Consider the following 44528-nt stretch of genomic DNA (forward strand, 5'->3'; position numbering starts at 1 on the left):
AGAATAACTGTTTTCAGCTGTAGTTTCAGCGCTACACACAACTTTATTTTTGTTATTTAATAAGTAATATCCTCTTCCTGTCTTATCAATAAATTTTTTTTGAAATCTTTTAACATCTTCTATGATTTTTCCATCATTTATAATTTCATGAAGTTCCAAGATTTTCACTGCATCTTTCACTTCAATTTTTATTGCTTTTTTTAATAATTCACCTTTATACAAATCATCATTTTTATCTAATTTTGCAAAATACATATTTCGCTTTTCCTTTGCATTTATATATTTACCAAACTTCTCTACAGCTTTTCTTTCTCCACCTAACAATTTAAAATTATATTTTTTTATAATTTTAGAAAACCCTAAGACATCAAATTCTTCTTTAGAATAAATAGTAAAATCTTCATAAAATCTCATCAATACAGCTATTAATTTATAATTCTCATCAAATTCTCCCCAATACTCTAGAAAATCTTTATTAAACCCATAATTCTCTAGATCACTTATCATAAATAAATTCAACTCTTTTTTCACTTTAAGAAAATTTAATAACTCTATATTATGTGAATCATCTAACTTTAAAATCATATTTTCCCCTCCATTTTTTCAATATATGGCTTATTTCAATTTTTTTCTTTATATACCTTCTATAAATTTATTTGAGTAAGCTCTCATTTAAATTTATTACTTTTCAACACTATAATTTTGGAATTTTAGGCTTAAATTTACGCCTATACTCATTCTCCTATAGTGCATCAGTATAATATAATATTTTTTTCAAATAATACTTTTAGATAATTAAACTACATGTAAATACTTTTTTTAAAAGAGTATAATTATTATAATCGTTATATATTAAATTTAAGATAGGAGGATATTCTATGAACAAATTAAATAATTTTATTAATATTTTAGCAGGAAGTTTTGATAACTCTGAACAATTTAAAGAATTGGAAAGTAGAGGAATTACAAATTTTCCATTTGCCAAACATGTAAATACTATATGCAATGATAAAATAACAAATCTCCCTAAAGATTTTCAGGGTATTTTTCTTGTAGAAGAAAGTTATTATACTTCCGATGGAAAACCCCATTCATCTCCTCATTTATTTCTATTTACAGAAGAAAATGAAGGAATTAAATTAACTTCTTATGAACTTCCAAAAGGATATGATAAAAATACTTTTACATATAAACAATTAGAATCAATAGATTATAATAGTTTAAAAATATCAGAAAAATTCACACCAGCAATATATACTTTGAAAGACAATGTATGGGAAGGTGGAAGTGTAAGCATGTTCTCTCCAGTTCTTAAATTTACACTATTTGAACGCTTTTCAGAAGGAACATTAGAAGTATCTGAATCAATGGAGGTTAACGGGAAAAGAACCTTCGGATATGACCAACCAATTATATATATAAAAATTCATAAGTAAAGATATAAATGACGACATATGTCTAACAAAAGGCATATGTCTTTTTTATTTTAGAAGGAAAAAACGTAAATGCTATTGAATCTAAAAATAAAGCATACATTTTTTTTATTTTATTGTGGATTGTAAAAATTTAAAATTATATATTAAGTAGGTGATACAAATGTTTTTTTATATTTTAATTATAATATTATGTACTCTTATTTTCTGTTTATTAAACGGCCTTATTTCTATATTTAATAATAGATTTGAGAATAAATTTGTTTATTTTGTATTTAGTGAAGAAGTTTTAACCACCTTGTTTGAAAAGGAAAAAATTTCTACTAAGTTATACAAGAAAATTAAATTTTGGGCTTTAATAAAATCATTAATAACAATATCTATTTCTTTTATATTCATATTGATATTTAAAGAAAATTCGTTGATTACTCTTAGATACATTTTAATTATCACATTGTTTTTAACTAAATTTACTATTAATAAACTTGTTTTAAATATATAGGGAAACAAGCTCCAATTTAAATTTATTCAATAACTTTAAAATATTTTCATACAAGATGCAGTGTTGAATTCTAAGTGATTCGGAGCATGTCTCACTATTTTAGGTATCCAAGTTTTGGAATGGATAGTTTAAAAAGTAAACTTGAACCCTATAATAAAGCAAAATTAAAATGAACCCTTCAAAATAGATACTTCTTTCAATTATGGTATATATTTTAGGGTTCATTTTATTTTAATTGTATTTTTCTACATATTTCAAACTTATTTTAAGTCGGATTAGTTATATTTTATATTTTATTTACATATAAGAAATAAAAAAACTTTATTAATCATAGTTCCTTTACAAACATTTATTGTAAAATATGTTATTATTAGTATAGCTATATTATTTATAGTATAGCTAATTCTACACTCATATGAGGGGGTATATAGATGATATTTAAAAAACCAAAATTAAATTTAAAATCTAATTTAGTTAGTGGTAAGGAGGTTTTTTAAAAACATCGCCTCAACACAAATCAATCTACTAATACATTTCTTTTTAATATCTATTTCTCTTATATTTAAGTTTTTATACCTTTTAATAAAATTATTAATCCATTGCGATACTTCCAATAAATGCTGAATATATTACTCAACATTTATCCAAGGTATCGTAATGGTATCAAATAATTTTAATAATGAAAGGGGCGTTATATAATGCTAAAAAGATTTAAAATTAGAGAATCAGTAAGCAAAAAAAAGAAATGTAGACGCCTTACAAAAGAAAAAATATTTATTTATATGATTTATAAAAAATCATACAGAAATACAAAAGAAAGATTAGAATATACTAGGTTAAAGTATATTCTTAGTGTTTTTCTGGTCAGTGTTGTATCGATGTTTTTCTGGTATAGATTTACTAACAACACACATATAATTAATAAAATCATAGAACTTGCAATAGTTACCATAACAGTTCTAGGACATAGTCAAGAAAACATCAAATCAACAAAAAACACAACAGCCCTAAAGAAATTAATCAAACATATAATAAATATGATTAATCAATATCTTTAGGACTTAATCTTTATTGGTAGAAGTAGTCTGACCACTACTTCTACTTAAATTATTAGCTATTTTATTTATTCTATTCACTTAATACATATTAATTTCACCATTACTATCATAACAATTTTTATAAAAAATGTAAATAACATACTAAATTTCTTTAATTTTTTTATTTTACACCATATAATCAACATTTATTATAATAAATTCTATTTTAAATATATTATAATGTATTTTAAAATATGCCTATTTAAAATATTTATTATTTTATTTTTTTAAAAAACCTGTGCTTTCACACAGGTATATATTCTTGTACTTTGAGAGTAAAGTGTTTAATTTTATTTATCTTTTTACATATATACTATTGAAAATACTTTGGTGTTGTTTTATTTATCACTTCTTCTATAATATGAAGAGAGTCTTCAGTTATATCTCTTCTTTTAAGCCTAAAATATAATGCTGATAAAAATCCCTTGTGATTACACATTAAATTATGATCATCAGGATAAACATTTGTCTTCTCCATATTTTCAAAACTTTTTATCCAATTTATAATTTTTTCCTTAGATATATCTTCTCTTTCCATTATATTAATAACCGTTGTTACTAATCTTTCTTCTTCGTTATTTGTATAAACATAGTAATTTATACAAATCTTTTTTCTTATACCTTCTAATATCTCTATTAAATTTTTCTCATTTATTTCTTTGCATTTTACAATTTCAGCAAGTGCATCTGCAGTATGTGCTGCTGTGTGCGCCCATCCTTTATCTATTACGTATCCCCTTACATCTTTTTCTTCATTTAAATATTTGATTACCTTTTTATATATTCTTATTATTTCTTCATTATTAAAAATTTTACATTCATTATTGTGACTATATACAATGCAATCCACAATCAATACACTAAATGACCTTTTAAAAACAGAATCATCCCCAACTTTACCAATATTATAAAATAAATGTTTTTCACTTAATACTAATTCTAATATATCCTTTACTTCTTTATCTGTTAACTTTTTTTCTACAATCATATTACAAAGAAGCTCTAATATAAGATTATCTCTTAATTCCGCATCTATTGACCCTATATTTTCTAAACATTTAAGCGCTAAATCATAGTTGTTTACTTTTTCAGGAATAATCCAATCATTATCTCTCATATTTTTTAACTGTTCTTTTAATTCAATAACACCTTCCATAACGCTCCCCCTACCATATATGTTATTTTTTACTATTTTTTAATTATAGCATATATCCACTTTATTTTATCCAAATAAGTATTAATTACCTACTATTCTTCCTAAAATAAGTTATTTAATTGTTCTTGAGATAAATCACTAGTAACTGCTAAACTATATAAGAAGGAAGGTTTTTATATGGCATATTTTGAATACAAAGGGAAAAAAATTTACTACGAAGAAAAAGGTGAAGGTATACCATTAGTTTTATTACATGGTAATACAGCTTCTTCAAAAATGTTTTCTTACATTATAGATTTATACACTGACAAATATAGGGTTATTTCAATTGATTTTCTGGGGCATGGAAATTCTGAAAGATTGAAAGAGTTTCCATTAGAGCTTTGGTTTGATGAAGCCATGCAAACAATCTCACTATTAGAATTTTTGTCATGTGATAAAGCTAATCTATTAGGAACAAGTGGAGGTGCATGGGTTGCAATAAATGTTGCTTTAGAAAGACCGGATTTAGTCAAAAAAGTAATTGCAGACAGTTTTGATGGGAAATCACTTACTTCAAATTTTGCAGATAGATTATTAGAACAACGTACACTATCCAAGAAAAATGAAATGGCAAGAGAATTCTATTGCTTATGCCAAGGCCAAGATTGGGAAGGTGTTGTTGATAATGACACAAACTCTTTATTAAAATTTGCACATGAGAATATTAGTCCATTTCATAAATCACTATCTGAATTACAGGTGCCATTATTGCTTACAGGTAGTAACAATGACGATATGATTAGGAATAATTTTGAGATTGAATATAATGATATCTTACAAGAAATTTCTCAAGCAGAAAAATATATATTTCAGGAAGGATTTCATCCATCTGTTATATCTAATGGAGAAGAATTTGCAAAAATAGCTAAAGCATTTTTGGATAAAATATAAAGTATCTTGTTTTGCCATTCGGCAAATTTTATAATTCAAAGTGACAGTCATTAAATATTTGAAAAGGTCAAATTTTAATAACTGTCACATATATTTATAATCCTATGTCGTCTCTACATTGGCTTATATACCAATCTGATGTTTCATTAAGATCTATTTCTTCTATAAAATAATAAAATTTATCATTAACACATTCTTTTAATATTTCTCCAAGTGGTGAAATAATCATTGTAGGACAATGTTGATTTACATGGGCATTATTAGCACTTATTAAAAATCTTTGATTTTCTGCAGCTCTGCTAACAAGGTGACTTCTCCACACTGAAATGCCTTTTCCTTGTACAGCATTCGTTAAGTATATAAATATGTCTGCTTTATGTTTTGCAAGCAATCTCCACTGTTCAGGAAAGCGAATTTCTCTGCAAAGTTGTATTCCTAAATTTATAGTTTTTTCTCCAATTTTAATTGGATAAACTTCCAACTTATCTCCTTCTTTAAAATACCCTCTTTCATGAAATGCCAAATTTAACTTTTTATATATAAAATCTGGATTATTATAAGAGTAACCTATTGCAGCATTGCACCATGTTTCATTTTCAAAAACACAGGAACCAAATACTAAATGTACCCTTTTTTTAATAACTTCATCTTTTAATAGCTTCATTGCATTTTTAAGTTCTTTTACATTTATATTTTTAAGAAAGCTAACATCATCACTATATCCTGATAACGCTCCTTCTGGTAATACAACTAAATCATCCTCTTTTGATTTTTCTAATACTGACATTATGTATCCTAAGTTTTCATTTATATTAAAAGTTATAGGAAATTGTGCAACAAGTACTGAAATCTTCATAACTATCCCCCCAAATATTAAATATAATATATATCTATTTCTATAACATATTATTTAACTCCTTTTAATTCATATATTAAACTGATAATATTTCTCAATATAATTTTTCATTAATAATACAATATGATACTATTATTGTATTATTTGTTAAATTGTATTTATATATAATTACTTGGAGGTTTCTATGAAAAATATTTTAGATATACTTTTTACTATTATTTTAGCTATATTTACTCTACTTATTATGCTCTTTGCAATGAGACTTACAATTATCAATCCTGTATTTATAAACTTAAATGATTTAATAATTTATTTAATACTAATCATAATATACTTTTCATTACAATTATTGTATATAAATAAAACTAAATTCAATAAATTTAATTTAGTTTATATAATTTTATTGTTATGCTTTTGAGCAATGTATATAAAAGACTCTATCAAAACCGACCCAAGTGTCATTAGACATTATGATGCAATCTGTTGGATTGCTATATTGTTAGGGTTATTAAGTTGTACTTTATTAAACTATAAAAAAATTCAAAACACTAAAAACTCATAATTTAAAAACAATTTTGATCATATATATTTTAAAATATATACTTATTTAATTTAAAGTGACAGCTATTAAAAATTAATTTTTTAATGACTGTCACCTATATTTAACAAATCGGAATGTAAAACTTAATTGTTGCTCCATTAAGTTCATTATTATATGCTTTTATCTCTCCACCAAGCTTAATAACTATCTTTTTACAAATATATAATCCTAGCCCAAAATTCTCACTATTTTTTTCATGACAACCCATATAAAACATTTCAAACACTTTATTTATATTAACATTTTTGAATCCAGGGCCAGTATCATAACAAGTAAAGTATAATTTTTTCTCTTTTTCCTCTATCTTAATTCCAATCCTACCTTCTGATTTTACAAATTTTAAACTATTTGAAAATAAATTATCTAATATATGATTTAATAGCAATTTATCAAAACTATATATATCTTTTGATAAGTGATATTCTTTTTTAATATTTATATTATTTAATTTTGCTATAGATTCAAATTCTTCTACCTTATCATCTATATACTTAATTAAATTTTCTTCACTTAAATTTACATTTATATTGTTATTTTGCATACTGTAAATGACACTTAATTCCTTAATCAATATATAAATTCTATTACAATTTCTTAAGATAGAATTTATGTATTTTTCTATATTCTGATATTCATTACTAACTTCTTTTATCATATCAGTCTGACCTAGTATTATTGTCAAAGGCGTTTTTATATCATGTGTAATTGTCCTTATAATAAATCTTTTTTCTTCCTCAACCTCTATATTTTTCTCAATATATTCCCTAAGTGTATTTTTCATGGTGTTTACAGATCTCATTAACATTCCCATTTCCGTATCGTGATTATTAATAATTTCAAATTCTAAATCTTTATCTTCTATTCTTTTTATGACTATTTTTAAATCCTTTATATCACTATTTATAGATATGTATGCTAACCTAGTAAATACTATCAAATAAAATATTAATATACAAAATGGAGAAATTAATATTGCTATATTAATAGGTAAAAAAAATTTATTATCAGAATTATTTTTAAATATATTAAAAGGATATTTAATAACATAAGCACCTTTTAAATTTAAATTACTATCTATTATACCTATGAATTTATACGCATCACTATGATCATATATATTACGGTTTAAATTATTTATTATATTTTTTCTTTTATCTTCATCTAATAAATATTCTCCCGAAACATGTTTTCCATTTATTCCAACGTATTCACCTTTAAAATTGCTATCTATTTCTTCAAAATTTATTTCTTTTTCATCTAAAATATCCACTTTTTTATCTTGAATATACTGCTCTACTTGAGGAAGTAAATTAGAATAATGACTTGTTTTTTTTGCGAAAGAATTATTTAGTAAGATAACTAATATTCCTTCTGCAATTATTGTAGTTATAATTGTAAAAAAAATAATATATATAACCATCCTGCTAAGCAATTTTTTAAGCTTTAAATTTTTAAACATTTTCCACATCCCACTTATACCCAACACTCCATACAGTTTTTATATAACTTGTTTTACTGTCTACTTCCTTTAATTTACCTCTAATATTTTTTATATGTTCTACCACTGTACTTAAATTACTTTCCGAATCATATTCCCACACTTTTTCAAATATTTGCTCTTTTGAAAAAACACATCCCTTATTAATCATTAATAATTCTATAATATCAAACTCTTTTCTAGATAACATTAAGACCTCACCTAAACACCTTACTTCTTTCGCCCTCATATCAAGAATAATGTTACCACTTTCTAAAATATTTTTTTCTTTATTTACTATTCTTCGCTCTCTTCTTAAATGAGATAATATTCTCGCATATAACTCTCCTATTCTAAAAGGCTTTTCAATATAATCATCTCCGCCAACTCCTAGACCTTTAATTATATCTTCTTCAAAATTACGAGCACTAATGAATATAATTGGGCAATCCACCGTATCTCTTATATTTTCACATATTGTAAATCCATTTATATTAGGCATCATAACATCTAACAAAATAATATCTACATTACCTATATATTTAATAGCCTCATCATAACAATGGGCTTTTTTTACCTCTAAACCTTTTATAGATAAATATTCACTAATCATATCTAACATCTCAAAATCATCATCTACTATTAAAACTCTATTCATTTCAACCCTCTTAATTATTATAATAAAAATATATTTTAAATTTTTAGGCCATCTATAAACATAGTAAATTACTTAATATACATTAAGTACACTTTAACATAAACTCATAAAATTATTTCTATATTTCAATTACTTTAATGACCAATTATCATAAAAATACTACTAATAATAAACATAATTCTATAATAAAAAATAAAATACCTTCTTAGTTAATAGTTTATAAATATATAACTTGTACATATTAATATTTATAATCTTTTTTCTTATAAATTAAATTTGATAATATTAATATTGCTATAGATGTTAGTATTAATAGCAAGGAACATATAGCTACATTATTTTTTGATATGATTTCAATGATAAAATCACTAGCTTTAAGTGTTATTTTAGCTATAGGCCTGTATAAATAACTACCTATAAATAAACATCCAATATTACTAACAATAGCAAATATACTACTATCAATAACAACATTTATGATTGTTGCTAAACTAATAAGGGTTATACATATTAAAAAAAACACACAAAAAAACTTTATATTATAAAAAATACTTTGCCCTAACGTTAACTTTTCATCTATTAAAATAAAAGAGCTATATCCAACTTTATTATAAAAAACTAAAGAAGCTATTATGGTGCATATAAATATATATATAATATTTATTCCTATTAAAATGACATTAAAAATATATTTAGATATTATTACACTACTTTTATTTATTCCCCTAGACTGTATTATTCTTAATTGACCGTCACTTTTTTCTTTAGAAATGTTATTTGAAATTAAAACTGGTATTAAAATAATAGTTATCATAACCCCTATCTCTGATAATACTGCAGTAGGTAAATTTAGTCTATCTGTTATCATCCTTATTGAATCACTACTACTATGATTATATATAACTGAAATTATATCCTTTAGTAAAAATGCAATAACAAAAACTAATATTGCTTCTATACTTATTAAAATATAAGTTCCTTTCTTTTTACTTAATTTATAGAATTCACTTTTTATACAATTAAACATATCATTCCTCCTAGTAAGTATAATCATTATTTTTACAAAATAACATTAGTAAAAATAATGATAAACCTATATAAATTAAACAAATCCAAATTATAATATTAAATCCTGGTTGAGATAAAAAAAGTGCTATTCCTTTAAATTGTATAAATACTATAGATGTAAGTTGTATATAAAATACAACTTTACTTGCACTTATCATTGCTATTATTTCAGGATATATTAAACTTATTATCACTACTGCCAATCCTACTGCAAAAGCAATATTAGAATTTTTACAAAATACCCCTAACAATGTTAAAAACATCAACATTGCTAAACTTGATAAATATGCAATCACATAATATTTAATTGCATATTTATATGCATCTAATCCAACTAATTTTTCTTCTGTAAAAAATTTATATATACAATCTCCATATGGTAAAAATAACTTTCCAAATAATAAAGAAAAAATAAAAATTAATATATAAAATAATAAAAGAGCTAAAGAAATTACTATAATTTTACTCTGTATGAATTGAAATTTACTAATGCATCTAGTAAAAACAAATCTTGCTTCACCATTTTTTAATTCTTGAATTATAAAATTTGTTACATAATAAAGAATTAGTATATTTACAGCCAATATTAATTGTTCCTGAATTATTTGATATGGGAAATTCAAACTATTCACAAAGCCTGTATTATTTCTTTCTAATGATAAATTACTTTTTTTAAACATATGAACTGATAAAAATACTAAAATAGGTATACTAGCGAATAACAACCAATTATCTTTTCGTTTTAAAAATTTATATATTTCTGCATTAAATAATTTTATCAAGTTTTTCACCCCTTAATATATTTAAAAATGCATCTTCTAATTTCTCTCCTTTTTTTAACAATGATTGTTTTGTTCCCTCAAATAAAATCTCTCCATTATTAATAATTATGAAGTTATCACAAATTTGTTGTAATTCATCTAACAAATGACTAGAAATAAATATTGTCTTTTTATATTCCTTATTTATTTTAACTATTATATCTCGTAATTCTTTCATCCCTATTGGATCTAACCCATTTGTAGGCTCATCAAGTATTAATATTTCTGGATCTTTTAGTAATGCCTGCGCTATACCTAACCTTTGTTTCATTCCTAATGAATACTCTTTAATTTTATCTTTTTCACGCCCTTTTAAATTTACTAATTCAATTACTTCTTTTATTCGTTCTTCCCTTTTTCTTTTCTCTAAGTTATCTATCATACCTAATACTCTTAAATTCTCTTCTCCTGTTAAATAAGGATAAAAAATTGGATATTCAACCATCGCTCCCATATCTTTTAATCCTTCTAATGATTTTGAAATGTCCTTTCCATTCACATATGCCGTACCACTACTTGGTCTAATTAATCCTGTTAATATTTTTATAGTTGTTGTTTTCCCTGCACCATTTGGTCCAATAAACCCAGTTATTTCACCACTTGAAACTTCAAAATTAACATTACTTAATAATTTTTTTCTTTTAATTGTCTTGCTCACGTTTTCCATTACAATTGTTTTTTTCAATCTTTTCACCCCTCATTTTAACAATTTACTTTATTATAAAAAATAAATATAAAGTTTTTATAAGGTTTGAACGGGGAACTTTAATTTAAAATATTTTTTGAATTATTAACAATAGTTATTATTACTGATTTTATTATTTGAAAATTAACCTCTTATGTAATATAGTTGCTAACAAAATTTAGTATAAACTTAAAATGACAGTTATTAAAAACTAAATTCTTAATAACTGTCACCTTGATTTAATACTTTTTATAAATTACCTCTTGATAAATAATTCAGCTATTTTTTTAATGAACTGATTATCTATTTTCGAATAAACTTTTCCAGATTCCATTCCACTGCTGTAGGTTTACTTATTACAATTATACTTTGATAATAATCAGTGGTTACGCCCTTATTATCTTTAAACTTCTCTTCATTTGTAGGCTGACTATCTTCAAATGCAAATGCAGTAGCAGAAACTTTCTTTTTAAACGGACTAGATTCTCCATTAAGTTTTATTAATACATCCTTACCATTATATTTAGAATCATTTAATATATTTTTCAAATTATCATTAATACTATAAAATGATGTAGGATGACCTTCACCATAATCATACCTGTTTCCTTCCATATAAATAGTGTTAATGGAATATAATTTTCCCTTTAGCTTTTCATCATTTTGCATATAAGATGCTAAAAATTTAACTCCATTAAATTCTTTTTGATATCCATGAAGCCCACCATAATGCATATAACATTTATCTAAGTTAAAATGATTATCTAATTCTCTAAAATTTTCATAACTATACTTATCTCTAATTTCATAAGATTCTTTATTGTTGTGTGCATCGTCAAAACTCAAGCCATTTAATTCTTGCATGTTTTTTATATTATTAATTATAAATTCAATATTGTATAAATCTTCCCCTAAAGTTTCTTCATATTCTTTTTTATTTGTTTCTAATTCTTTCTCTAATTGATTTATAGCATCAAGTCTTCTTTGCTTACTATTCTCTACTATATGATAATCGCTATCTAAAATATCAACATCTTTTATTGTCTCTAAAAATTTATTTAGTTCATTAACTCGCTCTTCTGATAAATTTTTATTTTCTTTTACAATATTGAAGTAATATTCTATAGACAATGAATCCTCTATAACATCAATACCTATTATTTTTATCTTATTATTACTTGGACGAGTTTTATTTTTTTCAGCCAATGTTCTTAAATAATTTAAATCTGATTTTGTATTAAATTTACTTAGCCATATATTGGAATACTCTTCTAAATTATTTTCATCTCCATTTTGTATATATTTATTTAATATTTCACCACCTGCATACCCATCTTCTATTAAAACATATTTCAAATCCCAATTATCCATTAGATAGTTAGTTATTTTAGTTCTAATAAGATCATTTTCAGCTATGCCATGAGATTCAGTAGTTATTACCACACGCTTATCCTTTATATCATCTATAATATAGTCAAATTCTGAATTATGATTACAATCTTCCAATTTAAGTTCTTGTATATTGTTCAATATATATTCTTTTTCTGAAGACTTTCCTGAACATGCTGAAATCGTCATAACCCCACTTATTAATAGTATTATAAAAATTTTTAAATAAACCTTTCTTTTTAAAATCATAATATCCCCCTAATTATGTTCCCCGATCTGTTAACTTATATGAGCATAAATCTTCTTGGCAAAAATATAATTAAATATAATCACTATTACTTATTGTTGTTAATTAGTTACTTAACATATTTTTAAATATACCATAATTTAATACATTCACTTAAGTTATGATAATCATTATATCTTATTTATTATTCAAATTATATTTAAAATTTAAATATATATTAATTCATCCGCTATATCATCTCCAAAATCACCATGAGCAACAAGAATTATTATTTTTTCTCTCTTTTTAGATAATATTAAATTTTTTAATATCAACACACTCTCAGAGTCAAGAGCTGAAATTGGTTCATCTAAAATAATAATATCACTATTTTTAGAAAAACACTTAACAAGAGATATCTTTTGTTTTTCTCCCCCTGAAAGATTAATATTATCCTTATTAATTATATAATTTAAATTATTTTTGTTCAAATTCAAACCTTCTACATATTCATATATACTCTCTTCTGTTAATTTATTATTATCAAGTTTAATGTTATTAAATATTGTATCTGATATAAGACTAGGTTCCTGTTCACATATTCCAAAATTATATTTTCTAATGTCATACAAATTAAGTTCTTTTATATTAATGTCATTAAAAGTTATGCTTCCATTTTTAGGAGTTAAAACTCCTGCTATCATGTTAATAAGTGTACTTTTCCCTTTACCATTGTCACCTTTAATTTTATAAATTTTCCCTTTATTAAATTTAAATGAAAAATTTTTTATAACATTTTTTGAACCAAACTTATATTCAATATTTTTACATTTTATAGTATTAATTTGTGGTATATATTTTAATCCATTTACTTCTTTTTCTTTATTAAGTATTTCACAAATTCGATTGTAAGAAACAAGAGTCATTTGATAGTTAGATCCTAAATTAAAAAAATAATTTATATTACTAACAAGTACAGGATATAGGTTATTTATAATTAAAAATTCGCCTACAGTAATTCTATTCCATAAAATTTCATAGAATCCTATAAACAATAAAATTAATGTAGAAGAAGCAGAGATAGCATTGCCTATAGCTGTAAAATTAGAATTGCATATTGATGATTTTAAATTTTTTTTATAATATATATTAAATCCATTCTTCATTTGTTCTTTAAATAGGATGAAACATGAATTTAGCTTAAGTACCTTCAAATTTTTAAGTTGATTTACTAATATAGATGTATAATTATTACGAGCCTTTTTCGCTTCAGTATCATATTTATATATTCTTTTCTTATAATATGAATAAGATATAATATAGAATGGAATTATTGTATATAAAATTACACTAATTTTAATGCTTATATTTGAAATCATAACTGTTATAATTACTATTGTGATAAAATTTATTATAATAGTAATTATATTATTTAATATGAATATAATTACAGCATTACTATCAGTTTCTAATTGCTGATTAGTGTAGACCATATCCATATTATTAATTGTTTCACTTGGTAATCTTTTTATATGCTCAAAAACTTTATAAGTTATATCAAAATTCACTTTATTAGTTACAATAACCATAATAATATTTTTAACATAAGATAATGCTAAAGATATTATATTTAAAAATATTAAAATATATATAAAATTTAATATATTAAAATTTTCAACTTTGTATAAAAGCTTATCTAAATAAGTACTCAATATCAAAGGGTTAATAATGCTTATAATACTAAGAACGATGCTTATAATAATTAAAACTATAATGCTCACCAAATATTTTTTTAAATATTTAAAAATAAATTTACACATATTTTTCTAAACTTCTTCTAAAATTTTATTATTTTGACTATACATATTACTATAATATATATCAATTACTTTTTTAATATGATCTTCTGGATATTCACAAATATCTGCATTTTCATCTAGAAATCTTTTTTCTGGACAACCAGATCTGCATATGGGAAAAGTTTTACATTTCACACACTTATCAGGTATATCAAGCAAAAGCCAACTTGTATATTCATTATTTAATTTTATTCCCTCAAAGATATTACCTATTTGATGTTCAGGTAAATTTATTCTATGCCAACATTTATAAAAATTACCTTCTGGATCTATAACAAGATTATGAACACTAAGTGCTGAACACCCTTCAAAATTTATTGGATAGTTTAAATTATTATATATATTAGATTGAACAAGATTATTTTGTAAATCAACTAATTTATCATTGAATTCTTCACAATTATAAACTATGTTAGATGTTTTTTCATCGGAATATTCAGAATCTTGCACCGGGGCAAAATATAAATCTACAATTTCATTCCAATTTTGTTTTATAAAATAATCAGATAATAAAGTACATTCATTTGAATTTTCCTTTGAAACATTTACTCTTACTGATATTCTAATTATCTCTTTTACAGATTCAATATTTTTAGTTATTAACTTAAAACTATTTTCTCCTGATTTTAACATTCTTGTCTTATTATTAGTTTCTTCTATACCATCTAATGTTATTTGAACATTTTTAATTAAACATTTTTCACTTAATTCTTTAGCTGTAATTTTATCTAATAAAACTCCATTAGTTATTATTGTAGAAGTATAATTTATATTATTCTCCTTACAATACGATATTAATTTTTCCGATAAATTAATTATTATATCTTTTACTAATAAAGGTTCTCCACCATACCATGAAACATCTAAATTTTTAATTTCATTATGTTTTTTTAGATACTTACTAATGTAATCTATAAGCTTTTCTTGTACTTCGGATGACATATCTTTGTGTCCCTTTTTTTCATAACAATAAGGACATTTCATATTACATCTTAATGTAGGTGCAATTGTAATATGTAACGATCCACTAGTATTATATCTAGATAATCTATTTATCAACTCTATTTTTTTAAACTCATCAACAGTTTCATCTATAATAAAACCATTATCATACATTTCATTAATTTCATTAATACCAACTTTATCAAAGTTTTCTAATTTATCTATATTAGAATATAAATCATATGTATTTTTATCCATTAATGCTAATGCACCTGAACAGGAATTATACATAAGTATTTTATTATTTAATTTTCTATCGATTTCTATATTATAAAAAGATTTTTTATAATTCATTTAACTTTCCTCCAAACATTTCTTCTTTAATTATAAATTTAAGTTAAAGTAGATAAATAAATAAAATACCTTTCTACTTTAACTTCAAATTCAACTATTTTCTAGGCGTATATCTACCACAATCTCCACATCCACGGAATCCCCACTTACGTACACATTCAATGTCACCCTGAAGTTGTCCTAGAATACCATCAGAATTACAATTACAATTGCAATTACAATCACAAGTACACATTGATCCAAATGTACCTGCCCCCTGTGAAAATCCTTTTACAAGTATCTCCATAAACTTACCTCCCTACTTAATTATTTTACATTAATATTATATTTTTTTAAAATATTGTATTAATATATATTAATATTCTATATAATGTAATATTTTCCTTTTTAAAATGATTAATTTATTTAATTTATTTAATTTTAATAGTTTATTAATTTAAATCATAACTAAATCTCTAATTACCTACACTAATTATAAGAAGAAACTACTACATAAAATCAAAATCCTTTAAAAATTTTATAGACTAATTTTGCAATTATAAAAAACATGAAAATAAACCACAAAGATTTTGAAAGAAACTAAATAAATTTTAATAGTTTTTATAGAACTCAAATAGAAGAAGTTAATATAAGACAAAAGCATAATTCTGTTAATATGATTGAATTTGACTCTTATTAAATCTCAGTCATAACCACCCGTAAAACGGATGGCTTGCTCAAGCCCTATAATGGTGTATCACTTCCAACACCTAAATTGTGTTAGTTTTCATTTTTTTCAAGCCATTGTGAACTGATTACTTAATTATCCCTTTAAAAGGGTTCTCTAATTCTTTTGTTGTAATCTTATCCATCATTTAATCATATTTTTATTGTTCTCTTATATATTTTGCTATTGTTTTTCATTTAAACTTACAGTACCCACACAATATCCATATGCCCCAAAGTGCCTATTTCCAAATTTATATTTTAAACTTGAATATATATCAAATATCATTGCACTGTTCCCTTTAAGATATCCCATAAAACTTGATACACTTATCTTTGGTGGAATTGATACTAAGATATGTATATAATCTTGCATCATGTGTCCTTCTAATATTTCTACGCTTTTCCATTTACATAAATCTTTTATTATTTCCTTTATATCTTCTTTTAACTTATAATATATTATCTTTCTTTTATATTTTTGGGTGAATACTATATGATACTTGCACATCCACTTTGTATGTGCTAAACTTTGTGCCATGAAGCATCATGTTTTTGTTATCTTAGAGGCTTAAACAATCACTATTATAACAAAAACATGATGCTCTTTTCTTAAGAACTTAATCTCACCCACATAGCGAACGGTTTTTAGTTTGGGGCATTATCACGTCCTCAACATGTTAAAACAATAATTAGCTGTATTTACCTTTACCTACGGAAATTATTCTTCATCAAGTAAATTACCCAGTAGTATATGGTATGACTCATGAATCAAGAGAAAATGATACAGCTAAATATATGATTGGCGTAGAAGTTTCTACACTTGACAACTTGCCTACCGGTTGTATTGCTCGTAGATTCGATACCTGCGAATACGCAGTATTTGATACAACCCTAGACATGGAAACTAGCGGAGAGTTTTGGAAATATTTTTTCAAGACATGGCTAAGTGAGCAAGGTCTTGAACAACCTCAAACAGTTTATACCAAGAACAAATATGTTTACTCAAAACTTCCTAGTTTTGAGGTATACGATGCTAATTTTAAAGATGGTACATCCAAAATTCAAATTTATGCACCTATTGTAAGAAAATAAAAGATTTCCATAAGAACCTTCTAGCTTAGAAGGCTCTTTTATTTGCTTTTAAACTTAAAGTTTATAAGAAAGTTTTTACCCTATTTTTAATAAATTTTTTTAAAATTCAATTTTTTATACAATAAAAAAGGTGACTATAGTTGCCACCTGTATAATTAATATATTTATTTATAAGTAAAGGATATGTTAGAAATAAATGTGTCAGGTATCTTGAAAGATTCCTTTAATTTCTTATCCTCTAGATTATAACAATACAAGGCGTTTGGATAAACTGTTATATTGCCATAAATAGATTTTTCACTTGTCCCAGTGGGTACAGCAGCAAAATAAAGTTTTTTCCCATCAGAACTCAGCGCTGCAATATAAGGTTGAGAGATTTCATAAACTTCGTTTGGTTTCCCAAGCTGTTCTTGAGTTAGCAAAGTATCTATTTTATTACTCTTCAAATCTAGCTTATAAAATCCCTTTTCATTATCCTTAACACCTATTCCACCTAGTATGATAGAATCTTTCGACTTTGATAAGGAAATCGAATCTAATCTTGAGGCCTTTATCTCAGTTATTACCTTTCTATTACTTCCATCCATATTCATTTCTATAATATAGTAATTAATTTTTGCCAAATCATTATTTTCCTTGAATTTCTTCGTCACATATTCATCATAAGGAAACGCTAATGCGATAATTTTATTATCACCAATATCAAAATCTTGTACGCCTAGATTTGGAGAACCTAATTCAATAGTTTTTCCTTCCTTTTTATTAACATCTATTCGTGATATTTGTGGAATTGGAGAGTTTTTATCTCCACTCTTTGCAAATATAATATTTCCCTCTTCATCACCGAAATGCAAATTAAATTGTCCTAAAGAATCATTAGTAATTTGATAGGTTTCCTTAGTGGGAATATTAAGCCTAAATACATCCCAAGGTCCAGTTCCAATAGCGTCAGAATAAATTAAGATATCTCCCGCAGTATTAACCTTTCCTGATATCATTGGCTCTCTATTACCTACCAATTTTTCTTTTACTTGAGTCTCAGTATCTACCATCCATATATCACTTTTATTATCAGTATTAGTGTTGGTAACAGACAGAATTAGCCATTCACCCTTGCCTTGAGCAACTTTACCTATTACTGCTTTACTATTCATTTTATTAAAAATAAATAAAATAACAATAAAAAAAATAGTTAAAATTAATAGTATATATTTCATAATACTTTTCTTACGGCTTAACATATCCGAAAATATTTTTGATATCACAATACAACACCTCTAAGTTCTTTTGTTGTTTTATTTATATTAACTTGTATACGAAATTTTATATAATCTCCTTTTTCAAGGATTACTATATTTTTATTCTTATCAAAAGTAATATGGGTTCCTGGATTCATATAGTTTGTTATGCGATTATATTGTGTGCTGCTTTATGCAAAGACATTCATTGGATTCACAACAAGTACAAGTGAAAGAATAGGTATAGTTTTTTTAATTTCATTTTGCACTCAAAATGACAGTTATTAAATTTTAATAATATATTAATTTCTTAATAACTGTCACCTATACTATTAATCATTATTTATACTTAGTTAAAAATCAGAATCCTCAAATTCCTTAACACGTTAAAATTATCATATTTTAACCATAGTTCTAATCATATTTGTTTTCTTATAGTTTATTTCATGAGATGTAAGTTTTATAAGTGTATTAACAAAATACAAATTAATTTTTGTTCAAAAATCAATAACTTCATATAAATGATTTACTATTTGTCTTAATTGTATATATTCTAAATTTTAAATTAGTTGCATATATGCACTATTATTTACCATGTATTTCTACTACTATTCTTAAATAATAATTTATTTACAATCTCATATTAGCATGTGTACTACTTATATTTAATCATGGCTTCATAAGAAATATTACCACCATTGTTCTTAATTATTTCCTTCATTAAAGCCTGTACCTGATCAAATGAAAAATTTCTTAATCTCCTGTTTAAGGTAAGAATATAATTGGTATAGTAATAGTATTCATATTCTGGTACTTCTAAATTATCAAATAAATAAGCCTTTTCATAAAACGTTCTATCATTAGGCAATACATGCTGCATATATCCCAACGCTCTTAATACCTTAATCAAATTGTGTTTTTGATAAGCATACTTAAAATCAATAGAAATCATAGAATTATGTTCTAATATTTCATCACTATATCCTTCTGCCTTGTCTTGTACTATCATCAAGTTTAATTTATGGATAGGCTTTAAGTTTTTCTTTCTTATATGAGTATTCTCTTCTTCACAAATCTCAAAATCTTCTTTTAATCCAAGTAACTGAAGAATTTTCAATGTAGCATTAGGTCCAGATCCATGATAGCCACATAATGTGTATAACCAGAATTCATTATCGTTATTATCTTTTAATATAAATGTATATAGTTTTTTCTCATCATCTTCCATTACTACATATGGTGTATCTTCCTGATTTCTAAACACCTCAAATTCCGTAACATTACCGATTAAAGGTAGTATTGTTTCAACATAACTGACAGTTTTATCTGGCGCTCCGTCATAAAACCTATATATCATTAATTTCTCCTCCCTTTGCATAAAATCAATAATATATATGCAACAAAGGACAGGACTATGACAAACCAAAATGCTATGACTAAGAGTGAAATTTTATTATCCATATCTCTTTTTTATAAAAGTTTATTCGCTCTGGATAATATATACTTTCTTACATAAAGTCTTTTATAATAAGCAAACAACACTATCTATTCATATCACTTTAATTTCTATATAATTATTCTCCATAGATACTTTTTTCTTTATTTATTAAATATCTTTTGGAACTTTTCAACCACATCCTTAAGCCATTCAAAATAATTATCCCATTTGGAACCACTACTTAAATCAGCAGTATGTATAAGCTTTTATTCTATTACCTTTTTTATTAGGTAATTATATCTACTCTAACTCAAATCCTAGTTCATTTTCAATCTGATACTTTTGTTATTCAAATGTACAATAAATTTATTTAAAATCAAAACTATAAATCTTGTCACCTAAGAACAAAGTTGTTCAATTTTTTCTTTCAATTTCTTATCATTAAAAAAGAGAGAAAATCAAGCTTTGATTCCTAATGTGATAAGAAAAAACTTAAATAAGTACTTCATTGAGAATGATATTAGAAAATCTTATATATTTTTGTTTGATTTTTATGACCAAAGTCCAAGGACGGACTTTGCCACTGCCTAGCCATGGACGGCGATTCAGCAATTCAGTCTTAAGAATCGGACTAAAATATATTAGAGTTTCTTTGGCATTCTCCTGAATAACGTTTTAAATTATTTCTTGGCATCAATCTCGCTATAAAATCTTAAAATAGTCAAAAGTAATTTTAGTATTTAAATATATTATAAGCTTTCAATTGCGTACATAAAGTTAACCCTATTTTTCATTAAAATATATATAAAGTTTTAAATTCTATGTATACCTCCATAACAAAAGGGACAGGCACCGGTAGTTCATTTACTTCGATTAAATATGTTGCTCTCCCAAATTATTGATTAATAAATTTATAAATCAAAGCCAGTCCCCTAAACTAGTATTCTAATTATCTTTACAATAAATTAACTTAATTTTATATACTATAGTTGTTTTTGATATAATTTTACATATAAAAAGACCGTATCAAATTTGATACGGCCTGTATTTTATCTTCTTTTATTATTCAACTGTTACTGATTTTGCTAAGTTTCTTGGCTTATCTACGTCACAGCCTTTTGCTATTGACATGTAGTAAGAGAATAATTGTAGTGGTATTACTGTTACTACTGGTGCTAGTAAGTCCATTACTCTTGGAACGTAGATTGCACTGTTAGCAGTTTTCTCTACTTCTTTGTGTCCTTCCTTAGCTATAGCGTAAACTTTTGCTCCTCTTGAAACAACTTCTTGAACGTTACTTACTGTTTTATCAAATAACTCTTCTTGTGTTCCTAAAGCTACTACAACTGTTCCTTCTTCTATTAATGCTATTGGACCATGTTTTAATTCTCCAGCAGCATATGCTTCTGAGTGAATATAAGATATTTCTTTTAATTTTAAAGAACCTTCTAGTGCTACAGCGTAGTCTAGTCCTCTTCCTAAGAAGAACATATCTTTTTCATTTACAGTTTCAGCAGTCATTTTTTCAATAGCCTCTTTACACTCAAATGCTTTTTCTACTTTTTCTGGTAGAGCTAACATCTCTTCTTTTATCTCTTCTAATTTTTCATTAGATACAGTTTCTTTATTTTGTGCAAAGAATAATGCGATTATATACATTGCTATTAATTGAGTTACATAAGCTTTAGTTGATGCAACTGCTATTTCTGGTCCTGCCCAAGTGTATAATACATCATCCGCTTCTCTTGATGCTGTACTTCCAACTACATTTGTTACAGCTATTACTCTTGCACCTTTTTCTTTTGCAAGTCTTAATGCTGACATTGTATCTGCAGTTTCTCCAGATTGGCTTATTATTATCATTAATGAATTTTCATCAATGATTGGATCTCTATATTTAAATTCTGAAGCTATATCAACTTCAACTGGTATTCTAGCTAATTTTTCTATAACGTATTTTCCAACTACTCCAGCATGGTAAGCTGTTCCACAAGCTACGATATAAACTTTGTTTAACTTCTTGATTTCTTCTTTAGTTATAGTTATATCGTCTAATTTTATTGGTTGACCTTTAACTATTCTAGATGTCATTGTATCTTTTATAGCCTTTGGTTGCTCGTGAATTTCTTTTAACATGAAGTGCTCATATCCACCTTTTTCAGCTGCATCAGCATCCCAAGTTACTTTATAAACTTCTTTTTCTATTACATTTTCATTAGAATCTACTATTTTAACGCCTTCTTTTGTTAAAATAACAAATTCTCTATCTTCTAATAGATATACATCTCTTGTTTGAGCAAGTACTGCTGGTATATCTGATGCTATAAAGCTTTCTTCTTTTCCAATACCTACTATAAGTGGGCTGTCTTTTCTTACTGCTACTAATTTGTCTGGTTCGTTTTTAGCTATAACTCCTATAGCATAACTTCCTTCCATTTTTTCAGTAGTTTTTATAACAGCTTTTAATAAATCTCCTTCATAGAAATAATCTACTAAGTTTGGTATTACCTCTGTATCAGTTTGAGATTTAAACTCATAACCTTCTGAAGTTAACCATTCTCTTAATTCTAGATAGTTTTCTATTATTCCATTATGAACAACACTTATAGTTTGTTCTTTATTAGAATGTGGATGTGAGTTAACATCTGATGGCTGTCCATGAGTAGCCCATCTAGTATGACCTATTCCTACCATTCCATGTATAGGAGACTCTTCTAATTTATTTTCAAGATTTTTTAATCTTCCTTTACATTTAGTAACTTCAATTTCTCCATTTTCGATTATTGCAACACCTGCTGAGTCATATCCTCTATACTCAAGCTTGCTTAATCCTTCAATTAGTAATGGTGCTGCTTCTCTGTTTCCAAAATAACCTACTATTCCGCACATATAAATCTTCCTCCGATATTTAAATATTTTTATTATAGGGCTTATTATAGGGTTTACAAAAAATACAAACCTACATTCCCTACATTTGAAAGGTTTTAACACCTGATTGATATTGTGACAAAAATCGCTTTTTGCTTTTATCAATCTTTAACGGTAGTGCGATACCGTGGGGCACCCGCCGAAGATTCGATACTCCCCATCCTCGTCAACTTGAAAATTTAAAAATTTCTCATAAATGAATGTTGCTATTTTAACTCTAATGTAAACACAGCCTAGCATATCCACCTATTAACAAAATTAATTTTTCCAAGTCCTGGCGCTTTTGAATTTATAGTTTAATATTAATTAAACCTCAATTTATTATATTCAACGGTATATCAATGGTCAATGGATTTTTTTTCCATGAAAATTTTCAAAAATGTTTTTTTAAATATTAGAATAATAATAATTTTAAAATATTTTTATTTATGATATACAATTTATTTTTATTCTTCTCTTTGTTCTATATTATTAAACATTTATTATGTATTATTATTCTTTTAACAGAATTAAGCTTACATTATATGATTTTATAAATATATCACTGAAATTTTAAACTAAGTTTTAAAATAAAAGAAATTCCCTTTAAATATTTATAAAAAAACTACTTTTAAAACAAATTCACATCCATTTTAAAGGTAGTTTTATACTGTCTTTATATAATTTAGTTTGCTTTTTCTTCTATTAACTTAGCTAAAGCATGTGCCATTTCATCTAATTCTTGTTGGTTTTTACCTTCAAGCATTACTCTTACTAATGGTTCTGTTCCAGAAGGTCTTATTAATACTCTTCCTTCACCTTCTAGTTTTTTCTCCATTTTAGCTATTTCATTTTTTATTTCTTCATCTTCATTGTGGATATTTTTCTTATCATTTGGAATTCTAGCATTTACTAAAACTTGTGGAAGTTCTGTCATCACTGATGCAAGATTACTTAAAGTTTTTCCACTTTCTTTAACTGTAGCTGCTAATTGTATTCCTGAAACTAGACCATCTCCAGTTGTATTATAATCTAAGAATATAACATGACCAGATTGTTCTCCACCTATACTATATCCACCTTTTTTCATTTCTTCTAAAACATATCTATCTCCAACTTTAGTTTTGATAGTTTTTATATTTTCTTCTTTTAAGGCTATATCTAAGCCTAAGTTACTCATAACAGTTACAACAACTGTATCTTTATTTAATTTTCCTTGTGCCTTTAAGTGTTTAGCTGCTATAACCATCATGAAGTCACCATTTATCAATTTACCATTTTCATCTATAGCTAAGCATCTATCAGCATCCCCATCAAATGCTAATCCTAAATCACATTTATTTTCAACTACATGTTTCATTAATTGCTCTGGATGTGTTGAACCACAATCTTTATTAATATTACATCCATCAGGAGTATTATTAATAGCAAAAACCTCTGCTCCTAATTTTTTAAGAGCTAATTCTGATGTTTTATAAGATGCACCATTAGCACAATCTATAGCAATTTTCATTCCTTTTAAATCGCCATTAACTGTAGATACTGCAAATTTAACATAATCATCTACTGCGCTATCTACAACTATTTTCTTTCCTACATTTTCACCAGTTACAACAGGTACTCCTGAAAATTTATCTTCTATTAATTTTTGTATTTCATCTTCTAATTCATCACTTAGTTTGAATCCTTCTTTGTTAAAGAATTTTATGCCATTGTATTCAACAGGATTATGAGATGCAGATATAACAACACCTGCGTCTGCACCATATTTTTTAGTTAAATATGCAATAGCAGGAGTAGGAATTACACCAACACATATAGCTTCTGCTCCTACTGAAAGTATTCCAGAAACTAATGCACTCTCTAACATATCTTTTGATATTCTAGTATCCATTCCAACTAATATTTTAGGTTTGTGCATTGTATCAGTTAAAACACACGCTCCAGCTTTTCCTAAATTATATGCAAGTTCAACTGTTAATTCACTATTAGCTATTCCTCTAACTCCATCAGTACCAAACATTCTACTCATTTGACAACCTCTTTCCTCTTATATAGTATAACAATACTAATTTAACCTAATATGCTAATATTTTAATGACAAATAAATTACATTCTCATAAATTCTATACATTATTCTTATTATTAGACACTTTTTATCAATTATTTATGTAAGAAATAAAAACAATGCATTAGATATGTTAATATACTTCACCCTTACCTTAAAATATATTATATAAAAAATGCCACATAAAAATATTAAATTTATTTTATCCCTAATGTTATAAAAAGCCACCTAAAGAGCATTCATTCTTTAAAGATGACTAAATAAACCTTATGCATATATTGTAAATTTCCTATTTAAAATATACATAAATACACAAACTACATTATAATATAAATTTTTTCTATACACAATAAGACATATTTAAATAAAACTGATGTGTACTACATCAGTTTTATTTAAAATTAATTATATTTTTATGTTGTTCACTACTTTTCCATTTTGAATAACTTTAAATTCTTCCTCATATTCAACCTTTTTAATATTGCACCCTTCACCTATAACCACAACTTTTCCTCTAACTAAATCAGCTTTAGTATTTTCCAAATATATTTTCTTACCTTCAATTTTCTTACATTCAATAGAAACTTCATTTTTCACTAACTTTTTAAGTAATCGTGAAAGTAGTTTAGAAGTATTTTCTGGCTTTTTTATATTTATTTTTTCACACTTAATATTGTTCATCTTCGATTTACTTCCTAGTGTTATACTCACATCTTGCGCATTTAACACTCCTTGGTGTACTATTCCTCCACTTAAAACAAATATATCTGTATTTATATCTTTTTTCACATGACTAGCACCTGCAATATAAACACACTCAGAATTTATGTTGCCTTCTATACTACCTACTCCGGGAAGATTGAAAATTTTACAGTTTAAATCCTTTTCTATAGAAACCTTTCCCCCTATAATTAAATCTTCTACATCTACATTCCCCTTAGTAGCTATAATACCTTGCAATTTTGCAGTTTTGCCTTTTATATTACCATCTATAGAAGCCTTTCCACTTATAACTATGTTTTTTCCTTCTATATTGCCCTTAACATTGCAGCTACCTTTAGATAAAAAATTTTTGCATGAGATATCCCCTTCAAAACACGCATTTCCAGTTATTGTAACTTTATTAAAATTTCCGCCTTTAATATTAGTTGTGTTTTGTATTTTTAAATTTTCCAATTTTTTAAAATCTAGCGCCATAACATACCTACCCCTTAATCATTTGATTTTCTATAAAACTCCTTGTCTTATTATTGATAAATCATTATAAAATCATACAGAAACCACCTACTAAATCATCTTTAGCAATTAATTTTTTCTACTTTATTAACAACACTTTCTTCCTCGCATTTATACTCATTCTTATATTCTATTAAATCTATTTCACAATTTTTACCTATTATTACATTTTCGCCTCTAACCACTTTGGCCTTTGTATTTTCTAGATAAATATAATCAGCTTCTATAGTTTCAACTTCTAATTCCATATCTAAACTCTTTGAAAAAATGCTAATAAAATCTCTTATTATAGATTTACCAAAACTTTTATTAACTTCTATTTTACTACAACCTATTTCCTTAACTCTACAAAAACCACCAAGTTTAATAAAAACCTCATCTGCATTTAACATTTGTCCTATTTCAAAGGATCCTGAAGCTTTAAAAATTTCACTTTCTACATTCTTTGAAACTTTAATTCCTCCATTTACTATTATTTCTTTACTAGTAACATTTTCATGAAAATTACATCCACCTGAAGCTCTTAAATTTTCAATTGATGCATCTTTTAAAACAGTACATCCCCCACTTATTTCAAAAATATTTGCCTTTATTTCACCTTCAATATTACAACTTCCACTAACAGACCCTTCATTACAGCTTACATTACCAATAAATTTAGAACTGCCACTAGTCTTTAAAGTATCACACTTAGCATTGCCTTTTATTTTTCCACTACCGCTCATTTTTAATTGTCCATTACTTTCAACAGAGCCATTAACCACAGTAGAACCACTGATTTTAAATTCATCACAATATATATCTCCATTTATCTTTCCTGAACCATTTGAAATAACTTTATTATACCTTCCTCCACTAGCAGTACAACTTCCAGATATAATTAAATCGCTTATTATATTTTTATTATCCACAATTTATTCCCACCTTTTCAACAAAGTTATCAACAGTTTTTGTTAATAACTTTTCTTCTATTTATCACTACCCTTATTATACACTAATTAGCGTAACATTGTTACGCTAATCTTCTTTTTTTATTGTTAAATAAATAACTATATCTATAAATAAGGATTTTTGCTTATTTCATTATAAAAAACTTAACTTTGGTTAAAAATTATAATAAATTCTACTATTTTTAGTTATAGCCATTTTCCTCTTTTAATAAAATATATAGATGGCTATACACAAAAGACATCTGAAATAGTTTATTTTCTCTAATAAATTATTTATAAATATATATATAAGGAGTTTTTATATGACTTTATTTGTTAAATATATCTTACCAATATTATTCTCTTTAACATGTTTTTTATTTATTGGTATAGCTATAAAAGTAATACTTAAGAAGTTTTTCTTTATTTGCCCTAATTGTGGTCACATCACTGCATACAATTTTAAATCCTTTACTCTATCAACAAAACGTTTTAAATATAAAATAATTTCTTGTCCTAAATGTAATTTTAAAGACTACGTGAAGGAAACCAACAATAAGGCTTCCTCTTTTTAACTACTTAAAACAAAAGACTATCTAAACATAGAATTAAAATTCTATGTTTAGATAGTCCCTTTTATTTATATACTTATTAACTTCAACTATTTCGCTTAATTATTTAACATAATTTGCGCCTAGTTCTAAGGCCTTTTTATTAACCTCAAAGAACTTCTCTTTTCCGTGAGATTTTAATGCAGCTAACAGTTCATCCATTGTAACTATTTTAGTTTTTGCAACTAATGCACCTAAAAGTATCATGTTTGCTATTTTACTACTTCCTAATTTAGTTGCTTCTGTTTGTGCTGGTATTCTTAATATTTCAATATCGCTTCTTTCTGGCTCTCTATCTACTAAATCACTATCTATTATTAATAGTCCACCTTTTACTAAATCATTCTCAAATTTGTCTAAAGAAGGTCTATTCATTACTACTACTGTAGACGGATTAGTAACTACTGGTGATCCTACTTCATCATCAGTAACTATTACTGAACAGTTTGCAGTTCCCCCTCTCATTTCTGGTCCATATGATGGCAACCATGAAACATTTTTATCTGCATCCATACCTGCATAAGCTAAAAACTTACCCATTGAAAGTATTCCTTGTCCACCAAAACCTGCAAAAATTATATCTTGTGATGCCATATTATTTCACCTCCTCTGTATTATCTTTTTTTACTCCTAAAGTATAGTGTGGCATCATATTGTTTCTTAACCACTCCATAGATTCATTAGGAGATAAACCCCAGTTAGTTGGGCAAATTGATAATACTTCTACTAGTGAAAATCCTTTTCCTGCTATAGCATTTTCAAATGCTTTTTTTATAGCTTTTTTAGCTTTATTAACATTTGGAACACTATCAACAGAAACTCTTTCTACATAACAAGCTCCATCTAAAGTTGCTATCATCTCTGATACTCTTATAGGATGTCCTTGAATGTTTACATCTCTTCCATAAGGAGATGTTTCTGTAACTTGTCCTGGTAATGTAGTTGGTGCCATTTGGCCACCAGTCATACCATATATACAGTTATTTACAAATATAGTTACTATATTTTCGCCTCTTGTTGCAGCATGAACTATCTCAGCTGTACCTATAGCTGCTAAATCTCCATCACCTTGATATGTGAATACTACAGCATCTGGATTAGATCTTTTTATTCCTGTTGCTACAGCAGGTGCTCTACCGTGAGCTGCCTCAAACATATCACATGCAAAATAATCATAAGCTAAAACAGAACATCCAACAGGAGCAACTCCTATTGTTTTATCTATAACATTTAATTCATCTAAAACTTCTCCTACTAATCTATGAATAACTCCATGAGTACATCCTGGACAATAGTGAGTAGGAACATCTAATAATGCTTTTGTTGGTTCAAATACTATAGCCATTATTTAGCACCTCCTACTAGTTCTTTAACTTTTGAAAGTATTTCTTCTGGTGTTGGAACCATTCCACCACTTCTGCCAAAGAAATTTACTGGTTTCTTGCCTTCAACTGCTAATCTAACATCTTCAACCATTTGTCCACAACTTAACTCAACTGATAAATATCCATGTTTTGTTGAATTTACAGTTTTATCAAAGGCTTCTGTTGGGAATGGCCATAATGTTATAGGTCTAATTAAACCTAATTTTATACCTTCTTTTTCAGCCATTTTAACAACATTTTTACAAATTCTTGATGTTGTTCCATAAGCAACTAACACTAAATCATTTTCTCTATCACAGTTAAATAATTCATATTTAACTTCATTTTCTTTTATAGTTTTATATTTTTCTTGTAAATGCTTATTATGTTCTTCTAATACTTCTGCTTTTAAGTACAGAGAATTTATTACATTGTGTTTTTTTCTTCCATGCAATCCATTAGCAGCCCAAGTTTTTTCAGGTAATTGTTTTTCTTCTCTTTCTTTAAATTGAACTGGCTCCATCATTTGACCAATCATTCCATCTCCCATTATCATTACAGGAGTTCTATACATTTCTGCAACATCAAATGCTTCTTGTACCATATCAACCATTTCTTGTATAGAAGCTGGTGCAAATACTGGCATGTTAAAATCTCCATGTCCGCCACCTTTGGTAGCTTGGAAATAATCTGATTGTGCTGGTTGTATACTACCAAGTCCAGGGCCTCCTCTTACTATGTTTATAATTACACATGGTAATTCAGCTCCTGCTATATATGAAATTCCTTCTGCTTTTAAGCTTATTCCTGGAGAACTTGAAGATGTCATACATCTAACTCCAGTTCCTGCTGCTCCATAAACCATGTTAACAGCTGCAATTTCACTCTCAGCTTGAAGGAATACTCTTCCTATTTTTGGCATCTTTCTTGAAAGATATGCTGATATTTCAGTTTGTGGTGTTATTGGGTATCCAAAGAAGCACTTACAACCTGCTTTTATAGCAGCTTCGCCAATAGCTTCATTACCCTTCATTAAAATTTTATCTGCCATGAAATAACCCTCCTTATTTTTCAACTGTAATTACAAGATCTGGACACATTTTTGCACATGATGCACACCCTATGCATTCAGCTTGTTTTTCTTCTATTACTGTTGCTGGATGATATCCTTTTACATTTAACCCTTGAGAAAAACTTATTATATTTTTAGGACATACCACGATGCAATTTCCACAACCTTTGCATCTTTCTTCTCTGAAGCTAACCTTTGCCATAACTTTCCCTCCTTATAATGTTGCAACTTCAATATAAAATATATATACAAAGATAATTTTATATATCTAAGCTACCCATATTTTTAAATCTTCAAATAACACTTAATTCCAAATCATGCTTGTACTTTTATTGTAACTCTATTTTGAATACGTTGTCAATTCAGTTTATTAATAATATTCTAACAATTCGTTAAATTCTATTTTATAATTTTTTTGTATTTAGAACTTTCATTATATTTTTATTGTAAACCACGTAAAAATACTATAGAACTTTTAGTTGACTAGGTCTATATTAACTTTATGCAAATCAGCTTTATATAATTACTTATATAAAAAATTAATCATATTTCCTATAATATTTAACTTATTATAGGAAATATGATTTTACTTTTCTGTTATTTTCTCCAAGGTGGTAGCATGTATATTTTTATAGGAAATACTTCAGCGCTAACGCTATCTTTCACTTCATCAACCATATCAGTTGTGCAAACTGTAAATTGATGAGGTATGTTAATTTCCTTTGATAAATTCGCAACATACTTATCACCTTTTAAAATATGCTCTTTAGTTGTTTCATAAGATAAGTTTGTATTAGACACTAAATGTGTAACTTGTAACCTTGATGCCTTTTGTATAGCATCTATATATTCTTTAACACCTTTATCATCACATGTAAGTGGTCTGTTATTATTTATGACAAAGTACATATCATACGGTTCTTCTTTAAAAAACTTATTATATTGGCCAAGTCCTACAGCTCCTGCATCATCTCCACCAACATCAAAAACAACCTCATAACTTTTATCATTAAAAACAGCCATAACTTCAGCTGGAACAACCATTAGCTCAGCATTCACATACTCAGGATTAGATGATATTACTCTTATGTTATAATTTTCTTCTAAATCCTTTTTTAAGTCTCTTACACAGAAATAAGGATTTACAATATCTAAATCAACTATAGCAACTTTTTCACCTTTTTTCGCCAAATCAATTGCATAATTTATTGCTATTTCAGTTTTTCCACTACCAAAATGACCTGTAAAAACCCTAATTCTACTCATATTATCACCTTTTCTCTTTAGATACTAACTATCTAAAAATTATTTAGCTTATTTATATTCCTTAGCTGTTTCTTCGCCATTTAATACTCTTAATCCACCTTCTGCTAATGCTAATAATTCATCTTCTCCTGGGTAAACAACTACTTGAGAAATAAATTCTACTCTCTCTTTAATATAACTTACCATAGCTTTTGAATAAGCTATACCACCTGTAAGTATAATAGCATCAACTTTTCCTTTTAATACTGCAGCACATACGCCTATTTCTTTAGCTGTTTGATATCCCATAGCATCAAATATTAATTTAGATTTTTCATCTCCAGCAGCAGCATCATCATCTACTTTTTTAGCATCATTAGTATTTAAATATGCTACTATTCCACCTTTACCTGTTATTTTCTTATTTATTTCATCTTTAGTGTATTTACCACTAAAACACATGTTTACTAAATCTCCTATTGGCACTCCACCACTTCTTTCTGGTGAAAATGGTCCATCTCCATGTAATGCATTATTTACATCGATAACTCTTCCATGGTTGTGTGCTCCAACAGAAACTCCACCACCCATATGTGCAATTATTAAATTTAGATCTTCATAATTTTTGCCAGTTTCTTTAGCAAATCTTCTTGCTACTGCCTTTTGATTTAGTGCATGAAATATACTTTTTCTTTCTATTTCTGGAATTCCTGATATTCTTGCAACATCAGATAATTCATCAACAACAACTGGATCAATTATGAATGATCTTATGTTTAAGTCATTTGCAATTTCACGCGCAATAATTCCACCTAAGTTAGATGCGTGTTGTCCTTGAACTCCAACTTTTAAATCTTCTATCATGGAATCATTTATTTCATAAGTTCCACCTTCTATTGGTTTTAAAAGTCCACCTCTACCAACTACTGCGTTTAATTCTTTAATATCAAATTTTTTATCTTTTAATACATTTAGAATAACTTCTTTTCTAAAATTAAACTGATCATATATATTTTTATATTTTCCTATTTCCTCTGAAGTGTGTCTTAATGTCTCTACTAATACAGGTTTTGTATCTTCATAAACCCCTATTTTTGTTGAAGTTGAACCTGGATTAATTATAAGTAACTTAAATGCCATAACTTTTTTCCCTCCTAAAATTGTAACGTGATTAAACCCTATTTATTGTGAGCAACTAACGCTGCTAGTGCTATTGAATTCATTTTTGTCTCTGGTGAATCTGCTCTTGAAGTAACTATAACCGGTGCAGCTGCCCCTGCTAATAATCCTCCATTTTTAGATTCAGTTGTGTATGTTAAACATTTATACATTGCATTACCTGCTTCTATATTTGCCATTAAAAGTATATCTGCATGACCTGCAACTGGTCCTGAAACACCTTTATGTTTTGCTGCTTCTTCTGATAAAGCATTATCTAACGCTAATGGTCCATCAACTATACAACCTTTAATTTGTCCCCTATTGTTCATAGCTGTTAAAGCTGCTGCATCTAAAGTTGCTGGCATTGCCTCATTTACAACTTCTACTGCACATATTGGTGCTACTTTTGGTGTTTCTATACCAATTGCTTTTGCAACCTTAACTGCATTATTTATAATGTCTACTTTTTCTTTTAGTTCAGGATACATATTAAATGCTGCATCTGTTAAGAATATCATCCTGTCATATCCAGGTATTTCAAAAACAGCTATATGAGACATTTGTTTTCCTGCTCTTAATCCCACTTCCTTGTTTAATACAGCTCTTAAAAATGATGCTGTATCAATTAATCCTTTCATCATCATGTCAGCTTTTCCACTTGAAACTAGTTCAACTGCTTTTAATGCTGCTTTTTTTGCATTTTTTTCATCTACTATTTCAAATTCATTCATATCCATTCCAATTTTTTCACCAATTGAAATTATTTTTTCTTTGTCTCCCACCAAAACTGCGTCTGCTATTTTATTATTTTTAGCATCCCTTATAGCCTCTAAAACTGGCTCATCTTGAGCCACAGCTACTGCTACCTTTTTCATCGGTTGTGCTTTAACTTTTTCAATAATTTGTTTAAATGAATTTGCCATTTATTTATCCTCCCCATGATTTTATATATATAAAGATAAATAAAACTATAAAAATTTTTAAATTGTGATTTATACTATTTTATTTATCAATATTACAAATTTATATTATTTTAAAGTCAAAATCTCTTGTTCATATATTTTGCTCTTTTCTTCACCATTTAAAATTCTTAATGCTCCTTGTGCAAGTGCAAGCATTTCATCTTCCCCTGGTACTAAAACTATGTCTGCTATAAATTCAACTTGTTCTTTAATCCAATCCATAAGTCTTTTATTATGAGCTAGTCCACCTGTAATTATTATATTATCCACTTTTCCTTTAATCACAGTTGACATTGCACCTATTTCCTTTGCTATTTGATATGCCATAGCCTTTAAAATAAGTTCCGCTTTTTTATCCCCTTTGTCTATCATTGAATCTACAATTCTTCCATCATTAGTTCCAAGATACGCAACAAGCCCACCTTGTCCACTTATTAGTTTTGCTAATTCTTTATGAGTGTATTTACCACTAAAGGCCATTTCTACAGTGTCACGTACTGGTAATGATCCACTTCTTTCTGGTGAAAATGGACCTTCATGATTAGCATTATTACAATCAAGTAACTTTCCATCTTTAAATGGTGAAATAGATATTCCTCCACCTAAATGAGCAATAACAAAGTTTGACTTATAAAAATCTAAACCTTTATCGGCACAAACTCTTCTCGCAACTGCTTTCATGTTTAAAGCATGTACTAAAGAGCGTCTTGGTATTTCTGGCATGCCTGATATTCTAGCCTCATCACATATTTCATCTACTGCAACTGGATCTACTATATAAGCTTTTATATTTACTTTTTTTGCTATTTCATTTGATATTATTCCACCTAAATTAGATGCATGTTGTCCCTGTATTCCTATTTTTAAATCTTCAATCATTTTTGCCGAAACTTCATATGTTCCACCTGGCATTGATCTTAGAAGGCCACCCCTTCCAACAACAGCTGCTAATTCGTTTAACTTTACCCCTTTTTCATCTAACCATTGAAGTATAACCTTTACTCTCATGTCCTTTTGGGCATATATTGTTTCAAATTTGTTAATTTCCTTAATATCATGACTTAAACTCGTTGATACTATGCAATCATTTTCTTTAAATATAGCTAATTTTGTTGATGTAGAACCTGGATTGATAACTAAAACATAAGATTTTTTTGCCATAATTAATACCCCCAATTTATTTGAAATTTTTACATTAAATTAATTTAGTATGTTAATATTAAAACAAACTAATCTAAATATTAAAATTAATTTAACTATATAAAAATTTCTGAATCTTAATCGCATTTTTTTATTATATATTAAACTTTTATATTTATATATTTAAATTTTAATGCAATTTTATATATCTAAATCCAACTAGAATACGTATCTAGTTGGATTATAATACACTTTTTTACCTTGTTTAATTTTCCCCTAATAATATTTTAACAAATTAGTTACATAAATATCAATAAAAATAATCTAATAATTAGGTATATTATATTTTTTAATTACATTTTCTGCAACTTTTAGTCCATCTATTGCTGCAGATATAATTCCACCTGCATATCCTGCACCTTCTCCTGCAGGGTATAAACCTTTTGTTGATATACTAACATCTTCTTCATTTCTGCTTATTCTAACTGGTGATGAAGTTCTAGTTTCTACTCCAGTGAATATAGCTCCACCTTCTGCAAATCCACGTATTCTTCTATTAAATACTGGCATAGATTCTTTTATTGAATCTACAACATATTTAGGTATACAGTTTTTAAGTTCGCTAAATTCTACGCCTGGAGCATATGTTGGAGTTACTCCTTTTAATTTAGTGGATTTTCTATCATTTAAAAAATCTTCAACTAGCTGTACAGGTGCATTATAGTTTTTACCACCTACTTCATAAGCTAATCTTTCATATTTTCTTTGAAATTCTATTCCTGCAATAGGAGAATCACTTCCAAAATCATCTGGTCCAACAGAAACAACTATAGCTGAATTGGCATTCACATTATCTCTTTTATAGTTGCTCATACCATTTACCACAACTGTATTTTCTTCTGATGCTGCTGCAACTACATGACCACCTGGACACATACAAAAACTATATACTCCTCTACCTGTTGATTTAGCTGTATTTGTTAATTTATACTCTGCAGCTTTTAATCTTGGATGATCTTTGTATTTTCCATATTGATTTTCGTTTATTAAATCTTGAGGATGTTCAACTCTAAATCCTATTGAAAAAGGCTTAGACATCATAAAAATTCCTCTTTTAAATAACATTTCATATGTATCTCTTGCACTATGTCCTATTGCTAAAATTAATACTTCACAAGGTATCTTTTCACCATTCACAACTATTTCTTTAACATTGTTATCTTTAATAATAATATCCTCAAGTTTAGATTTAAACCTAACTTCTCCACCTAATTTTATTATTTCTTTACGTATTGTTTTTACTACATTTTTTAAAATATCTGTTCCTATATGAGGCTTTGCCATATATAAAATTTCCTCTGGAGCTCCAGCTTTAACAAGTTCCTCTAAAACATATGCACCCCTATAATCTTTTGTTCTAGTAGTTAGTTTTCCATCCGAAAAAGTACCTGCGCCACCTTCTCCAAATTGAACATTAGACTGAACATTAATCTTTCCGTTTTCCCAAAAATTATTAACAGCTAATGTTCTAGCATCAACATCTTCTCCACGTTCTATTATAATTGGCTTGTATCCTTTTTGAGCCATAATAAGACCAGCAAAAAGTCCTGCTGGCCCCATACCTACAATAATTGGTCTAGTATTTAATTTTTCTGACCCAAATTCTATTTCAGCATTATATTTAACATTTTCTATTGTTACATCCTTATCATTAGCCTTTTTTGCTACTTTTTCTAAATTATCACAAGCAATCTCTACTGCATAATTAAATTTTATATTATCTTTTTTTCTAGCATCAATAGACTCTTTACATATTCTAAAATTCTTTATATCTTTTTCACTTAATTTTAGTTTTTTGGCTGCTTTTGTTTTTAACGTATTTATATCTTCCTCTATACTTAAAGATAAATTATTCACCTTTATCCACATTTTCTTTATCTTCCTCCGAATTTTTCTTTATAGTTACTTTTACACTTTCTAAACTTTGAGATACCTTTCTTAGATTATCAGGTATACCTACTATATTTATAGGCAAAGTGTGTTCTCCTTCTGCAAGTCCAGTTAAATCTATATTGGCACTTATTTTACTTGCATCTAAACTATTTATATCTGCTTCACTTCCAGATAAAACTATTTGCACTGTATCTTGTCCTAATGTTATTGTAGATTTTTCTGGTGGATTTGTATAATTTATAGGTACACTAACATTCTTTTGTAATGTTTTATTTACTACAACATTTATTTTAACATTTACTGTATCTGTTGATAGTTTTAAATTATCAGGAATTTGTAATTTTACTTGTAATGTTGTACTTTCAGATATTTGACTTAAATCTATTGGAGATGTATAAATCACCCCTACATCTGCAAGTTGATTACCATCTCCAGATATTTCAACATTTTTAGGTTCTACTTCTACACTTTGCAATGACCCATTATTTACAGCACCAGTAACCTTTGCTTCTACTGGTACTATCTTACCTTTACTTATGGGTATTTTTACATTTGCATTAGTCTCTGAAAGTGTAACTTCTTTTACCACATTTCCATTTGCATCCACAGCATATAATTCTGCTGACTTATTAACATCACTTTCTATTGATGCTGCATCTACATTAGCAACAACACCTGTAACTTTATCAACAAATTGTTTTGCACCATAAACATTAATAGTTTTAGGTTCTACGGTAGCTTCTCCAGCATGTATACCTGCTGGCAAATCACCTAATATATTAGGTGTTATCGGTAATTCTTTTTCTTCTAAGTTATCTATTTGAATCTTAATCCAAAGATTTTCGCTGTTTACAATACTTATATTGTTTGGAGCTTCTTTTATTTCAACTGGAATTGTATTTTCTCCAGCTTTCAAAGCATATTTACTCAAATCTGCAACTATTTTAAAGTCTTTTGTTTTATTTATTTGATATACAGATGTAGCTGCACCCTTTACAGTCAGACTTATATTAAATTCTTGATTTGGCAAAAGTACTAATTTATTTTCCTCTAGTACTTCTATATTAGTTATTTCTACTGGTACATATCTTATTACATGATTAGTTAATGGATTTTGTATATTTCTTATATATAACCATAGTACAAAGGAGGCAATTACACAACAAACTCTAATTAAAACGTCTTGTCTTTTCGCTTTATCCATCTTTTAACCCTCTCTTTAAATGTTTCCTTATTCTTATTCCTACTTTTCATAATTTTAACGAGAATAGTTTTTAACTTTTCTCCATCATAATGTCTAAGTAGCCTTCCATTAACCGCTAAAGAAATAACACCTGTTTCCTCTGATACTATTATAGTTAAACAATCTGTTAATTCTGTAACACCTATACCAGCCCTATGTCTAGTTCCTAATTGCTTGTTAAGTTTATCATTATTAGTAAGCGGTAAAAAGCATCCTGCTGCTTCTATTCTGTCATTTTTTATTACTGTGGCACCATCATGTAATGGTGTATTTACCACAAATATATTTTGTAGTAATGCAGAGGATACAACAGCATCTATTTTTGTCCCTGTTTTTATTATGTCTCCCAGTCCTGTTTTTTGTTCAATTAAAATAAGTGCTCCGATTTTATCCTTTGCAAGAGCTTCAACAGCATCAACTATTTCATTTACAACATTATTCATAACTTCTTCGTCTTCATATATTATTTTATCCACAAAAGACGTTCTTCCTAAATGCTCTAATGCCTTTCTTACTTCTGGTTGGAATATAATAACAATAGTGATAACTCCTATTGTTATAGTGTTACTTAATATCCAACTTAACATAGTTAAATTGAAAAATTCACTAATAGGGATTAATAAAAATATTAGTAACACACCTTTTAAAAGTTGTTCTGCCCTAGTTTCCTTTATAAGAATATACCCTTTATAAAAAATTATGGATACAACTAGAACATCGATAGCCGAAGATATGCTAAATCCTTTTAGGCTATTCATAAATAAATTAAAACCCTCCATTGCTGCCTCACCTCTCTATTTTACCTTTATCTTTTATTAAAATTATATGAAATAATCTTGTATTACATAATCAAAAAACTAAATATTTATTTGACAAATAAATATTTATATATACATATAATTATACACTATTACCTTTATTTATAATACATTATCCAATTTATTTTTTATAAATTCTTATTATATCCCCCTATAATTTTTTTAAAAATCTATTAACACTTTAGTAACAAGGATGCCCCTTTATTTTTCTATAAAAAATACTACTTATAATAAATTTATTAACAAATTATAAATTTTATCACTGCTAAAATTTTATTATTATCTAATGAATATTTTACGTTACAAATTAATATATGTTTATTAGCAATGAAATAACTTTTAAGTGCTTTATCTTTAAAATGCACCTAATTTAAAATTTTTAATACAATTTTCTTAAATAAATTTTTAATTTAATCTTATTTATAATAACAGGAGGATTTTTAAATGAACATAATTATATCAGACAAGAAAAATAAACTTCTTATTTATTTATTAATTATAGTGGGTTCAATATCTTTATTTTGTTTAAGCTTTAATATATTTAAAGAAAAGTCATTACCAACTTCCTTTTCTTCACATTCCATATCCGCTATTCTTGAAGATGTACAAGCTATAAATAATAAGTGTAATTCCTTTTGTAAGAATGGTGACTTAGACTGTGAGCTAGCTCTAAAAAATATATCAAATATAAAAACAAATTTATCTAAACTAAAAAATAATTTATCATCTTCTGATGAAAAACAAAAATCTTTAATAAATGCACTAGATAATAATATACTTATTTATGACCAAATGTATTCTATGCTAAAAAATTTCAAAGCTAGTGATATTGAAGTATCTTCAAAAAATCTAAGGACGTATCATAATACTGCTAATAATATATATTCCAACTTAGGCAATAATAATGTATTGAAAGATACTTTTTATGCAATAGAAAGCACTATAAATTACTGTTTTGAAAATAATGTTAAGGATAAAGAAAAAGATATAAAAAATGATCAAGCCGCTCTATTTGTTTCATCTTTAGATACAATAATATCTTCTTTTGAAAAATCTATGGAAGATTTAAATTCCCTTACTAAGGATGCTAGGAATAATAAAATAACCTATGAACTAGCTATATCTAAAGTTGATGATAAAATTAAATCTCTAGAAAGTTTTAATTCAGAGTTAAGAAAACTATCAATACCTAACAAAGGAACCATTTCTTATGAGAAACTAATATCATCTTTAAATGAATATGATAATTATCTAGCAAGTTTTAAATATGCACTATCTATGGAGAAAATGTACTCAGATAATAAAGAATATTCTAATGATTTTTTTGATTCTCTTTACTCAACTTCAAAAGATTATTTAAATAGTTTTCAAACTTATTATGACAAATTTAAAAATTCCTATTTCCAGTATAAATCTGATGTTTTATAGGTGAAAATAATAATATTTAAAGATTTATGTATTATTTTTTATATTAAGGTAAAACTACTTTTATATTAAAGAGGTGATTATATAATGAAAAACTTAGTTTTAAAATTTTTAATTTTATCCTTTTTAACTAGTTTTGGATCTATTTCATTTGTTAATAATGATTTATACGAAGAAACCCTTATAAAATTTAATGGTAAATCAACAGAAGTTTTTACGACCACTAATGAATTTGACTATAATGAAATGTAATTAGTATATTGCTATTAAAATATAAAAAACCCAATTCGAAATTGGGTTTTTTTACTTTAGGCATAATCAAATAAATAATAGACCAGTATTCTTGCCTATTATTTAATTATGCCTTATATATGCTTTTCTATTATTGCTTTTAAATCATCTTTATCTTTATATCCTATAGATGTATCTACTACTTCACCATTTTTTATTATTTTTATAGTTGGTATGCTCATAACTTTAAATTGTCTTGCCAATGAAGAATTATCCTCTACATTTACCTTTGCAAATACAGCATCGGGCATCTCATGTGAAAGTTGTTCTATAACTGGAGCTAATCTTTGACATGGGCCACACCAAGTTGCCCAAAAATCAACCACTATTGGTTTTTCACTATTCATTATTTCTGAACTAAAATTTTCTTCCTTTAATTCTATCATAAAAATACCTCCAACATTATATTGTAAAACTTAAGCGTAGAACAAATTAAATATATCCATATAATAATTTGTATATAACTTAAGATTTTAACTTAACCTAAAATATAATTTTTTATTGTTATTTGTTGATTATTTCTTTTATTTTAGAATTGTTATATTGTGATTCTGAATAATTATAAGATATATCACTAGCATATTGTTTAGCCTTATCTAAATCTATATCTTTATTTAAAATAGCTAGTTTATAAATTACTCCTTCTATATAACTGCCCTCTTTGTATTTGTTATTATATTCTTCATACCATTTTAACGCATTAGCTATGTCACTTTGACTTTCATAACTTACAGCCATCATATAAATTATATGTTCATTCAAATATATTCCATCACTATATTTATACACTTTATTTAATGTATTGATACTACTTTTATAATCTTTTTTGCTCATATATTCTAATGCTTTTTTATAGTAACTTTCAACTGCTTCTGAATTAATTAGTTCCATTCCTTTTATGTATAATGTCTTATCATTAACATTAAGTTCATCTACCTTAAATTCATTTAAATCTTTTATAATTGCTTCATAATCTTTATTAGATAAGGCTGTATTAAACTCATTAAATGGAAACACTTTCTTCTCTTTAACTTTTTCTTTACTGTTGTCTTCTACTACTTTTTCATCTATTTTTTCATCTTTCTTATTTTCTACATCATTCTTTTCACTTTTAACATTCTCTTCAATTTTTTCCTTTTGATTTTTACTATCCGCTTCATCTTTTAATGCCATATTACTATTGCCCATAAATGCAAAGTAATATGTTCCACTTGTAATAAGTAAAAATATACCTACTGTAGCTAATATAGCTATTATCTTTTTCTGCTTTAATCTATCTTTGTGTTTTATTGCACCTATTTCTTGTAGTGAGTTAATTATCTCATAAGAAAATTTATTGTTATTGTCAAAATTTAATACCTGTTTAACATGATAATAAGCAGTATCATATTCACCTAATCTTACATAGCAAAGAGCTATATTATTATATAAGTTAATAAAGTTAAAATGTGAATCTTTTAATCCTTCAAATATATTCAGTGCATCTTTTACCTTAATTTCTTTTAAAAGTCGTTGTCCTTCCCTAAATTTTTGAAGTCTTTCTCTATCATTCCTACTATCGTTTAAATATTTTCTTGATATTTCATCACTATTTGCTTTTAAATTTATTTTCCATTGATTTCTTCCACTTTCCAAATCACCCTTTAAATAATATATAAGTCCTTTTAAATTCAATGAAGCGGAATTTCCTCTGTCTTCCTTTAAACTTTTATTACAGTAATCAATGGCCTTTGACAGATTCCCCATATCATAATTTTTTATAGCTTTCGCATAATATCTTTTGCTTTTTTCCATATAAATCACCACCCTAATTTCTCAATCCCCAATTTAAAATTTTATAGTTTCAACTTTCTCTAAATAATTTTTCATTTTTTCATCTAAATACTCTTTTATAGTAATATCTATATGATTTTCTTTAACTTTTACTTCTTCTATTTCTATAAGTGCATTATCTGCTTCATAAATAACTTCTTCATTAAAATTATCGGTATTTAACTTAATAACCTTTTTACCTAAAATCATATTATTTTTATCTATTCCAGTTGTTACCAATAAATCCTCATTATTATACCACTGAGCATTAATCATAACTTTACTATCCTCATTTTTTAATAAATCCAATTTATTTATATCATTTGAATTATAGTCCCTAATTAATAAAACGTATCTTTCTTGAAATTCTTCAATCAATGCAAACTCTTTAGTTTTTTCTTTATTATAAAACCATCTTATATCATCATCATATGTTTTTACTTTTATATTTTTGAAAAATTTATTTTTATTTTCAATTGAATAATTGCTTGGCTCAACTGATTTTGTTTTTAAATCTTTATCTTGAAAACTGTTAACATTAATATTTTTTAATGCAATAAATACAATAAATAAACATGCCGCTGACAAAGCTAACATCTTATTTTTATTTAAAAATACTTTCTTCTTTTTAGTATATTTATTTTTATCTATGGATTCCATTACATTGTTTTTAATTCTTTCTAAATTTATTTCATCTAAAGAACATATATTTTTAAATTCTTCCTCTAGTAATAGTTCTTCCTTATATATTTTTTTGCATTTTTCACAAGTTGAGATATGGTTTTTTACTATTATTTCTTCTTTTTCATCTAATAAACCATTTATATACAATGAAATTTTTTCTTTATCTAAATTACAATTCATATCTCTCAACTCCTTTTCCACTTTTATATTTTTTAAAATTTTCTCTTGCTTTATAAAATCTTTTTTTCACTGTAGATTCTGGCATGTCTATTTCTTTTCCAATTTCACTAAAAGTCTTTTTATATTTGTATTTTAAGTAAATAATTTGTCTATCCATATCTTTTAAATTATTTATATAATCTAGTAATATTTCTCTTGTTTCTTTATATTCTATAAATTCTTCTGGTGATATATTTACAGACTCTAACTCCTTTACAGAATCTATACTTTGTTCCTTTATTAATTTGTTTTTCCTAATATAGTCTATAGTTTTATTTTTAGCGATTTTAAGTATCCATGTAGAAAACTTGTATTTACTATCATATAAGTATAATTTATTATAAACTGTTATAAACACCTCTTGAGTTATATCCTCAGAAAGATGCTGCTCTTTTAACATACTATATATAAACTGAAAAACAATATTTCCATACTTATCAACAATAATCTCAAAATCTTTGGTATTACCATCAAGCACACTATTGACTAAGTTAATATCACTTAAAACATCAACTGTGGTCATAAACTTACCTCTTTCTATATAAATTTTCTATTAGACATATGAAAATAAATAAAAAGTCAAAGATTCAAAGCTATTTGCACTGAATATTGGCTTATTATATATTTGATTATGCCTTAATAAATCAACTTTTATGTATTGTCTACGATTATAGGGTTCCAAGCATGTGCGTAAAGCTAAGCCACYTTATTCCAATAAAATATTTTTCTTTTAAGCTTTTAATACATTATGTAATAATAAAGATTTTAAATAAGCTATTCATTGAAAATTGATTTAGAAACTCTTATAGATTTTTGTTTGATTTTTTTGACCTAATCCAAGGACGGATTAGCCGG

At 26.3% G+C, this 44528-nt stretch carries 39 protein-coding genes and 1 pseudogene (1 of these 40 cut by a window edge); 6 read left to right on the top strand and 34 right to left on the bottom strand.

Annotation, left to right across the window (positions count from 1 at the left end; translation table 11 throughout):
- Positions 1-585, bottom strand: the 5' portion of a protein-coding gene (locus ACYUE0_RS04535) for a GNAT family N-acetyltransferase (protein ID WP_460269649.1). 207 nt of this gene lie to the left of the window's left edge; only the first 585 of its 792 coding nucleotides appear in the window; its start codon is at positions 583-585; its stop codon lies beyond the left edge, outside the window.
- A gap of 293 nt (positions 586-878) precedes the next feature.
- Between ACYUE0_RS04535 and ACYUE0_RS04540 the strand changes: the two genes are divergently transcribed.
- Together ACYUE0_RS04540 and ACYUE0_RS04545 are read left to right on the top strand one after the other, a co-directional pair.
- A complete protein-coding gene (locus ACYUE0_RS04540) occupies positions 879-1436 on the top strand; it encodes a hypothetical protein (protein WP_460269650.1) in 558 nt (185 codons plus the stop codon).
- Positions 1437-2633: 1197 nt separating this feature from the next.
- On the top strand, positions 2634-2993 hold the full coding sequence (locus ACYUE0_RS04545; protein WP_460269652.1) for a hypothetical protein: 360 nt from the start codon (positions 2634-2636) through the stop codon (positions 2991-2993).
- 352 nt (positions 2994-3345) lie between these two features.
- Here ACYUE0_RS04545 and ACYUE0_RS04550 read toward each other — a convergent pair whose 3' ends face one another.
- Positions 3346-4188 carry a DUF2785 domain-containing protein gene (locus tag ACYUE0_RS04550; RefSeq protein ID WP_460269653.1) on the bottom strand — a complete coding sequence of 281 codons (843 nt, stop codon included), beginning with the start codon at positions 4186-4188 and terminating at the stop codon, positions 3346-3348.
- Between the two features lie 177 nt (positions 4189-4365).
- On the opposite strand from ACYUE0_RS04550, the gene ACYUE0_RS04555 reads away from it, so the two are divergent.
- Entirely contained in the window at positions 4366-5121 is a 756-nt protein-coding gene (locus ACYUE0_RS04555; protein ID WP_460269655.1) for an alpha/beta fold hydrolase, read from the top strand.
- Positions 5122-5215: 94 nt separating this feature from the next.
- Here the strand turns inward: ACYUE0_RS04555 and ACYUE0_RS04560 are convergent, their stop codons facing one another.
- The 11 genes and pseudogenes from ACYUE0_RS04560 to tnpA form a co-directional block, all read right to left on the bottom strand.
- Positions 5216-5977, bottom strand: a complete 762-nt coding sequence (locus ACYUE0_RS04560) for a carbon-nitrogen hydrolase family protein (RefSeq protein ID WP_460269657.1) — start codon at positions 5975-5977, stop codon at positions 5216-5218.
- A 662-nt stretch (positions 5978-6639) separates the two neighbouring features.
- Positions 6640-8037, bottom strand: a complete 1398-nt coding sequence (locus tag ACYUE0_RS04565; protein ID WP_460269659.1) for a HAMP domain-containing sensor histidine kinase — start codon at positions 8035-8037, stop codon at positions 6640-6642.
- Positions 8030-8713: a response regulator transcription factor gene (locus ACYUE0_RS04570; RefSeq protein ID WP_460269660.1), complete on the bottom strand. Its 684-nt coding sequence runs from the start codon at positions 8711-8713 to the stop codon at positions 8030-8032. The genes ACYUE0_RS04565 and ACYUE0_RS04570 overlap by 8 nt, the downstream gene beginning before the upstream one ends.
- Before the next feature lie 241 nt (positions 8714-8954).
- Complete coding sequence (locus tag ACYUE0_RS04575; protein ID WP_460269661.1) at positions 8955-9740, bottom strand: hypothetical protein; 786 nt, start codon at positions 9738-9740, stop codon at positions 8955-8957.
- Positions 9741-9750: 10 nt separating this feature from the next.
- Positions 9751-10563 (bottom strand): hypothetical protein, encoded by an 813-nt coding sequence (locus ACYUE0_RS04580; protein ID WP_460269662.1) that lies wholly within the window; start codon positions 10561-10563, stop codon positions 9751-9753.
- Positions 10547-11287: an ABC transporter ATP-binding protein gene (locus tag ACYUE0_RS04585; RefSeq protein ID WP_460269663.1), complete on the bottom strand. Its 741-nt coding sequence runs from the start codon at positions 11285-11287 to the stop codon at positions 10547-10549. The genes ACYUE0_RS04580 and ACYUE0_RS04585 overlap by 17 nt, the downstream gene beginning before the upstream one ends.
- Before the next feature lie 303 nt (positions 11288-11590).
- The gene (locus ACYUE0_RS04590; protein ID WP_460269664.1) at positions 11591-12925 is read right to left on the bottom strand and encodes an erythromycin esterase family protein; all 1335 of its coding nucleotides are present in this window, start codon (positions 12923-12925) and stop codon (positions 11591-11593) included.
- A gap of 204 nt (positions 12926-13129) precedes the next feature.
- Positions 13130-14722, bottom strand: a complete 1593-nt coding sequence (locus ACYUE0_RS04595) for an ATP-binding cassette domain-containing protein (protein ID WP_460269665.1) — start codon at positions 14720-14722, stop codon at positions 13130-13132.
- 6 nt (positions 14723-14728) lie between these two features.
- Positions 14729-16057: a radical SAM protein gene (locus tag ACYUE0_RS04600; protein WP_460269666.1), complete on the bottom strand. Its 1329-nt coding sequence runs from the start codon at positions 16055-16057 to the stop codon at positions 14729-14731.
- Between the two features lie 94 nt (positions 16058-16151).
- Positions 16152-16343, bottom strand: a complete 192-nt coding sequence (locus tag ACYUE0_RS04605; protein ID WP_460269667.1) for a hypothetical protein — start codon at positions 16341-16343, stop codon at positions 16152-16154.
- A gap of 568 nt (positions 16344-16911) precedes the next feature.
- A pseudogene (tnpA, locus tag ACYUE0_RS04610) lies at positions 16912-17303 on the bottom strand (IS200/IS605 family transposase).
- 182 nt (positions 17304-17485) lie between these two features.
- Here tnpA and ACYUE0_RS04615 point away from each other — a divergent pair.
- Entirely contained in the window at positions 17486-17857 is a 372-nt protein-coding gene (locus ACYUE0_RS04615) for a GyrI-like domain-containing protein (protein WP_460269682.1), read from the top strand.
- A gap of 164 nt (positions 17858-18021) precedes the next feature.
- Here the strand turns inward: ACYUE0_RS04615 and ACYUE0_RS04620 are convergent, their stop codons facing one another.
- The 17 genes from ACYUE0_RS04620 to cdaA form a co-directional block, all read right to left on the bottom strand.
- A complete protein-coding gene (locus ACYUE0_RS04620) occupies positions 18022-19074 on the bottom strand; it encodes a hypothetical protein (protein ID WP_460269668.1) in 1053 nt (350 codons plus the stop codon).
- A 676-nt stretch (positions 19075-19750) separates the two neighbouring features.
- Positions 19751-20452: a hypothetical protein gene (locus ACYUE0_RS04625; protein ID WP_460269669.1), complete on the bottom strand. Its 702-nt coding sequence runs from the start codon at positions 20450-20452 to the stop codon at positions 19751-19753.
- A gap of 1143 nt (positions 20453-21595) precedes the next feature.
- Positions 21596-23422, bottom strand: coding sequence for a glutamine--fructose-6-phosphate transaminase (isomerizing) (gene glmS, locus ACYUE0_RS04630; RefSeq protein ID WP_460269670.1), 1827 nt, complete (start codon positions 23420-23422; stop codon positions 21596-21598).
- Positions 23423-24125: 703 nt separating this feature from the next.
- Positions 24126-25472, bottom strand: coding sequence for a phosphoglucosamine mutase (gene glmM, locus ACYUE0_RS04635; protein ID WP_460269671.1), 1347 nt, complete (start codon positions 25470-25472; stop codon positions 24126-24128).
- 441 nt (positions 25473-25913) lie between these two features.
- Positions 25914-26705, bottom strand: a complete 792-nt coding sequence (locus ACYUE0_RS04640) for a bactofilin family protein (RefSeq protein ID WP_460269672.1) — start codon at positions 26703-26705, stop codon at positions 25914-25916.
- Positions 26706-26806: 101 nt separating this feature from the next.
- Positions 26807-27655, bottom strand: a complete 849-nt coding sequence (locus ACYUE0_RS04645; RefSeq protein ID WP_460269673.1) for a polymer-forming cytoskeletal protein — start codon at positions 27653-27655, stop codon at positions 26807-26809.
- A gap of 692 nt (positions 27656-28347) precedes the next feature.
- Positions 28348-28878 (bottom strand): 2-oxoacid:acceptor oxidoreductase family protein, encoded by a 531-nt coding sequence (locus ACYUE0_RS04650; RefSeq protein WP_061995343.1) that lies wholly within the window; start codon positions 28876-28878, stop codon positions 28348-28350.
- A 1-nt stretch (position 28879) separates the two neighbouring features.
- Positions 28880-29629, bottom strand: a complete 750-nt coding sequence (locus ACYUE0_RS04655; RefSeq protein ID WP_010295049.1) for a thiamine pyrophosphate-dependent enzyme — start codon at positions 29627-29629, stop codon at positions 28880-28882.
- A complete protein-coding gene (locus tag ACYUE0_RS04660; protein WP_199870434.1) occupies positions 29629-30699 on the bottom strand; it encodes a 3-methyl-2-oxobutanoate dehydrogenase subunit VorB in 1071 nt (356 codons plus the stop codon). Before ACYUE0_RS04660 ends, ACYUE0_RS04655 begins: the two co-directional genes overlap by 1 nt.
- A gap of 13 nt (positions 30700-30712) precedes the next feature.
- Complete coding sequence (locus ACYUE0_RS04665; protein ID WP_010295052.1) at positions 30713-30922, bottom strand: 4Fe-4S binding protein; 210 nt, start codon at positions 30920-30922, stop codon at positions 30713-30715.
- Positions 30923-31317: 395 nt separating this feature from the next.
- A complete protein-coding gene (locus tag ACYUE0_RS04670; RefSeq protein WP_061995345.1) occupies positions 31318-31986 on the bottom strand; it encodes a nucleotide-binding protein in 669 nt (222 codons plus the stop codon).
- Between the two features lie 48 nt (positions 31987-32034).
- A complete protein-coding gene (gene buk / locus ACYUE0_RS04675) occupies positions 32035-33105 on the bottom strand; it encodes a butyrate kinase (protein ID WP_199870433.1) in 1071 nt (356 codons plus the stop codon).
- A gap of 38 nt (positions 33106-33143) precedes the next feature.
- Complete coding sequence (ptb, locus tag ACYUE0_RS04680; protein ID WP_010295062.1) at positions 33144-34049, bottom strand: phosphate butyryltransferase; 906 nt, start codon at positions 34047-34049, stop codon at positions 33144-33146.
- Between the two features lie 105 nt (positions 34050-34154).
- Positions 34155-35249, bottom strand: a complete 1095-nt coding sequence (gene buk, locus ACYUE0_RS04685) for a butyrate kinase (RefSeq protein ID WP_010295065.1) — start codon at positions 35247-35249, stop codon at positions 34155-34157.
- Positions 35250-35552: 303 nt separating this feature from the next.
- The gene (locus ACYUE0_RS04690) at positions 35553-37157 is read right to left on the bottom strand and encodes an NAD(P)/FAD-dependent oxidoreductase (RefSeq protein ID WP_460269674.1); all 1605 of its coding nucleotides are present in this window, start codon (positions 37155-37157) and stop codon (positions 35553-35555) included.
- Positions 37138-38385, bottom strand: coding sequence for a CdaR family protein (locus ACYUE0_RS04695; protein WP_061995349.1), 1248 nt, complete (start codon positions 38383-38385; stop codon positions 37138-37140). Before ACYUE0_RS04695 ends, ACYUE0_RS04690 begins: the two co-directional genes overlap by 20 nt.
- Positions 38355-39203, bottom strand: a complete 849-nt coding sequence (gene cdaA / locus ACYUE0_RS04700) for a diadenylate cyclase CdaA (RefSeq protein ID WP_061995350.1) — start codon at positions 39201-39203, stop codon at positions 38355-38357. The genes ACYUE0_RS04695 and cdaA overlap by 31 nt, the downstream gene beginning before the upstream one ends.
- A 483-nt stretch (positions 39204-39686) precedes the next feature.
- Between cdaA and ACYUE0_RS04705 the strand changes: the two genes are divergently transcribed.
- The gene (locus ACYUE0_RS04705) at positions 39687-40670 is read left to right on the top strand and encodes a hypothetical protein (protein WP_460269675.1); all 984 of its coding nucleotides are present in this window, start codon (positions 39687-39689) and stop codon (positions 40668-40670) included.
- 84 nt (positions 40671-40754) lie between these two features.
- Positions 40755-40919: a hypothetical protein gene (locus tag ACYUE0_RS04710; RefSeq protein WP_157450868.1), complete on the top strand. Its 165-nt coding sequence runs from the start codon at positions 40755-40757 to the stop codon at positions 40917-40919.
- A 113-nt stretch (positions 40920-41032) separates the two neighbouring features.
- Here the strand turns inward: ACYUE0_RS04710 and trxA are convergent, their stop codons facing one another.
- The 4 genes from trxA to ACYUE0_RS04730 all read right to left on the bottom strand — a co-directional run bounded on the left by trxA (position 41033) and on the right by ACYUE0_RS04730 (position 44196).
- Complete coding sequence (gene trxA / locus ACYUE0_RS04715) at positions 41033-41344, bottom strand: thioredoxin (protein ID WP_061995352.1); 312 nt, start codon at positions 41342-41344, stop codon at positions 41033-41035.
- Positions 41345-41462: 118 nt separating this feature from the next.
- Positions 41463-42752: a hypothetical protein gene (locus ACYUE0_RS04720; RefSeq protein ID WP_460269676.1), complete on the bottom strand. Its 1290-nt coding sequence runs from the start codon at positions 42750-42752 to the stop codon at positions 41463-41465.
- Positions 42753-42785: 33 nt separating this feature from the next.
- Complete coding sequence (locus ACYUE0_RS04725; RefSeq protein WP_460269677.1) at positions 42786-43634, bottom strand: anti-sigma factor family protein; 849 nt, start codon at positions 43632-43634, stop codon at positions 42786-42788.
- Positions 43624-44196, bottom strand: coding sequence for an RNA polymerase sigma factor (locus ACYUE0_RS04730; RefSeq protein ID WP_061995355.1), 573 nt, complete (start codon positions 44194-44196; stop codon positions 43624-43626). Before ACYUE0_RS04730 ends, ACYUE0_RS04725 begins: the two co-directional genes overlap by 11 nt.
- Between the last annotated feature and the right edge of the window lie 332 nt (positions 44197-44528).

The sequence above is a fragment of the Clostridium sp. CTA-19 genome (genome assembly GCF_054767855.1).

Coding starts and splice junctions, on each gene's coding strand:
- ACYUE0_RS04650 (WP_061995343.1), bottom strand. CDS start 28,878: ATGGCATCACAAGATATAATTTTTGCAGGTTTTGGTGGACAAGGAATA.
- ACYUE0_RS04600 (WP_460269666.1), bottom strand. CDS start 16,057: ATGAATTATAAAAAATCTTTTTATAATATAGAAATCGATAGAAAATTA.
- ACYUE0_RS04555 (WP_460269655.1), top strand. CDS start 4,366: ATGGCATATTTTGAATACAAAGGGAAAAAAATTTACTACGAAGAAAAA.
- ACYUE0_RS04690 (WP_460269674.1), bottom strand. CDS start 37,157: ATGTGGATAAAGGTGAATAATTTATCTTTAAGTATAGAGGAAGATATA.
- ACYUE0_RS04625 (WP_460269669.1), bottom strand. CDS start 20,452: ATGATATATAGGTTTTATGACGGAGCGCCAGATAAAACTGTCAGTTAT.
- ACYUE0_RS04725 (WP_460269677.1), bottom strand. CDS start 43,634: ATGAATTGTAATTTAGATAAAGAAAAAATTTCATTGTATATAAATGGT.
- ACYUE0_RS04695 (WP_061995349.1), bottom strand. CDS start 38,385: ATGGATAAAGCGAAAAGACAAGACGTTTTAATTAGAGTTTGTTGTGTA.
- ACYUE0_RS04560 (WP_460269657.1), bottom strand. CDS start 5,977: ATGAAGATTTCAGTACTTGTTGCACAATTTCCTATAACTTTTAATATA.
- buk (WP_199870433.1), bottom strand. CDS start 33,105: ATGGCATTTAAGTTACTTATAATTAATCCAGGTTCAACTTCAACAAAA.
- ACYUE0_RS04605 (WP_460269667.1), bottom strand. CDS start 16,343: ATGGAGATACTTGTAAAAGGATTTTCACAGGGGGCAGGTACATTTGGA.
- ACYUE0_RS04570 (WP_460269660.1), bottom strand. CDS start 8,713: ATGAATAGAGTTTTAATAGTAGATGATGATTTTGAGATGTTAGATATG.
- ACYUE0_RS04575 (WP_460269661.1), bottom strand. CDS start 9,740: ATGTTTAATTGTATAAAAAGTGAATTCTATAAATTAAGTAAAAAGAAA.
- ACYUE0_RS04590 (WP_460269664.1), bottom strand. CDS start 12,925: ATGATTTTAAAAAGAAAGGTTTATTTAAAAATTTTTATAATACTATTA.
- ACYUE0_RS04550 (WP_460269653.1), bottom strand. CDS start 4,188: ATGGAAGGTGTTATTGAATTAAAAGAACAGTTAAAAAATATGAGAGAT.
- buk (WP_010295065.1), bottom strand. CDS start 35,249: ATGGCAAAAAAATCTTATGTTTTAGTTATCAATCCAGGTTCTACATCA.
- ACYUE0_RS04705 (WP_460269675.1), top strand. CDS start 39,687: ATGAACATAATTATATCAGACAAGAAAAATAAACTTCTTATTTATTTA.
- ACYUE0_RS04720 (WP_460269676.1), bottom strand. CDS start 42,752: ATGGAAAAAAGCAAAAGATATTATGCGAAAGCTATAAAAAATTATGAT.
- ACYUE0_RS04670 (WP_061995345.1), bottom strand. CDS start 31,986: ATGAGTAGAATTAGGGTTTTTACAGGTCATTTTGGTAGTGGAAAAACT.
- ACYUE0_RS04710 (WP_157450868.1), top strand. CDS start 40,755: ATGAAAAACTTAGTTTTAAAATTTTTAATTTTATCCTTTTTAACTAGT.
- ACYUE0_RS04730 (WP_061995355.1), bottom strand. CDS start 44,196: ATGACCACAGTTGATGTTTTAAGTGATATTAACTTAGTCAATAGTGTG.
- ACYUE0_RS04655 (WP_010295049.1), bottom strand. CDS start 29,629: ATGGCTATAGTATTTGAACCAACAAAAGCATTATTAGATGTTCCTACT.
- ACYUE0_RS04620 (WP_460269668.1), bottom strand. CDS start 19,074: ATGAAATATATACTATTAATTTTAACTATTTTTTTTATTGTTATTTTA.
- ptb (WP_010295062.1), bottom strand. CDS start 34,049: ATGGCAAATTCATTTAAACAAATTATTGAAAAAGTTAAAGCACAACCG.
- ACYUE0_RS04565 (WP_460269659.1), bottom strand. CDS start 8,037: ATGTTTAAAAATTTAAAGCTTAAAAAATTGCTTAGCAGGATGGTTATA.
- ACYUE0_RS04660 (WP_199870434.1), bottom strand. CDS start 30,699: ATGGCAGATAAAATTTTAATGAAGGGTAATGAAGCTATTGGCGAAGCT.
- glmM (WP_460269671.1), bottom strand. CDS start 25,472: ATGAGTAGAATGTTTGGTACTGATGGAGTTAGAGGAATAGCTAATAGT.
- ACYUE0_RS04595 (WP_460269665.1), bottom strand. CDS start 14,722: ATGTGTAAATTTATTTTTAAATATTTAAAAAAATATTTGGTGAGCATT.
- cdaA (WP_061995350.1), bottom strand. CDS start 39,203: ATGGAGGGTTTTAATTTATTTATGAATAGCCTAAAAGGATTTAGCATA.
- trxA (WP_061995352.1), bottom strand. CDS start 41,344: ATGATAGAATTAAAGGAAGAAAATTTTAGTTCAGAAATAATGAATAGT.
- ACYUE0_RS04665 (WP_010295052.1), bottom strand. CDS start 30,922: ATGGCAAAGGTTAGCTTCAGAGAAGAAAGATGCAAAGGTTGTGGAAAT.
- glmS (WP_460269670.1), bottom strand. CDS start 23,422: ATGTGCGGAATAGTAGGTTATTTTGGAAACAGAGAAGCAGCACCATTA.
- ACYUE0_RS04540 (WP_460269650.1), top strand. CDS start 879: ATGAACAAATTAAATAATTTTATTAATATTTTAGCAGGAAGTTTTGAT.
- ACYUE0_RS04545 (WP_460269652.1), top strand. CDS start 2,634: ATGCTAAAAAGATTTAAAATTAGAGAATCAGTAAGCAAAAAAAAGAAA.
- ACYUE0_RS04640 (WP_460269672.1), bottom strand. CDS start 26,705: ATGGCGCTAGATTTTAAAAAATTGGAAAATTTAAAAATACAAAACACA.